The sequence below is a fragment of the Phormidium tenue FACHB-1050 genome, assembly GCF_014696925.1.
Classification (GTDB): Bacteria; Cyanobacteriota; Cyanobacteriia; order Pseudanabaenales; family Pseudanabaenaceae; genus Pseudanabaena.
Genome location: NZ_JACJQY010000005.1, coordinates 115,343 through 173,013 on the forward strand (window position 1 = coordinate 115,343; position 57,671 = coordinate 173,013).

A 57,671-nucleotide genomic window follows, 5' to 3' on the forward strand; every position below is an offset into this window, starting at 1 on the left:
TCTCTTTGCCCATAAAAAAGCAGTTCACTATTTGAACTGCTTTTTTTATTTTTTATAAAGATAAATCTGGATCAATACCTAAAGAAATAAGGCGATCTCGTAATTGTTTTATTTGCAATTCCGCAGCATTAGCACGTTGGCTTTCTTGTTCGGCACGTTGGCTTTCTTGTTCGGCACGTTGGCTTTCTTGAATAGTAAGGTGCTTTTGATTTTGTAGTGCAAATAGTAGCTCAACAGGCATTAATAATTTTTCACCTGTGTCTAACTGATAAAAATTAATTAGATGTTCTTCGACCTCTAGGCGCAAGCCCAAAACTTGACTACATCCATCCGTAATTGGGTAGTAGATATTGTCATCATCGCGTTCCCTGTAATCGAGTCGATAGCCACGCAGCTTTTCAGTTATCCACTCACCCTTAGGATCAAAAAGCCAATACTCTTGTACCCCTATATCCTCATACAGATTTCTTTTAAATTCTTTATCTTTTGCCTGAGTTTTAGGAGAGGTAATCTCAAAAATAATGCTGGGAACCTTACCTGTTTCCCAAATTTTATAATTGTCGTATGGTACTTGTGGAATCTCGAAGATCACCATTACATCAGGCGACACTCTCAGCTTGGGAAAGCCTTGGGCATAGTAAAGAAATTGGTCAGCAAGGACAACAGGCGATCGCTCCTGAAAAGCGATTGCTAAATAATTTCGTAATACATCAACAGTGGCAATAATCGCATCAGCATGAATAGAAGTTTCTGCCAAGGGTTCACCATCCTCGGAAGGGTAAAAGATTTCGGGTGTGGGATTGCTTTCTGGTGTTTTATTCTCAGTGGTTGCAATATTAGAAACAGTGGCTGGAGTCATGACACAAGCAGTGCTATCTGCACAAGCGGCAATGTATCTAGGTAATTGGCAATTGTTATTAAAATTATAGAGTAATCCTAAATGATTTGAGAGAGTGCGCCCCGTCGGGGCGCACTCTCTCAAATCATTTAGGATTACTGCAAAGCAAGTTTTTGTAAGACAGAACTTGTGGAAACGATATGACGATCTAAGCCCAGGACTTTCGGATCAATACCGATCGCTAGTCCGATCAATTGAGGTAAATGCAAAATCGGAATCCCTAATTTATGCCCAATCACCTTTTCGACTTCAGGTTGACGTGAATCGAGATTGAGATGACAAAGAGGACATGGCGTAACAATACAATCTGCGCCTGCGGCGATCGCCGCAGTTAGATGTCGTCCTGCCATTGAGAAAGATTCTTTGGGGGCATAGCTGGAAATTGGCCATCCACAACATTGCACACGTCCTTCGTAATACACAGGAGTTGCACCAACTGTACGAAAAATATTTTCTAGAGATTCAGGTTTGAAGGGATCGTCAAAACGAGTGACTGTTTGCGATCGCAATAAGTAGCAACCATAAAAGGAAGCACATTTAAGATTAGCTAAAGAACGAGTTACTTTAGCGGCGATATTTTCTAAGCCATAGTCGCGGATCAGAATCCAGAGTAAATGCAAAACTTCCGTAGAACCTTGGAAATTATGTCCTTGAGTATTTAGCAGCGCATTTACTTCGTCTTTGCGCGTGGAATCTGAGCTTTTAAGTTTATCGTTGACACGACCAAGTACCCCCTGACAGGTACTACATTGCGTCATTACTGTGAGATTTAATTCTTCGGCAAGAGAAATATTGCGGGCATTGATCACGTCCTCCATCAGTTCGTCAGTTTCCTTGAATGTGCCAGAACCACAACAGGTTGCTTTAGTCAATTCCACCAGTTCAATTCCTAAGGCTTGTGCGATCGCATTTGTCGATGCATGTAGCTCTTTGCAAGCACCCTTAGCAACACATCCTGAGTAATAAGCGTATTTCAATGCTTTAGTTTCTGTCATTTCTCTGATCGCAACATCTTTCCCTTTCGCTTCTAAATTACCACCAAAAAAGAGAGGCGGCGCATTGCGCCGCCTCTCTTTTTTGATTAATTAGGCTGTGACAAGCTCAGGACGCTTGCTGTTACGAATACCCTTGATCGCTTCAGCATAGTCAGGAGCGTTAAATACTGCGGAACCCGCAACGATCGCATTAGCACCAGCTTCTAAAACTTGCCAAGTGTTGTTAGCCTTGAGACCGCCATCAACTTCAATCCAAGGATCAAGTCCGCGATCGTCACACATTTGACGCAACTTAGCGATTTTAGGAATCACGTTAGGAATAAAGCTCTGACCACCAAAGCCGGGGTTCACACTCATGATCAAAACCAAGTCGCATAGATCGAGAACATACTCAATAAAGCTCAAAGGGGTTGAAGGATTGAGGGAGACACCAGCGAGTTTACCAAGTTCCTTGATTTGGCAAAGATTGCGATGTAGGTGAGGGCAAGCGGTATGTTCAGCATGAACGGTGATGATATCTGCGCCAGCCTTAGCGAAGTCAGGTACATATCTTTCTGGCTCAGCAATCATCAAATGCACATCTAAAATCTTTGTAGTAACAGGACGAATAGCCGAAACTACCAATGGTCCAATGGTAATGTTTGGCACGAAGCGTCCATCCATCACATCAACGTGAATCCAATCTGCACCCGCCGCATCAACTGCACGAATGTCGTCACCTAAACGGCTAAAGTCAGCAGACAAGATTGAAGGGGAAATAACTGTGGACTTTTTAGGCATATGATTTACGGGGGCTTAGCTTTACAAAGATCTAAAAAACAGCAGATAAAGGTAGTTTTAACTACAGTCCTGTATTAATTATTAATTAAATTTAGCAGTTTTGATCAATTAAAGGCTAAAAAATGGGAAGTATGCTTAGTACCCTTTCTATTTTTTAGCCTTTAACTCAAACCGAGAAACTGTTGATGAACTGCAAATAGACTAATAGTATATGTTCCAAATCCAAGCAGAATACAAACTGGTAATGTTAAAAACCAAGCTAGTAGCAAGTTTTTCAAAGTATTACTCTGAACACCAACCCGATTTGCAACCATCGAGCCAGCGATGCCCGATGAAAGTATATGGGTAGTGCTAACGGGTAATCCGAAATAATCGGCTGTACCAATCGTGGTCATGGTCACTAGCTCAGCGATCGCCCCTTGAGCGTAGTTAAGCGGCTCTTTACCAATTTTTTCACCGACAGTAACAACAACTCGTTTCCATCCAATCATTGTTCCTGCTCCGAGTGCAAGAGCAATGGTAATCTTTACCCAATAGGGAATGAAGTGGGTGATTTTATCTAATTGATTTCTATAGGCAATTAATAAATGTTTTTGATCAAGGTTAGCTAATTTTTGTTGATTGTCTAATTTAGTAATTGCACTAGCAACAAGATAAATATCATTTCTAATTTGAGGGCGATCGCTCTCTGGCAAATCTACAAAATTACTACTGAGCGACAAACTATTGCTAATTAATTGACTTTCAGAAGCTAGCGATCGCCAAGTATTTTCATTTAGTTGACCTTGTGGTTTTAAGAAGTTTGTAAGTTCTATTTGACTATTCTCAAAAATCAAATTATGAACTGAAGGTTTGGATATCTGTGATGTAAATATAGGAATAACTGCTTTTGATGTAGTAACTAATTGGGCGATCGCTTGAGAGCTAGTATCCATATTTAAAGAGAAGCTACTTGGCAATAAAATTACTAAAATCAGCATCATTAGCCCCATTCCTTTTTGTCCATCATTAGAGCCATGGGCAAAACTGACTCCTGCACAGGTCAAAATTAGCAACGACCTAATCCCTAGTGATGGAGTATCCTCTGCTGCTGGTGATGTATAGAGATTTTCTTGTTTAATCAGGGCTTTAGCGATTAGGAATAATAATGCAGCTCCACAAAATCCGAGCAATGGTGAAATAATAAGGGAAAGAAAAACTTCCTGCATTTTTAGCCAATTTATGCCATCCCACCAGTTTTGCCCTGTAGATAAAACTGAATTAGCTAAACCAATTCCCAGAATTACACCAATTAATGTATGTGTACTAGATACAGGTAATCCCAAATACCAAGTTCCCAAATTCCAAATAATTGCGGAAATAAGTAAAGCCGCAACCATAATCAAGCTTTTACTTGAATCAGCTTTAACTAATAGTTCCACAGGCAATAAAGCCACGATAGAAAAGGCTACTGCGCCGCTAGATGTTATCACACCTAATAAATTGCAAATTCCTGACCAAATAACTGCGTATGTTGGCTTGAGTGTATTTGTATAAATCACAGTCGCTACAGCATTAGCTGTGTCATGAAATCCATTCACGAACTCAAAACCGATCACCAAAGCGATCGCTAAGCCTAAAAATAGATATTCCATAGATATTCCATTTTTACTCCACGATACTTGTGTTATAGCTATTGCCAAGTGTAATAGGACAAATCAAAACGCAAGTCTTGATTGGCGGCGCTTTGCGATGCCAATCCTTACCTATTTAGAACTTCTCAAGGTGCTGCCAAATTAATCTTCTTGCTTTTCGAGCGATCGCCACCAAATTAATCTTCTTGCTTTTCGAGCGATCGCCACCAACGACTGAGAGGGAAGTAAATAGCAGGTGACCATAAACTACTCAAAATTGCTGAACTAAGGGCAATCCGTTGTTGTAGAGTCCAAACATTATCCATGTCGGCTCCCATAGTAGTTAGTTGCACTGCGTGCATGGTCTCCACAATTACCGCCATGCCAAACACAATTAATGCGATCGAAATAAAGTCCTCTTGCATGTATCGCTGTTTCTGCAAAAGTGAGGTTAGTCCACCAGTAATCGCTAGTCCCAAAGCATGAGTTGGTGAAACATGCATGTCCACAAAGGTCATACCGTCCTGTATAAATCCTATGGCAACCCCTGCCATTACTGACAAAAATACAGGACGGTTGACACTCCAAGTTACTAGCCAGATCAGTAGCCAGTTAGGAGCAATTCCCATCAAGGTCATACCTGGAAATCTGGTATACATCGCTAAGATACAAATTAGCAGTGAACCAATGGTCACAGCCCAGTTTAAAAATTTTTTAGGTAGGGAAACTTTGCGATCGAGCATTATTTCTGATGACTGGGTTATAGCTTCTCTTGGAAAGGATATACCTCTACATAATCTAGTAATCCTAAAGGAGTCGAAAACTCGACGATCGCTTCAGGTGCTGGTTGCTTATCAAGATTTATGGATTTAATCCGACCAACAGGCACATTTTCAGGAAATAGAGTACTAAATTGTGAAGTATGCACAATATCTCCAACTTTTACATCAGGATCGCGCTCAAAAAAGTCTAGGGTCGCTGTATTTTGGCTTTGTCCTTTGAGCATTCCACTAAAACGACTGCGACTAACAACCACACCAACCTGACTATTTGGATCACTGATTAGCAAAATCTGACTACTGTTGGGGGAAACATGGGTAACACGACCAACTAAACCTCCAGGTGCTACCACTACAGCACCTGATTTAATCCCATCATTGCTACCTTTGCCAATTAAGATTTGATTCCACCAAGAGTCAGCCCCACGACCGATAACCGTTGCCCAAATACCGACATCTCTTGGGGTTACTCTTACCTTCAAAAGCTCTTTCATTCTCTGATTTTGGGACTCTAACTCAGTCAAGCGATAGCGAAGTTCGCGTACTTGAGCATCTTGCAATAATTCTTGCTTAGATACACTTGATTGAAAAGGGCGGCTGAGAAACTGATAGGTTTCCATAATCGCTACACCTTGAGTTTGGCGGATAAACCACGCCAGCCCAATTCCAGCAGTAACCACAACAGTTTGAAAGCTATAACGCTCCCACCAACTACGGATTGAATCCATGAAAAATTTACCTATAAACTTTTCAAGCGACTGGTTAATACACGACCAAGATTTTTATAATCTTCTAAAACGCGCCCAGCACCAATTACCACACAGTCCAAAGGGGCTGGGGCAATATGAGTGATAATTCCAGTCTCATGACTAATCAGGGTGTCAATACCATTCAGCATGGCTCCACCACCAGCTAACATAATACCGCGATCGATAATATCAGCGGCTAGTTCAGGAGGTGTACGCTCTAGTGTTCGCTTCACTGCTTCAATAATCACAGAGAGTGGTTCACTCATGCTTTCGCGAATTTCCGAAGACTTTACAGTGACGGTACGGGGTAATCCTGATAGCAGGTGCAACCCTCTTACCTCCATCGAAGTTTCCTCTTTAATGGGATAAGCTGAACCAATTTTAATTTTAATTTCTTCTGAAGTCCGTTCCCCAACGACGAGGTTATGTACAGTCTTCATGTACTTCATGATGGCTTCGCTGAGTTCGTCACCTGCAACACGCACGGATTCACTCAATACAATTCCCTGCAAACTCATGACGGCAACTTCGGTAGTACCACCACCAATGTCAATGATCATGTTCCCCGTAGCTTCGGTTACAGGTAGTCCTGCCCCGATCGCCGCCGCGATCGGCTCATCAATTGGGTAAACTTCACTTGCTCCAGCACGACGGGCGGCATCCATGACAGCACGCCATTCCACGCCTGTTACACCACTAGGAATGCCGATCGCAATACGTGGATTAAAAACACCTTTCTTAACTTTCTGAATGAATGAGCGCAGCATCAACTCAGCGGAGTCAAAGTCGGCAATTACGCCATCTTTGAGGGGGCGCACTGCAATGATGTCACCGGGGGTGCGACCGATCATTTTATTGGCTTCATTTCCGACTGCATAGGCAGTCTTATCGCGTTGATCGATCGCGACAACGGATGGCTCTTGCAGAACGATACCTTCGCCAGACACATAAATAAGTGTGTTGGCAGTACCAAGGTCAATGCCGATGTCTTTCGTAAAATGGCGTAATAAACCCACAGTCAACTCTTCCAGTGGTCAAACTAGCTATACATTCTTAACATTTTATTACGATTGTTGTCACTTAGTCTAGTCTTCTTAACTATTCCGAAAGTCTTGTATTTGTAAACAAAGGTGAAAAGTATCGTAAAGCAATACTTTATAGAAAAGCATTTTGGTGTTTCTAGGCGCGAGAAACACCAAAACGCTTTTCACTTTCGTTTATTGAGATTGCTTTGTTATTATGATGAGTGTAAGTAAAAATTAACGATTATCCAATGAGTGATTGGCTAGAACATACCGTCCAAACTGAAGTGGCTATTCCCGTGGAATATGCGTGGTCGTTGTGGTCAGATTTGCAAGCTATGCCCCGTTGGATGAAGTGGATTGACTCTGTGGTAGTCACTGCCGATCCTGAAATATCTGCTTGGAAACTCGGCACAAATGGCTTAACCTTTACTTGGAAATCTCGAATTCTGAAGCAAATTCCCAATCAAATTATTCAGTGGGAGTCGATTGGCGGTCTGCCAAATCGTGGTGCTGTAAGGTTTTATGGTCGTCCTAATAACATGACGATTGTGAAGTTAAGCATTGCCTATGCAATTCCTGCGATCGGGCAGCTTATGGATAATTTGTTTCTGGGACAGGTTGTTGAATCCACTTTGCAAGCGGATTTAGACAGATTCAAAATTTATGCACAGGAAGATTTTGCTAAAACCATTTAAACCAAGAGGGTGCTTTGCGCCCTCTTGGTTTAAATGGTTTTAAAAGATTGATCGCTGTCCTTCAGGACTAACACCAATAATTGTGAGTTGGCAATCTAGGACAGAGAAGCCATACTTGTCAGCAACTTTTTTACTAATTGTAAGAATTTGATCATTTTTAAACTCAATCACCCGATTGGTTTTGACGCAGACTAAATGGTGATGATGGTGAGGCTTGGGCTGATTAATTTCATAATGCTTATGGTCTTCAGTGAGTTCGAGTTCACGCAAAATCCCCATCCGCGCCATCATTTTTACAGTGCGGTAAATTGTCGAAAGACTAATATTCTCACCTTGTGCTTTTAGGCGTTCGTAGAGATCCTCAGCACTAAGATGTTGTCCTTCTGGTAAGGTTTGAAATGTACTTAAAATCACCTCGCGCTGCGGTGTCATGCGACAACCTTTTGAGTTGAGTTCAGCCTTTAGGGATTCAGGTGAATAGGTAGTCTCCGCAGAAGTCATAGCATTATCAATAACGATAGCTTCTTGAGAATAACATAAATGTCATTAGCGGACAGCAATTCTCATCAAAACCAATGTTAGTGTTTTTAGCGCCTGCGGCACTGAAAACACTAACATTGGTTTTGATGGAAAGTAGAGTGGGGCTTGCCCACCCTACTCATTTCTATGTTATGTTTAGCAACCCTACTTAAAAGTTATTAGCCATGTTACCGTTGCCCCGTGCGATTATTTATCGTAAAAAAGTCGATGCGGTTCAGCGTTTTCACCCTTGGATCTTTTCGGGTGCGATCGCCAAAATGCAAGGACAAGTCAATGATGGTGACTTGGTAGAAGCCTATAGCGAAGATGGCAAGTTTTTAGCAATTGGCTTGTGGGGTATGGGTAGCATTGCGATTAAGGTGCTATCGTTTCAGCCTGTGGAGTCGATGCAAAGTTTATTGCGCGATCGCCTCCAGCAAGCATTTATTCTGAGAAAGCAATTAGGATTAATCGATAATCCAGAGACAAATTGCTATCGCTTGATTAATTCTGAAGGTGACGGGTTAGCAGGATTAATTATTGATGTTTATGGTGAGACAGCGGTTTTGCAGTGCCATTCACTGGGAACATATGGATATCGGCAGGAAATTGCAGAAATATTAAAGGAAATTTATGGCGATCGCTTGCAAGCTGTTTATGACAAAAGCTCGGCGACTCTTTCGCGCAAATCACAAACTCAGTCTCAGGATGGTTTATTAATTGGTAAAAAATCCACTGATAGTGCTGAAGTTTTAGAATATGGACATCGCTTTATTGTTGATTGGGAAAGGGGACAAAAGACAGGCTTTTTCTTAGATCAACGCGAAAATCGGCGCTTGTTTGGTAAATATGCGACAGGCAAAAAAGTTTTAAATACCTTCTGCTATTCGGGTGGATTCTCTGTTTATGCAGTGGCGGCGGGGGCGCGAGAAGTACATTCGATTGATAGCTCAGTCAAGGCGATGGAATGGACAGATCGGAATATTGCTGCAAATTTTGATGCTGAGCGTCAGGCGACCCATACTTCTTTTACAGGCGATGTCTTTGATTTTCTGAAGCAATGCGATCGCGATTATGATGCGATCGTGCTTGACCCACCTGCTTTTGCTAAAAGTTTGTCGGCGCGACATTCAGCAATGCAAGCCTATCGACGGTTGAATTTGCAAGCCATGTCTAAATTAAAAAGTGGTGGTTTGCTATTCACCTTTTCTTGCTCTCAAGTAGTGAATGTGGAGAATTTTACGGGTGCGGTGACGGCGGCGGCGATCGAGTCAGGTCGTACAATCAAGGTTTTACATCATTTAACCCATCCTGCCGATCATCCTACGAGTATTTTTCATCCTGAAGGAGCGTATCTGAAGGGCTTAGTTTTGAGCATTATCTAAGCAGCCATAATTTGCTCAACAGTGAGATTTAATTCTGGAAAAGTTGGCGAAACTATGCGATCGCTGTTTTGAAATATTGTCATTTGATATTTGCCTTCTGTGTCTAAAGTGAATATCAGCACAGAAGGGAGCTTCGGATCGCCTAAATAGTCGCGAGAACCGATTGCTAAATAATCAACAATCCAATACTCAGGAATTCCTAAACGTTCGTATTCTTCGAGTTTATCAATATAATCATCTTCCCAATTTGTAGATACTACTTCGACAGCAAGTTGAATTGGTTTGCGGATGCCCCGATGGTTTAGGCGATCGCTCCGCCAAACATCTCGATTTATGACACTGACATCTGGATGTCTACCCTGTTCTTTACCTTTTTTATTTGTGGTTAAAACTGCTGCCACATCATTGACCACATAGTTTAACTGGAGGCGCTTAATCTCATCCTTAATCGCATCCATGATTAATCCAGCGACATCGTAATGAATTCTTGTTGCTAATTTTTTTACCATTTTGCCATCTACTAGTTCATAGCGACCATCTTCAGGACATTGCTCTAAAAACTGGTCAAAATTTAGCTCTAGTTTTTGCTCTTGCTCCAGTTCTGAAACAGACTTTGCTTGAGTGAGTGTAATCATAGATTTCCTCAAAATGCGTAGCCTAAATTATATCAAAGCCATATTTATAGAGTTGTGGTGCTTTTGAAGTAGTCCAGAGAAGTTTTTGAAAGCTTTGCAAAGCGCGGCATGAAAAAATGTCAGAAAAAGTCAGAAAACTTCTATAAAAAATTGCTTTTATGTCGCTACAATATGTCCACCTTATTGGTGAGGATGTAGGGATATGTATAGAAAGCATCAGAAAATGTCGGTTGCTAATATCGGCGCGACGATTTTAGCGGCATTTGTGGGGGCGATTATTGTGCCGATGCCGACACAGGCGCAGAACACAACTGTTAACCCCGCAAATCGGGCTGTTCGCAATGAAGCCGATCGCTTGCTTGATCTTGGCTATGTACAACTCAAAGATGGTAAACCGCGCGAAGCCATTAAAACTTGGCTCTATGCGATCGGCTATTACCGCCGCATTAATGACCAACCTGCGATCGCCTACACTCTGGCAAGGGTGAGTGATGCCTATGAAATGATGGGAGCAGCGAACGCCGCTCAAGATACAACTCGCCAAAGAATCCGTTATGCCAATACTTTGCAAGACAATGGCGCAAAGTTAGAAAGCTCCAATAATTTGGTCAGTTTTGAAATTGCCCAAAATAAACTGGAATCTGCGGCGAAACTGAACAAGGAAACTCTTGATCTGGCTATTCAAAATGATCAAGGTCTGAATACTGCGCTTGCTCTGAATAACAAAGGCTTAATCGCAGGACGTTATGGCGACCATATGGCGGCGATCAAGCTCTATTATGCATCGATCAAAAAATATCCACTCCGTGAGACGATCGGTGAGGGCTATGTCTATGTCAATAGCGGCGATAGTTTCATGTCGTTGGACAATTACAAATCAGCGATCAAGGACTATGGCATGGCTCTAACGATCGCCCGCCAATATCGCAATTATCCATTGATGGCAGTGGCAAGCGATCGCTTGATTGCGGCTTATCTTGAAGTCCCTAATTTTTATCGGATCGAGGAATTATTGCAAAATCGATCAAGCTTGGCTTTGGTAATGGGCGATCTCGAAACGGCGGCGATCGCACAGCGATATTTGGGTGATTTGTACTTATCTTTTGGAAATCTGCCAAAATCACGCGCTGCTTACCAAGAGTCCTATGATTTTGCTGCTATGCTAGAAGATACTTCTGGCTTGCAACTGCGAGAAGCTTATTACAAATTGCAAGCTCTAGAAAGAATGTGATTTTGGCTAGGTGACGCTATGCGCCACCTAGAATCAAATATAAAAGCGATTTTTATTTAAAAATTTAGTAAAAAACCTTAAATTTGCCATGCCAGCGATCGTCATTCCACGTCGGTTAGATGTAGCTGCTCTTGATCAAGATCAGCTTGATCAGGCTTCAGTCTCCACTGCTCCCACTCAGCATATTCTGCCCAATGGGGTGAAGATTATTGCCGAACAGATTCCTGTAGATGCGGTCAATCTCAGTATTTGGGTTGACGTTGGCTCTGCGGTCGAGAGTGATGATATCAACGGTATGGCACATTTCCTAGAGCATATGGTGTTTAAGGGCAGCGATCGCCTTGGCTTAGGGGAATTTGAACAGGCGATCGAGTCTCATGGTGGTAATACTAATGCGGCTACTAGTCAGGACTACACGCATTTTTATATTAATGTTGCACCTAAAGATTTTGCGAAACTTGCACCTCTACAACTGGATATAGTCCTAAAATCTAGCATTCCTGACGAAGAATTTCAGCGCGAACGTCATGTGGTACTAGAAGAAATTCGCCGCAGTGAAGATAATCCCGATCGCCGTATTTATCGTCATATTACGGAATTAGTGTATGAGCAGTTACCCTACCGTCGTGCTGTTCTGGGACCCGTAGATGTGATTGAAAACGTCACCTCAGAGCAAATGCGATCGTTTCATCGCCAATGGTATGCGCCCCAAAATATGACGATCGCCGTTGTGGGTAATTTACCTGTCAGCGAGATGATCGGTGTGATTGCGAATTATTTTGAGACTCAAAATGATGGAGATGCGATCGCTGTCCAACCAAAGCACAAAGACTTTACATACGAAAAACCATTTACGGAAGTTGTGCGGCGGGAAGTCACTGATTCAAGTCTGAAGCAAGCCAGACTGAGTATGTCATGGCGCGTCGCTGGCTTAAGGGATTTAGCGGAAACCTATCCCTTAAGTATTTTGGCGAACATTCTCGGTAGTGGACGCACTTCGCGGATGGTGCAGGACTTACGCGAAAATCGGCGGATTGTCGATCGCATTTCCGTGAGCAATTCAGCGATGCGTTGGCAAGGAACTTTTCAAGTATTTGCGAAGTTGAATGTGGAAGATGTGGCGATCGTGGAGCAAGCAATTCGCGAACATATCCTCAAATTACATGAAACTCCTGTTACTGATGAGGAATTAGCAAAAATTCGCACTCAAGTTAGCAATCGCTTTATCTTCGGCAATGAATCACCGAAAGAACGTGCAGGTATCTACGGCTATTATGATCGCATTGTCGGTTCGCTAGAGCCAGCTTTAAACTATCCCGATCTCATGAAATCCATCACCAAAGAGGACATTCAAGCTGCTGTTCGCAAATACCTCAATCCTGATGCCTACGGTATTTTGATTGTCAAACCTTAAGTGTGAAACTAGGCGATCGCCATGCTTAAACACATCAGCATTAAAGGCTTTAAATCAATTAAAGAATTAGAATTAGATTTATCTCCCATCAACGTTTTAATCGGCGCTAATGGTTCAGGTAAATCTAATTTTATTTCTTTTTTTAAGTTGCTACATTGGATGATGCGATCGCCTGGGCAATTACAGCTTTTTGTTGGACAATCAGATGGAGCAAATTCATTGCTATTTGATGGAGCCGCAGCTACTTCACAAATTGAAGCTGAACTTAATTTTGAGTTTGATGTAAAAGCGCTAGGTGTTGATCATAACTACAAGTTAAATTTTGACTATAAGTTTAAACTTGATTATGCAGCTACAGATACTTTTGTATTTGGTAGAGAAGCATACAGTTATACTGACCATAGTCAGGGGAATATTTTTGATTTTTTCCATGACGACAATTTTCCTGATTCCAAGGATTGGTTATCTCCCGATGAGATGGGGTACAAAGAATCCAGAATAATTAATGATTCAGAACACAAAAAAATTAAGGACAGCATATCTGCTTCTATAAGAAAAATTGCTACTTATCAGTTTCATGACACATCAAAAACTGCTCGGTTTAAACAAAAGTGGAATATTGATGACAACCAATTTCTTAAAGAAGATGCTGGGAATTTAGCCCCATTTCTTTTAAGAGTTAGAGAAAATGAGCCTCGTTACTATCAAAGAGTTGTAGAAACTCTTAGACAAATTATTCCATTTTTTGCTGATTTTATATTTATTCCTAGGCATAACACCGTAATTTTACAGTGGCAAGAATTAGGGACTGACTTAATTTTTAGTCCCCATCAAGCATCAGACGGAACCTTAAGAGCAATGGCTTTAGTAACGCTTTTATTACAACCTTCCGACAGTCTACCTGATGTTTTAATTTTAGACGAGCCAGAACTAGGATTACATCCCTATGCTATTAACATTATTGGGGGCTTAATTAATAGTGTTGCTAATCGCTGTCAAGTAATTCTAGCGACACAATCACCGTTATTAGTGGATTGTTTTGAGCCAGAAGAAGTTATTGTTGTTGAGAGAAATAATCGAGAATCTTATTTTAAAAGATTAGATTCATCATCTCTTACAGATTGGTTAGAAGAATACTCATTATCTGAGCTATGGAATAAAAATGTTATCGGTGGGAGACCTAGCCGATGATTCGTTTAAATATTATTGTTGAAGGGCAAACAGAAGAACTATTTGTAAACAACTCTTTGGCTGATCATTTAGGACAATTTCAAATTTCTACATCTGCTTGCCGAGTAACAACTAGTAAAGCTAAAGGTAAAAAAGGTGGATTAGAAAATTATGCAAAAGTTGAAAATGATATTAATCGCTGGCTAAAGCAACAAAGTAAACAAGATGTAAGATTTACAACTATGTTCGATCTATATGCTTTACCAAATGAATTTCCATCATTTGAGCAAGCTAATAAATTATTAGATCCTTATCATAAAGTTGGATTGTTAGAAACTGCTTTTGCAAATAGTATTAATGATAATCGTTTCATTCCATATATTCAGTTACATGAAATTGAATCTTTAATTTTTACAAATTTAGAGGAGATATATAAAAGTTTTCCTGAATATGATACATACCAAAATGAAATCAATCGATTGTCCACAGAATGCAGTAGTTATTCATCTCCTGAATTCATTAACCAAGGAGTAACTACTGCTCCTTCTAAACGACTTGCAAAAATTATCCCTAGATACGAAAAATTAAAAACTACTTTAGCTCCTCAAGTAATCCAGAAAATTGGGTTGGTAAAAATCAGAGAAAAATGTCCGCATTTTAATCAGTGGATTACACAGTTAGAAAACTTGCGAATCTGATCCAAATCACGATATATGCCAAAATTAGAACACTGAAGATATTGATTTAGCCATGCAGCAGTTACTTTACATCGAGATTCCTACGCCTCAAGTTGCAGCCGTGAAAACATGGCTCCAGTCTGAGTACCAATGTCCCTTTGGGAAAAAATCCGCTGCTAAGCATGGCTTTATCCTCGATCGCCAAAATCGCTCAGGAGCGATCGCGCAATTATCAGTATTTATCTGGTCATTACAACGCACGACTTACCTCAAGGTGTTTCGCTGGACGGATGAGGTGATGGATGGCGAGAAGGAATTTCTTGAGCATTTGACCAAGGCGGCGCGTCAAGCTTTTCCCTATGAGTTTAAACAGCCACCTGCGATCGCCTCAAATCAATCAATTTTTGAAGCCCTCGCTGAAGAGTATCCGCTTACGGTTAAATTCTTTCAACGGATTCCCAATGGTGAATATGATCTCAATCGAGTCTATTGGTGGGAAAAACGTTGGCGGGAAAGTGTCAAAGACCCTAAAACTTCCAAGCAGGTGATTTTTGAAGATTCACAAGCTAACTCTGTAAAGCCCGACGTTGTCTATGACATCGTGTATCTCGGTGGTGCATTGGGGGCAATCCATGCGGCGATGATGGCAAAGTTGGGGTATAGTGTGTGCTTAGTCGAGCGCATTCCCTTTGGAAGAATGAATCGCGAATGGAACATTTCCCGTGCAGAATTCCAAAATCTCATTGACTTTGGACTCTTCACTAAAGAAGAATTTGAATTAATGATTACGGCGGAATATGTCGATGGCTTTAACAAGTTTTTTGATAGTAATAATCCACCACATCTTAAGGCTAAGGTGCTGCATACGCCTACGGTTTTAAATATTGCGATCGATACCAATCGTTTATTGGAAATTTGTAGTAAGAAATTACATCAGTACGGAGCCGTAATTTGCGATCGCACTGAATTTCAGAAAGTAGTAATTAACGATAGTGGAGCGACCATCTTTGCGAAGAATTTGGAAACGGATGCAGAGGTAATTCTAAATTCGCGCTTAGTAATTGATGCGATGGGATCGGCTTCAGCGATCGCTCAGCAACTGAATGCAGGGCAAGCCTTTGATAGTGTCTGTCCGACCGTGGGCGCAGTTTTAGAAGGAATTGATAAGCATGTATGGGATTCCCAATATGGTGATGTTCTCTTCAGTCATGGCGATATCTCGCGAGGTAGACAATTAATTTGGGAACTCTTTCCTGCGGAAAAGGATGAACTGACGATTTATCTGTTCCATTACCACCAAGTGCATCCAGAGAACGCAGGATCGTTGCTGGAAATGTATGAGGACTTTTTCACGATTTTGCCTGAATATCGCCGTTGTGATATGGAAAAACTGACTTGGAAGAAAGCAACTTTCGGCTATATCACAGGACATTACAGCCTCAATGAGGATTCAAAAAAATGTGCCTTTGATCGAATTTTAGCGATCGGTGATGCTGCTTCCTTACAATCGCCCCTAGTCTTTACAGGCTTTGGTTCCCTCGTTCGCAACTTGCCACGTCTAGCAACTTTGCTGGATACAGCACTGAAACATGATTTGCTCAGAGCTGATGATCTTAGCCAGATTAATGCTTATCAAAGTAATATTGCCGTTACTTGGCTATTTTCTAAGGGAATGATGGTTCCGACGGGAATGCATTTACCGCCAGAGCGCGTTAACTCGATGCTCAATACTTTCTTTGGATTGCTTGCTGATGAGCCACAACCCGTAAGCGATCGCTTTATCAAAGATCGCCTTAATTGGTTAATGTTTAACCGTCTCGCCTTGATTGCGGCATTTAAAAATCCCAAGTTAATTCTTTGGATTATAGAAATGGCTGGGACAAAGGATCTCTTGAAATGGCTATCGAGTTATGGAGCCTTTACCCGTAGTTCTTTGGCTAACGCCTTACTAGGTGGATGGTTGCCTCAACTCATGCGTAGTTGTCAAACTTGGCTCGAACCGACAAATCCTCGTTTGTGGCTGCGTTTACTGAGTTGGAGTTATGCGCTGAATTACTCCGTTGGTAAATCCGTAGATTAGAGGAGATGCAGCGCATCTAATCTACAGGTTGTTTGCCTTTAAGGGCAACATTTGTGTCATAGTTTTTTAATTGCGTGAGGTCAGCAACTATGGGCGGAAGCATCTTAGGAACAACCAAAATTTTAGGGGTGATGGGTTTTCCCGTCAGTCATAGCCTTTCGCCTGTGATGCACAATGCCGCGATCGCCTCAATGGGATTTGACTATGTGTATGTGCCGTTTCCCATCCCCGTAGAGGATTTACCTGCGGCGATCGCTGGACTAAAAGCTATTCAATCAGTCCAAGGCTTTAACCTGACCATTCCCCATAAAGTTGAAGTGATTCCGTTACTTGATGAAGTCTTGCCGATCGCCAAAGCTGTGGGGGCTGTCAATACGGTAAAGCGAGTTGGCGATCGCTGGGTTGGCACAAATACGGATGTGGCAGGTTTTTTAAGCCCACTCAAGCAACTTAATTGTGACTGGGGAAATAGTCCTGCGGTGATCCTTGGTAGTGGTGGGGCAGCTAAGGCGGTTGTGGCGGCTTGTTTGGAGTTAGGCTGTCCTGTCATTCATGTGGTGGGACGCGATTCTAAGAAGATGAAAAAATTTCATGGAGCGATGACTAGCCAGCTCCACGATTACAATCTGCGGGTACATCCTTGGACTTCAATACCGCATTTGCTAGAAGTTGCGGGAATTGTGATCAATGCCACGCCGATTGGGATGGCAAGTGATCCTAATACACCAATTTCTGAAGCAGAGATGGATCTACTGCCCGATCAGGCGATCGCCTATGATCTAATTTATACACCACGCCCCACAAAGTTTTTGCAAATTGCGGCTGCTAGGGGACTCAAGGCGATCGATGGGTTGGAGATGCTGATCAATCAAGGGGCGATCGGGTTGGAGTTTTGGTTAGATCAACCTGTCCCCATTGAGATCATGCGCCAAGCGTTAATTACACATCTTGGTTAATTAAGGTGTTCTCGCTTTGCGAGAACACCTCTTTTTTATAGCGTTAATATACTTGACACACCAAAGCGCTAAGCCCTCACCCCTAGCCCCTCTCCCGCAGGAGAGGGGAACAAGAAATCTAATATTCTCCCCTTCTCCTGCGGGAGAAGGGGCTGGGGGATGAGGGGTGCGTCAAGTAAACGCCTTTTTTATTGCCCTGCGTAAGGATGTAAAACTACGGCTTTGAGAATACGATCGCCTTTCCATAGGGGCAAAGACAGCCATAATTTACCTGCATCGATCCATTGTTGGCGTAGGGCGGCACTACTAAGCTGCGGATCGTTGGATTTGAGGCAAATAATATTTAAAGTTGGTTCGCAGACTAGTTCTAATTCTGGTGAATCATCAATCCATTGGCGCAGACTGTCAGATAGATCAAGCGATCGCTCCACAAGATAACGACAACCCGAAATTCCCATCGCCTTCAAAGCCATCCATAACTTAAGGCTATCGGTACGTCTGGTTCCCTGCAAATTGAGATTCCCAAAATTGAGTGTGCGATCATCCATATAGGGAAGCTCCCCATCAAAGCCATCAACAAGATGCTGCTTATTTTTAACAATCAACATGGCACAGGTTCGCGCTACCCATAGCCACTTTTGGGGATTGAATGTCATGGAGTCGGCAAGTTCACAGCCTTGGAATAAAGGTTTTAGCTTAGGTGTAAAAATACCTGCTCCACCATAGGCGGCATCGATATGAAACCAACAGTCATAACGTTTAGCAATTTCTCCCACTGATTGAATCGGATCAATGGCTCCTGTTACCGTAGTGCCTGCGATCGCCGCTACAAAAAAGGGTTGCTTTCCTTCTCTAATTGCTTTTTGAATAGCAGATTCTAATTCTTCTAAAATAATTTCGCCACGATAGTTTGTGGGAACTCGCACTAAGTTCTCTTTGCCAACGCCAATCACATTCATCGCTTTCTCAAAGGATGTATGGGCGGCATCAGAGACAAAAGCCACTAAATTACTGGAATCGCCTAAAGCCTTGCTCTGAGGTTTTTTCCAGTTTCTCGCTAATAATAGCCCTGAAATATTAGCAAGGCTACCGCCAGCAGTCAGTGTTCCAAAACAATTAGTTCCCATGCCAAAGAGATTGCCAAACCATTGCATCAATTGTGCTTCCATTTCCGTAAATACGGGAGCAAGTTCATAGCTCAGCATGTTGTTGTTAATCGCTGAAACTAGCGCATCTGCCCAGATCGTGATCGCACTAGGCACACTATCCATATGTCCCATATAGCGAGGATTCTGGAAGTTAACAGTACGTGGCAAAATCTGCGATCGCACTTCTGCCAATAATTCTTGCAAATCTTGTCCTTGTTCAGGAATGAGAATATCAAAAGAAGACTCATCTTTGACAAAGGGCTGATTTTGAGTATCCAACACTGAATCTACTATCAAATCGACAAAGGCATATCCCAACTTGCGGATGTCTTCAAGATTAGAACGATCGGGATTAAGGAAGTGAGAATCAAGGAAGAAATTCTTTTGGGAGTCGGGCATTGTCGCAGTTTTCAAAGAAGTTGTATCTAAAGAATTTCCAAAAGTGTTGCATAGCAACATTTTTGGAAATTCTTTGGGTTTAGCTATTGATGTAAGGAATACGGGGAATTGAAGCAATCAAAGCCTTGGTATATTCGTGCTGAGGATTAGTCAACACTTCTGCGGTACTGCCCTGCTCTACAATCTTACCGCTACGCATCACGGCAATGCGATCGCAGAAAAATTGAGCCACAGCAAGATCATGGGTAATGAAAATATAGGTAAGCTTAAATTCTTGCTTGAGATCGCGCATTAACCGTAAAACTTGGCTCTGGATCGAAGCATCGAGCATACTCACAGGCTCATCACAGATCACTAATTTAGGGTTAGTAATCAACGCACGGGCGATCGCGACTCTCTGCAATTGACCACCCGACAAATCTGAAGGATAGCGTTCGGATAGTTGGGAATTCAGTCCTACTTTTTCGAGGATGGCATAGACTCTTTCGCGGGCTGAGTCAAGATCGGGGGCAAGGTTATGAATCATTAATGGATCGGCAACGCTGCGAAATACGCTCATATAAGGACTAAAGCAAGCACGCGGATCTTGAAAAATCATTTGCATCTGCGATCGCATTTGGCGCAATTGTTCACCTTTGAGCTTAGTTAATTCGACGCTATTAAACCGTACTGAACCGCGATCGGGTTTGATCAATTGCAAAATCGCTCTTCCCGTTGTACTTTTGCCAGAGCCACTTTCGCCAATAATGCCAAAGGTTTCCCCTGAGAGTATTTCCAAGTCAATGCCATCAACGGCTTTAACTAAACCAATCGAAGGATCAACTAATCTTGTTAGTAAATTTCCACCTGTTACATAATGCTTTTGCAGATTGTTGACATAGAGAATTACTCTGGGTGACGATTTGAGAGGGGGCTGAATTTTTTCAATTACTTTAACCTCTTCCTGCTCTTGACTCTCCTCTAGAACATTTTCTGAAATGTTTTCTGGAATAGCTTCAGGAATATCTTGATCTTGGACTTCAGGAACTTCCTGAATATCTAAACTAGAAGATAATACTTCAGGATGAAAATGCAGAACCGAAGCCAGTAAGCTTTGGGTATAAGGATGTTGGGGGGAACGGAAAATTTCTTCAACTGAGCCTGTCTCCACAATTACCCCGTTATACATCACGGCAATGCGATCGCAATATTCGGCAACCATACCCAGATCGTGTGTGACCAATAGTAAACCCATAGAACGGCTTTTGCGAAGTTCAGTTAGTTCTTTGAGAATATCGGTGGCAACGGTGACATCAAGACTGGTGGTTGGTTCATCGGCAATCAGTAAAACAGGATTTAACAGCAACGAAAGGGCGATCGCTACTCTCTGACGCATCCCACCGCTAAATTCATGGGGATATTGTTTAGCTCGCGATGGATCGATACGAACGGCTTTGAGCGCATCATTGAGGCGTTGTTTTGCGGACTGGGCTGATATCTTAGGATAATGGGACTCTAATACCTCTAAACCATGCGCCTCTATGCTCATCAATGGATCGAGCCTTGTCATCGGATCTTGAAAAATTAAGCCGACTTTTTCGCCGCGCCATGTGCCATCTTTTTTCTCGGCGATCGCTTCGCCATCGACACAGATTGTCCCTTCAGTGCTGGCATATTGGGGTAATAGCTTAATTAGCGATCTCCCTATCGTCGATTTACCACAGCCACTTTCACCGATTAACCCTAGTGCTTCACCTGCTTGTAAGTGGAAAGTAACGCGATCGACCGCAGGTTCTGCATCGCCATAACGAATAGTCAAGTTTTCGACTTCAAGCAGCATGGTTTCTAAGGACTGAGTGTAGGCATCTCAAGCTAAAATATCACGCTTCAAGGCGTAGAAACCAATTTAAACTTTGCAATTTCGCTTAATACTATGGCTTTAGGCAACGCCGTAGTTAGTGTAGGGGCGTTTGTAGGGCGGATGCAGACCTAACACAATATCTGATGCTGGTACACCTTTTTCAACAAGCTCTTGACCAAGATCGGCTTCGGTCATGTTGTGCTGAATCCAGATTTTGCCATTCTTAATGTCTAAATGGATATAACAGGCATAAATACGGGTTAGTCCTTGCCAGCCAAGATCAAGAATTTGATAGTGATCGTGTTCTGTGTCAAAGATGAGTTGACATTCGATGTTTGGCTCGTTTGTGGTGGCATGGGCAATTAGTAATTCGCGGACAATTTGGCGATATTTGGCTATTTTTTCCATTGGATTATCTCCTCTGTATTTGGTTCGTAGGCTAGGATTTTTAGGTCATACTGAACTATTGCGGCTTGGGTAAAGCGTTCTTGAAAAAAGGTGTTAAAAACATCAATAGGGATGGCTAAATAAAGAATTCGATTAGCTTCTGTCATTTGCAGGGCAAGGCGATAAAAGAATTCGATTAGCTTCTGTCATTTGCAGGGCAAGGCGATAACTGAGAAATTGCCCTAATGCATTATGAAAGTCACTGATATTGGAGGGATTGATAAAGCTTTTAACTTCTACTGCGATTTTCTGTCCATCTTTCTCAGCAGCAAATACTTTTTCAGCCGCTAGATCTATTTCTAGTTTAACGCGATCTATCCGAATGGTTAAGGGATCGCTGGTAATTGTCCACCCATCTTTGATTAGGGCTTGTTTGACTGCTTGATGAAATAGGTCTTTAGCCATAGTTGAAAGAGAGTATGAAATTCATATTACAATCTGAAAACCGACAGAGTAAAGAATCAACTAACTCCAAGTTAATGCAAATATTAGCATCCATAAATTCATTGGTTCTCTAACAATTTACTGAAATCTAGCTTACCAGAAAAAAATTAAGTTATCCATTATGAAGTAGTTTAGATATCCAGATAGCGACGAATTGGAGTCATATCTAGATGTGTTTCGATTAAATCTGCCATGTTGTTATAGAGACTTTGCTGATGTTCTTGCCAAGACTGGGAAGAAATTTGATGCTCAGAAATATTCGCTAATTGAGTTAAAGCTTTGCGGACATTGGCGGACTCAAATAGACCATGCAAATAACTACCCCAAACCCGATCGCATTGCATTCCTTCATCACGAAACTCGCGATCGCCTTGCACTTGCAACAAAGGCTGGATTTGCGAAGATTCACTTCCGTCAATTAAGTGAGTAACACCCATATGAATCTCATAGGTCATCCATTTATCGATAGATTGCGACCTTTGCCAAATCGCTTGTACCTGACGTACCTGTTTGGTTGCCATAAATTCGGTGCTAATTGGTAGTAGCCCTAATCCTGCTACTTCACCTTGAGTACCAGCCACTCCTGAGCGATCGCATAGATATTTCCCTAACATCTGATAACCACCACAGATACCAGCGATCGGCACGCCACGCCGATGTGCTGCGAGAATTGCATCTGCTAAGCCTGTAGTTCGTAACCATTGCAAATCGCTAAGGGTGTTTTTACTACCTGGGAGAATGATTATCTTCGCATTGTCTAGATCGGCAACTGTCTGCGCCCAAACGGTTTCTATTCCTAAATCCAATTGCCAAGGCTGACTATCTTGGGAATTGGACAAATGGGGAAATCTAATCCATGCAATCTTTGCACCTTGCCCTTTAGCTTCTGCTTCACTGCATAAACTATCTTCGCTCTCAGGTTGCAAATCTGAAGCATAGGGAAGAACTCCTAAATAGGGGAGATTTGGCATATAGTTACGAAAGTGCTTTTCGGCATCACTAAATAACCTTAAATCCCCACGAAATTTGTTGACAATAAAGCCTAATCCTAAATCCTTTGCTGGTTCGGGTAGAAGCTGATTTGTGCCAATTATCTGAGCAAATACACCGCCCTTCTCAATATCACCCACAAGAATCCAACGTCCTTGCAAATGAATGATTGGGCGTAAATTCACAAGATCGCGATGCATGAGATTTAGTTCTACAGGACTGCCAGCACCTTCTAATAGCAAAACATCACAGCGATCGCGCCAAAACTCAAGGGTGTCCCGTACGGTTTCCCAGAGCGCTTCGATATGCTGATAGTAATCAATTGCCGCAATATGTTGACGTGCTTCACCTAATAGAACCAATTGCGAAGTTCCATTTCCTGATGGCTTTAACAGAATTGGATTCATTTCTACGATTGGACGCATCCCACAAGCGATCGCTTGCACTGCTTGCGCTCGTCCTATTTCCCCGCCCTCCAAAGTTACATAGGAGTTATTTGACATATTTTGGGCTTTAAATGGGGCAACTTTGACACCATTGCGCCTTAGCCATGCTCCTAAAGCTGTGACCATCCAGCTTTTTCCAGCATTAGATGAAGTTCCTAAAACAGAGATGGCTTTCATAAATATCAATCGAAGGTAATTCTTTTTTATTAGCAAGAGTGTGCCCCACAGGGGCACACTCTTGCTAATCTATTTATACCAATTCCCGAAAGTGTGGCTACACTTTCGGGAATTAAAAACTAAACCCAGTAAGGGTTTTAAAATCACAAAATGGCTACGCCATTTTGTGATTTGGTATTAAGCTTTATGCTGCAAAAAACCAACTAGACTTTGTAAAAAAGTATTACTAATTGGTGTTCGCTCTGTGGTGTTGCCGACTTGTCCATTCGTCTCCCCAGCGATCGCAATAGTATTATCCGTATTATTAGAATTACTAGACATTCCCATATCAATATCAGGAACTTCCTCTACCAGTCCCACTACAATCAATCGAAATGCTATTTGTTGTGCCTTGGCGATCGGTAAACTAAGTTGTTCTGCCATTTTTTTGATGCTTGTGTAACCATCCGCCAGTGACCATACTTGCGTCTCATTATTATCCAAACGTAATGGAGATTGACCAGAAATAATATTGAATAAAGTCGAATTTGCTTCAGGTAACTTACTTTCGAGAATATTCCAATCCTTGAGACTGCGTAATCCCATTAGTGTCGTTTCCGTAGCAGGTAAACTTAATCCTGTCATTTCCGCCTTAGGCAAATTTGCATTGGCATCAAAACGAAATAATCCTGTCTCCACCTGAAAGAGCGCACAAACTTGTCGAAGTACTTGAACACTAAATAATAGTTTGAGTTGATCTGGCTGCAATATACCCAAGGATTTTAGATTGAGTCCCAAAAGCGCATCCTCTTTGATCAAGCGTTCTAGTTCTACTCTTTGGGTGTCATTCAGCCAACCTCTTTGTTCGATCAATCGCACTAGTCCACGATTATCTAAGCGATCGCCTGCTGCGACAACTCTTCCATTTTGAAGCCAAATATGCCGTAAAAAAGGTTTTCCCGTCTGTACATTTTGGGGATCTCTAATCGTTAAGATGCCAGTTTTTTGTCCTTGATCCAAAAACTGAAATATCTCTGGGAGGGAAAACTCAGATAAAGAGCCTGTAATTGCCATAACTGTAAATTAGAGAGTAAATGCTGAGAGCTATAATCTATGAAGATTTGGATTAACTTGTTTTCGGCTGTTATGTAGCTAGAATAAACAATCACATCAAGCAGCAGACCTTTGAATATAGTATTGCACCAAAGCAACGATCGCCTGAATAACTGTATCGCGCTCCTCTGCATTCAAAACGATGACTGGGGGTTGATTTTTCTCATCGACAAAACCCAAAGCTAGCTTGATATTTTCACTTGACCATGCACCTTCACAGTCCATATGGGTAATCCCAATGATGTAAGGAATCTGCACCCGTCGATTCATATAACTCAGAATGCGCCTTGCATAACGAAACTCATGGGGACGATGGGCGGCAACTAGGAGAATGAAAGCATGGGCTTTGCGAATCAAAATATCCCACATAAAGTCAAAGCGCTGTTGTCCGGGAGTTCCATAAATATGTAGAGCCATCTCAGGACCAAAGGTCAATCTACCAAAGTCCATCGCGACAGTGGTTTTATGTTTTATTTCTGCTGTTTCATCGGTGGCGCGGCGATCAGTATCAACAACATCGATTTCACTTACTGTCCGAATAAAGGTTGACTTCCCCGCCCCAACAGTGCCAGCTACAACCAAGCGCATAATTTCCATAAATTTTTTTTGTTCTTTGCCTAGAGATATCTAATTCGGTAAAATTTTCACGGATGCATAGCATCCGTGAAAATTTAACTAGAAAATTTAACTAGGCAAGAGCCGCCTTCAGATCACCAGTCACTCGCTTGATCTCCAGCATCAACAAACCTTGTTTCGCGGCTTTACTTGCCAATACCAAGAGTACTGCTTCTTCACCACAACTGGTCAAGATGCCATAGCCTTTGTCGCCTTCAACGTATAGGCGATCGATTACACCTCTAGATAGCTCATTACCAATGCGCTCACCAAGAGAGAGCATTGCGGCTGACATCGCTGATACTCTCTCTTCGTCCATTCCACTTGGTAAAGTAGAAGCTAGAGGCAAGCCATCAGGCGATACTAGGGCTGCTCCTTGGACATCACTGGTGCTGGTTACCAGATTTTGTAAAATACTTTCCAGCTTCGCAACGTTAATACCCATTATCTTTCTCCTTGTTTTGAATTTTGAATTATTTGTAGATTTAGTTTTGTAGACTTAGTTTTGTAGATTTAGTGAAAAGAGTATGCAGCTAACCGATAACCTCATACTCGATCACATCATGGGAACCGCCACGCAAAACAGATTCTGTTTGCTTACCACGCAGACGTTTTCCCTCAAGCTGCTCCAGCACACCTTGAATTGCTCCCAGTGTAAAAGTCAGTTTACGAGGGGAACCTTCGGGTTCACCAGCAGAGCAAATTGTTTCTCGACAGAAGACTTTGATTGATGCATTGGTTTCCTCAATATTGTCTACAATGCAAAGCCTAGTCCCATCTTTACCCAAAGCTTTTTGAAGAAGGGGAACAAGTTCGTCATGAGAAATGTTTTTCCCTTTAACTCCAAGCTGTTCGGCAAGTTGCTTGCCTCGATTGCGACCTGCGGAGATCAGCGCGATCGCTGCGGCTTTTTCTCCTAGGGCTTCTTCAGTCCCAGTCACTACCGCTTTAAAACAAACAATACTACTAAATTCACCAAGTTCAGTACGCATAATAACCTCAATATTTTTTTTAATGGCACTCCTATTTCATGCCTGCTGCCCCCGTAGAGATCATACGCTTAAACAACCCCTCAGTCCAGCCAGTTTCCCTGAGAACAGCCTGTGAAGAAACTTCAACATAAGCTTGTTCAATGAAAGCAAGATCGATCATGCAGATTCTACCTAATGATTCTCGCAAATCCTCAGTAAGCCCTGCTGACTTCAGGTGTTTTCCAACTTCATTGACCACAGTTGCCATCGCAGGAACAACATGCTGTGGACCAATCCCGATCTGCACATGCACTAATCCAATCCGCCAACGACGGGCTGCATAGGCACTTCCCCAATTATCCATACCTGTAAACATTTCCCCAAACCACTCAATGAAGGTCTCATTTAAGCGGTGCATTCTACCTTCCTTAGCGTTAAGGATTTCATACATTTCGGGATCGCGAGCAAGATAGGCATAAAAGACTTCTGCCATTTGCAGGGCGATCGACTTTCCCCATGCAGCATTTTCTTTGAGTAGAGCTTTGTCAGAATCGGAGAAAGATATACGTTTCTCCATAGTTGCCATGAAAGCCTGAGGATCGAGTACCATAGATGCTTCACTCTTTAAGATAGTTATAAGAATTTTTTGGGAGAAATACTTTCTAAACCTTAATTATTGTTAATCAAAACAAGTGCGAAACCCTTTTTAGGATCGCAGTATCATGAGGATAAATCATCCTGCTTAATCTGCTCATCGACTTCCCCCAAATTAAGGTTTATCATTTTCCAACCCCGAAATTAATTATCTCTCTAATATGTGTATTTACAAACTAAATGCAACATAAGGTAATAATGCAATGGTGTTTAATAGACACTTCCTTCTCAGTCACAGTACTTTGCTCTCAAACCCAACCCCAAAGATTCTTTAAGAGTGTTGCTTAGCAACACTCTTAAAGAATCTTTGGGGTTATTTGATTGGTGATTGCTGTAAGAATTGATGGTGTGAAACCTTGCCCCACGTCATTAGTTCTTGGCTTTATAGTATCTACGTTCTTGGGTGGGAAAGTAGTCTCTGTTTACTATACAATTGTGTTGATAAGACTATCATAGGATAATCCTTTGCCCAAGTTTGCCTCAAGGGTAAAAAGCACCTTGCATATAGCACGTTTAGGCAAAATTATTTAATATTGTTTGGGCGTTATTTGAGCGCATTTTAGAATGGCAGTAGATACAAAACAAGAGCAAAGCATTCGTGAAGTTGTCAATAGATTTGAAGTGTTATTGTCAGAATTTATTGACAACAAAAATGAGAGCAGGGATGAAGTCGATCAAGTATATCTTAATCATGCGATTTCTAAGGCTGTGCTTCGTTATATCAAAAATTATGTAGAATCTTATACTGCTATTCAGGTAATTGGCACTCAAAGATCTACTTCTTTAGCTTCAATTTATATTGCCCAAAAATTTCAAGCCCATACTTCAATTCGTAGTTTTGAGTCGGTAGATGATCTAGAGGAAGCCTTTACTCGCGATCTTCAAAGAAGTGCCTCCTGTAAAGGTCACAATTTGCTGGGTTTGAATATTGCCAATGAAGAAGAATATCTGATGGTTTTGGGGCTTCCCGCTTCAGGTAAAACAACTTATCTAAAATATATTGGATCTGAAGCTTTACGCTATCCTAAGAGTCGTTACAAGCATGATGTTCTGCCTGTATTTTTACATATCCACAAGTTCTATCGAACTACAGATAATTTGTTACAGGCGATCGCAGAAGAGCTTGAGAAGTGTGGGTTTCCCATATCACAGGAGCTGGCGTTATGGATGTTAGAACAGGGAAAGTTACTAATTCTAATTGATGGACTAAATGAGGCTGCTTTATCTCATAATCAACTTTCCCGCATGATCAAAGATTTTGTAACGGCTTATCCACGTAATCGTTATATTGTTTCTAGTCGTTTGGATTCCTATGAAAATAGTTTTGGTCAATTTCTAGAAGTTGAACTTCAGTCTTGGGGGGATTTACATGTACAGGAATATATTCATAAGTGGTGTACGCTCAATCAGACTTTTAAAAATGATTCCTCTCAAGATGTATTTAGTGACAATGCGTCGATAATAGCTCAACGTTGTTGGGAGATTTTACAGGTCAATACGATCGCTAGGGAATTAGCGAAATCACCGTTGAGTTTATCTCTGCTCTGCCTATTGTGCGATCGCCACTATAGCTTGCCCAGAAATGTTAGTGGACTTTATCAAAAAAGTATTCAGTTACTAATTGAAGAACAGGTTCTGAATCAACAGCTAGATAATATTGAAGCTTTTAACAGCCTTAGTACTGATATTTTGGAGCTAATACTCGCCGAAATTGCCTTTAGAGGTTTTGAAGTCCGAAAGCTAACATTGCCTTTAGAGGTAGTGGCGACTTATTTAGAGGATATGCTAGCCAACTATTTTCAAGGGCTTCAAGAACTATCCACTGATTTTGTATTCAAGATTTTGAAGAAAATTGGAATTTGTAAAATTATTAAGTCTGAAAGTGGAGCTAGTTTTAGCTTTACCCATATTAATTTTCAAGAATATTTTGTTGCTCTTTATATACATAGACATAATCAAACTAAAAATTTAGTTGCTAATTATCTTCACGATCGCCATTGGCAAAATGTTTTCCTTTTCCTTGCAGGAATGATGCGCGGTAATGCGGAGGAACTGTTAACTGATATAGAATTTCAGGCTGCTCAATACATTAATTCATCAAAACTCACTAATCTGCTAATTTGGTTAGAGAAAGTAGCTGTTAACTCATCAGGTGACTTAAAGAACATATCCAAACGAATTGCGACTTTGTTTCTTGCTCGCCCTCGTTTTCTGACGGAACTCGCACCTGCCCTAAGTTTGACAAGAATGCTATTCTTGGCTCGCAACCTTTATGAGATGTTTGATTCACCGCTGAATTTTGACAAGATTTTTGAAGCAGAACTCTCTCTGAGTCTTGCTCAAGCTCTAGATTTTGATAGTTCCACAGAACTTGATTTGGCAATGCAACTTTGTTCTCACTTAGAACAGTCTTTGCTTAAGGTTGACTATGACCCAAGCCAAATTAACTTTAGAGCTTTAAGTGAAAAATTGAATGAGTTGCATACGCAAGCTCCTAGTTATGAGCAACCCTTTGATGTGCGATTACAGTTTCGTAATCAGATTAGCCGCACTTGGTTGCAAACTCTATATCTTCCATTGGATTCCAATCAGCTTTCATATCAAGAAATCACAAATTTAGAGAACTATCTCTATGCAAATTTGTTAATGGTGCAATGTAAAAATGAGGCGATCGCTATTTCCCGCAAAACTTGGCAAGAGATTGAATCACGGATGCTAAGAATCAAAAATTAAATAGAACTCATTATTATTGAGGTGAGCAAAATCTATCTCAACAATAATTGGACTGTGAACTGAGCAACTTCTATTCTCGAACTAATGATGATCGCTTTGAACCCATTCCTAGATTTACACCTAAATGGAATAAATGTAAACTTGCTGATTTTAGTCTTGGCAGCTAGTCTTGATCGCTTAATTGGTGACCCTTTTGATTGGTTGCATCCAGTACAGGTGATGGGATGGTTAATATCGCGGTTTACTAATTTGGTGCTGATCCAAGATCCTGTCACGAACACCCGCATTCCTCGCTTTGCGCCCATAACCATGAAGATTTTAGGCGTAATTTTAGGAATTAGCATGATTTTAGGAGGTGGAGTTGTTGGTTGGTCGATTGCCATAGCCGCATCAAAAGTCCACCCTCTTTTAGCGATCGCAGTTTCTAGCATCATGCTCGCCGCTTGTTTTGCGGGGCGTAGTCTTCGTGATGCTGCCGAGTCGGTATTAGCAGTCTTACAAACGGGAAATATTGAAAATGCTCGCCAAGAGTTGAGTCGTTATGTGGGGCGAGACACAGCCGATTTGACAGAATTAGAAATTTTACGGGCGGTGCTAGAAACTGTGACCGAAAATGCGATCGATGCTGTTACTTCGCCATTGTTTTATGCTTTGATTGGTTCGGTATTGTTTGATTATGGTGGTGTAGCCCTCGCGATCGCCTACAAAGCATCTAGCACCCTCGACTCAATGGTGGGCTATCGGGAAGCACCCTATTCCGATCTCGGTTGGTTCAGCGCCAAAACCGATGATGTGCTTACTTGGCTACCCTGTCGGCTTACGGTGCTTACTTTAGCTTTACTATCAGGCAAGCCGATTTATGTTTGGCAGATCTGCCAACGTGATGCTAAGCAAGACCCTAGCCCCAATTCAGGATGGAGCGAATGTGTCTATGCAGCCATCTTGCAAGTGCAGCTAGGCGGTGAAAATCGCTATCAGGGACTTATCAAACAAAAGCCTTTCTTGGGAGATGCAATTGAGGCGATCGCTGCACCTAAGATTTCACAGGCTCTCAAACTAACCCGTATCTGTTTTTTGCTGTGGCTCAGCTTCACAATAGGTCTAGCCATTTTTTTGGGAAACTAAATTATTAATCGCCTTTTCTAATTCGCTTGTATCAGCATGGCGATCGCATTTTTAGCTATTTATTACTTATCTCAACGATCGCTTCTCCTTGTTTAATTTGTTCTAATGCTGCTGATAGAGTTGCGGTGAGAAGTTGCCGTAAGTTGCGATTGGTGACATTGCCACAGGTGATCCATAGGATTTGAGGTGGTGTACCTAGACGACATACTAGGTCTATAAAGTCACTATCTTTTGTCATAATGATTGCATTCGCAAATTTGGCGGCTTCAAATATTTCTATATCTTTGGCATCTCGTAGCGAGATTTCTTTTAACGATGTTGCTGTTATATCAAAATTGCTGGATATCCAGTTGGCGAGGGTGGGTGGAAGTTGGGCATCAATCCAGATATTCATGCGGTTAGTCTCGGAAAATCTGTACGGCGTGCGGCAAAGATTAGACAGGCTTGAATGTCGGCAAGTTCTAAGTCAGGGAAGTCTTCTAATATTTCAGTGATGCTAACGTTTTCGGCAAGCATTTCTAATATATCTGTGACGCGGATTCGCATTCCTCTAATGCAGGGACGACCGCCGCATTGTCCAGCAGTTTGGGTGATTCGAGTAAATAATGAGTTGGTGTTTTTCATAGTATTTTTGCTTGTTGTTTGATTTTGTTTAGCTCATGTCAAGGATTTAACTCTATTTTAATGGCTGTGTATTCTTGTTCTGTTAGTTCAAATTCTGGGTCAATAATTTTTACTTCTTCATAGGTGAGTTGATAGAGTTTGTAAACTAAGCGATCGCATTCCTTTTCTAATTCGCTAGTATCAGTATGGCGATCGTTTTTTTTAGCAGTGAGAATTTTTACTTACTGTAAAAGGTTTTGAAATGGTTGGGTGTTTTTCCAACGATAGGTGTTGAAATCTCGATAATCTACTGACAAGATGCGACCGTGACCTAGTTCTTCGGCGAGAATGACTAGCGATGCATCGGCTAAGTCCATTGGGAGATTGGCGTATTTTTGCATGAGTTGGGCAATCTTTTGGGCATGATCGGGTTTCAGATTGAATGTATCGAAGGCTCCATTTGCTAATGACTCCATAAATCTAGATTGAGCGAGAACTCCTTTTCTTTTTAGCAATAGATAGCAGGTTTCTGTAACAACGCACCATGTTGTGATTAGTCTTTCATCAATTTCTCTTAGTTTTTGTCTGGCGGTTTGGTGATGGGTGTCTTGTTGATCGGCTAGGGCTAACCAAAATCCTGTATCAGCGATGATCATATTTAGCCTCAAGTTCGATCGCTAGGATTTGTTTGTAGTTTGTGGATAAGTCACTTTCAACGGAGCAGCATCCAATAAATCCTGATTCTTCGAGAATTTCAAAGGATGTTTGTTTGTGTTGATGTTTGAGTTTTTGATAATAGGAGTCTATGGCATCGCGTAAAATATCAGAGAGGGTCTGGTTAGTTTGTTGTTGAATATATGTGAGTTTATCGGTGGTTACTGGATCGATTTGGGTGTTGATTTGTGACATTATGGTTTCCTCTATTTGGTTGATTTTTTATCTATAATCAAGGGCTTTACTCGTCTTGCAGCTTTTCTAAGTCGGCTAGGTCTTGTAGTCGCCCAGAGGCTAATTTATTTTTTTTGAGGTTGTCAAGATTAATAATTGTATAAACTCTTTGAAATCTTGGTTGAGCATTGTATTTATATTGGTGGTATTCTTGGCGGGTTTGTTCGAGTGCTTCTAGTCGTTTTTGGGGTGTTTGTTGTTGCCAGTATTGGAAGTCGCTGGTTTGTTGCTTGAGTGAGACTTTATTAATAACTTTTTCCATATTTTTTATCCTATTTTAATTGCTGTGTATTCTTGTTCTGTTAGTGCAAATTCTGGGTCAATGATTTTTACTTCGTCATGGGTGAGTTGATAGAGTTTGTAAACTAAGTGATCGCTTTTTCTAATTCGCTCGTATCAGCAAGGCGTGATGTTTACAACGATGGTAATTTGATTCTAATGAGTTGTTTTTCTATAGTTTCAAATTGAGAGATATGATTGTGTATAGCCTGAGCCATTTTTTGCCAGTTGGTGCTGCTTCTACAAATCACTATGCCTTTATGTTGAGGTGTTTGTGCGTGTAAACGAATAAAATCGCGGCGATTCATGGTTATGACGGCTCGATTGAGGCTAATGGCATAGTGCAAGACTTCAGGATCGGGGATTTTTTGTTCTGCTTTTCCTGCATCTTGTACGGTCAGGATGTCATATTCTAATGTCCGTAAAATTTTGACGACAGGCAATGGAAATTGCTCATCTGCATAGCGTTTGACCATTGGTTAATCTGCCTCGTTTTCAAGGATAGCATTGGCAATTTCTTGGGGATGGCTTTCGGCATATATCCAAGCATTTGCTAGATCAACTGCATTTAGGGTTGGATATGCTTCTAATATTTTTGCATCGCTAAGTCCTTGTTGTTGGTAGCTGACTAATAGCCAAACTGGGATTCTGGTGTTACGGATACAAGCATCACCGCCACATACGTTTAAGGTTTTCTCAATGCCATGCCAACTATTTAATAGGCTATTAAGGATTAGTTGAATTGCTTGAGATTTTTCTGTGGGTGAGAGTGCGAGTAGTTGAGGTTCTAGTTCTTTAAGTGTCATAGTTTTTTGAATTGGATATTTATAAATTGATTCTACTTTTTCCTTTTTACTTTCTAATTTTTCCTTGTCACCTCTCTCCTTCTACTATTTTAATCTCTTCTTCTGTCAACCCATAAAGTTGATAAACTAAAGCGTCGATCGCCTTTTCTAATTCGCTTGTGTCAGCATGGCGATCGCCTTTTTTAGCAGTGAGAATTTTGTCAACAATTGAGGTGATTGATTTTGATTGGTTTTGGGTTGCTTTTGGAATTGGAATCTGTCCAAAGTATTTCCAAATTAATTGATAGCCGTTTTGAATAGCAGTACAATATTTTGAAATTAGCCACCAACCCATGTTTGAGTTAAGAATAGCTAAAAGAACCTTGTCATCCTTTGAAATAATCCACATAGAATCATTACAGTAAAGCCCTTGATCATCATAGATAAAACATGGCTTTACTTGAAACTTTTGATACATTATTTTAGGTTTTTCAAATTCTTGATAATAATCACAAGCTCTTAGTTCCCACCAATAATCACCTTTATCTGTTCTTTTTTCTGCTTTGTCCTTGAATGGATTCAAATAATCACAAATAGCTGGATATTCACTAAATAGCCATGTCAAAGCCTCTTGATTTTTTCTTCGTGAATTAGTGAATCCCTTTTCAAATTTTATTAAATATTTTTCTGCTTCAGGTATTGCGTAAGGTTTTATATTACGACCTAAAATAAATGGGCGAACTATTTCTAAGCTTTTCTCATCTTTTTTAATTAATTCACTATAAATCTCCTTGTTAATTACAAATGCTTCTGTAAGCCCAGTTAAAATACCTCTAAATGACTTATCCTCAACATACTCAGAGAGTGAAATATATTTGCTTTTTATCTTTAACAGTAAATTCTGATCTCCACCAGAAGAAATCATCCAAGTTTCATCACTTAAAGACTCACTTGTAATTTTATTAGATATACTTTCTAGATATTTTACAAATCCATTACTATAATTAAGTGTTTTCACCGAAGCAGAAATAAAATTAGCATTTCTACTTTGTTTTGAAGCATTGAGAATACAAGGATAAGTAGTTGCCTCTTCAAATACTTGCAAATCACCAAAATCAATAATTGCTTGTAATTGAGTTTCTAAAAAGTAATTTCTTAACGCTTTTCCATAACCTGCTTGCATCCACTTGTTAGGCATGATGTAAGAAAATTGACCTTTATCTTTTAAGATTTCAAATCCTTTTTCAACAAAAAATACATACAAATCAGCAGTTCCTGAATAGGTTGCATAATTAGTTTGTAAAAAAGGTTTTTGCTCTTTGATTTCTTCTTGTCTTATATAAGGCGGATTCCCAATTACGACATCAAACCCAACAAAATCGCCAGCATCATTCAAAACTTCAGGAAACTCAAACCGCCATTCCAAAGTATTTTTGTAAATCTTACCGCTTTCAATATCCTCAATTTCAACATTCAATTTAGCAATTTCAATATTTAGTTTAGCAATTTTTCTTTCTTGTACTTTTCTCTCTTCTTTTGTCGGTTCAATTATCCATTTTTGATCTTGCAGATTTTCAATCTCACCCTCTAAACGTCTTACTTTAGTTTTCTTTGGATCAATCCCTTGTAGCGTTATTTTAAAACTCTTCTTAATCTTTGCGATCAAATTTTCCATCTCGCGTTTTTGCGCCTTACTTTCCGCACTGCGATAAGTCTGCACCGCATTCCGATACTGCTCAATACTAAACTTCTGCTTCTGCAAAACCTGCTTCACATCCACATCCAACCCAAACCGACTAATCAAAGAATTCCCACACTTGATATTAATGTCGATATTCGGCAAAGTTTCGAGATTGCCATCAACACGATAATAAGCATTTTTTAAAAGCTCAATCCACAACCGCAACTGACAAATTTTTACTGAATTAGGATTAATATCCACCCCAAACAAACAACCCTCAATAATTGTCTGCTTCTCATGAAAAAGCGCCTCCTGAACCCTTTGACTTTCCTTGTTTTTAGGATTATAAGCAAACAACTTACCATCCAAAGTCACCTTTAACTTATCATTTACCACCTCAATCTCATATTTACTTAAAGACTCTCCATTTCTATCTTGCAAAATCCCCAAATATTGCTTAATCGCAATCATCTCATTCAAAGCCGACACCAAAAAATGCCCCGAACCCACCGCAGGATCGCAAATTTTGAGACTATTCACAATTCCATTCGCCTCATTTCTGCGAACTACTCTATCTCTCTCCTTAATATAACTACCTAAATCATCACAGAGATCCTGAATATTCTCACAACTCCAACTCTTCACCTCATTAAACTTCTGCACCACCGCCCGCCGTATCGTCTCCCGACACATATACATCGTAATGAAACTCGGCGTATAAAAAGAACCATCCTTATAGCCATTAATCTTCTCAAAAATCAACCCCAACACCGAAGCATTAATCAGCTTCTCACTATCTTCCTGCTCGTCCTCAAACTCATCCTTACTAAACTTATAGGCATGGAGAAACTCAAACAGATATTCCAGCGCATTCAACTCACCCGATCGCTTTCTCTCATTGCCATCAATCAACACCGTCGCCCCGAAAATTGGTAGATTTTCACTAGCCAAATTACTAATCGAAATAGTTTTCTGCTCAATATCCGTCAACTCAAACAGCGAACTATTCAAATAAGGCACATTCGCAAAAGTCTCCTTCACGCTGGCAATGCGATCGCCATGCTCACGAGCCAACACACTAAAAAAGAGTCGATTCAAATCGCTGTAACTCTTAATCTTAGCCAAATTTAAAAACGCAAAATCCTGATCATTATCGTGATACTTCAGTAATTGCGCCTCCAATAGTTTTAAAAATAAAACGCGATTAATCCAAGTAATTGACAATCTTAGGGCAACATTAAACAGCCTTTCCTCATGGGTTTCACCAAACTCTTCAGGCTTCTCTAACTGTGAAATTTTATCCGAACTATCAAGCTCATGAATCGCATTCTCAATCAAAGAACCATCATGGCGATCGCCTTCTGCCCTCCGTCCGATTAACTTCTTACCCTTATCCTTAATTTCCGTCAAACCAATGATATGCAGCAACTCATTGTAAAAAGGCTTATTTAAACTATTGCTGTCATTAGCAGAACGGAGCTTTAATAAATGCTCAGGCGAAAAAATCTTGTAAAGATCGATTAAATCCAAATCCTCAAGATCGCGCAAATCAAAATGTGTGAACTTAATTTGATCGATAACCTTAGCGATCGCAGGTTTGGCAATCTCTTTATAAAATACATCCGTCTTATTGCTACTAAATTGCTTCTCTTCAAAACCTTTAAATTGCTTAACTAAATCATTATCTCGATAAAATAGGCGATCAAAAATCTCCGCATCAAAAACAAACCATTCATAAATATTCGTAACCACCAAATGCTTAACCTGAAAGTTTCCAAGCGTCACGCGCTCACGCAAAAAATATAAAACCAACTGCTGCACCGCCTTAGTATTGAGATTGCTCACCTTTGGCATCTCCACACTAGCTGTTTTAGTTGGCTTCTTTGTCTCAAAGATCACCCCAGCCGTACTTTCCACATTTTTATCATTGTGGATTACCAAATCACTATTTTCCTTCGTATTAATGAAATAGCGATCGCCATAAAAGCTCTTTTTTAAAAAATCACTCAGCAGATTTTTATTAAACTCTTCATCCTTTTTCTCATCACAAAGCTCTAGCAGCCGCGCCAAAACAGCCTTAAATTCCTGAACACTTTCAGGATCAGGCTTAACTTTTAAATAAGTCTTATTTAATGCTTGCTTAGGTTCGAGCTTATTGAAAATCATCAAACTTTATAGCTAGTGAAATTATTGGCTAGTCCCATTATGCCTATTTTATAGCAAAGCAAGTTTTGCTTAGGACATAAAACCCCAGAATCGAGTGGCGGCGAGAAGTGCCGCCACTCGATTCTGGGGTTTAGCTGCTATAGCAACCAGCGATCGCTTCACCTCATACAGCCAAAGCTGCACCTACAGAGCTTTGCACTCAAACCCAAACCAAGAAAAAAAATTGAAAGCGTTACTTCGCAACGCTTTCAATTTTTTTTCTTGTGGTTCGTTTGATCGGTAATATTTGGCTGATTGGTGGGGCGATCGCGATCAAAGCTATTTACTGATTTTGCGACATTCATCACTAGATACTGATTGAGCACTACCATCAGGAAGCGTTTTAACACAGGCAATATCTCTTTCAGAGGCAAAGAATGTATAGGCAATAACCCCAGAAAGTACGATTAAAGATATAGGAATTAGCACATTTAAAGATAGCCACTTGGGACGTAATTTCTTCTTGATACTGGCTAGATTTTTCTGGACTGATAAAATATTAGGATGTTTAGCATTAAGCGATCGCTTGTAAATTTTGATCGCTTGTTCATAAAGCCCTTTGACTTCTTGATAACGCTTTTGTGAGTAGTACATGGCTGCTAAATCCACTAAACTCGCCGCAACTTCTGGATGATCTACGCCTAACACCTTTCTTTTGATTTCTAATGCTTGTAAAAACAATGATTCTGCTTTCTGGTAAAGGGCTTGGGCATTATAAATTGCGGCTAGATCTAACATTGCCGAGGCGACATCAGGATGATCATCTCCTAATGCTTGCTTACGAATAGCGATCGCTTCTAGAAATAGTTTCTCAGTTTTATCAAATAGGTTTTGTGAATAACTAACAACTGCTAAATCGATTAAACTATTAGCAACATGGGGATGAGATTCTCCATACAAATGTTGATTGACAATTAAAATTTGCTCAAGATAGTTTTCAGCCTCATCATATTTATTAAACTTGCGATTTTTTTGAGCTAGCTCGTATAAGCATTCCAAAAAAAGGCTAATCTTACCGTTAGCATAGGGTGGGTCAGGCTCAATTCGATAGGTAGCACTAGTATTGCTACTAAAAACAATTTCATCACCATGCATCAATATCCAAGAGTCACGCATTTCACCATTGATCAGTAGCCCATTGGTACTTTTTCCTTTTTCAGGTGTGCCGTCACTTAGTCGAAATATTTGTAATAGTGGATCTGGTACTACTATTCCTGTCAAAGTTGCGTGTTCACGGGATACTGACTGCGATCGCAATACAATCTCATTTTCTGGCGATCGCCCAAGGACATAGCTCTTACTATCTAGTAAGATTCGTTGCTGTCCTTCAGGATCTTGCAAAATTAAATAATGCTCGAATTGACTGCCTTCAACTACGGTTGCATCTTGGGGAATGATGGATCTGTTAGTCATAGTAAGAGGGGCGATAGCTAATTACGGAGAGCACAATGGTCAGAATACTCAGATAGTTGAAAAATTATGACATTGTTTAAAGCTAACCTACCCACATCAAACTTGCAACAATCAATAATGAGCTATTTGGCTGAAACAATCCGATGCGAGGCTTTGTTTTGGGTTTTAGGCACTCTTAAAAAAGCGAATAATTTCGCGGACATGCTCCAAAAACTGACTGTCGGTACTGAGTTGCGCGATCGCCTGTCGTGACTCTCGGACTAAGCGCTCATGATCACGCTCATTGGTGGCGCGTAGATCTTCGAGATTTGCTCCTAATCTCGATAAATCTTTGCGTGTTTCCTCAGAAAACTGTGCGTATTTCGTTACCCATGAATAGGGATTTTCACTGCTAAGCTGTTCGTTAATTTGTCGTACTGACTCTTCCAAATTGGCAAACCTTTGGCGCAACTCCATTACATCTTCGCGAGGATAATCAATTTGCTGGTAAATTGCGCTCAACCTCTGAGATATGTACTCATAGGCGCTAATCGCAGGACGCAATATCGTCAATAAAAGTGCAGCGATCGCCCCCACATAACCGATAGTGCCAATGCCACTTGATGCTAAAACATAAAGAGCGATCGCCGAAATTACATGTAATGCCAGCGCTAATCCTAACGATTTTTGGGCAAGCGATTTGACATAAGGTAATTGGTTATCATCGACATTAATACCTTTTTCCTTAGAAATTGTTGCTTGATTAAGTACAGCCTTAGATTGAAAATAAACATTCCAAGGCACAGTAACGATGATAATCAGCCATACAAAAATGCTTGCGCCAATTCCCCAATCAATAAAATTACCAAATGGCAAATTTAACCATTGAGTTAGCCCAAATCCTGCCAGAAATATCAATAGTAAAGCGCCAAGCCAACCAATAAAATTACCCATAGGATTATCTGCAAATATTTAAAGTCTACTGAACTAACTATGCCAAAAGATCAAAAGCGGCGCTCTGCGCCGCTTTTGATCTTTTGTTTGGATAATCCTAATTAGGGAATTTTTGTGGAAACTGTGCAGTTTCTACATTTAAAGCAACTGTTTGACCAGCACGCTTAACTTCCATACGGATTTTGTCACCAACTGCTCGATCTTCAACTAATTGGGTAACTTGATCAGCAGTCAAAATTTCTTTATCGTTAAATCTGACAATCACATCACCACGCTTAGCGCCTGCTTTTGCCGCAGGAGAGTCATCTACGACTCTAGTAATCAATACACCCTTATCTTCAGAAATTTGGATGCCAAACTCAGTGTCTTGATTGACCTGTCTTTTGACATTTGGATCAACCGTTACCATTTGAATACCAAGATAAGCACGGCTGACTTTACCGTTCGCAATTAGTTGCTTAGCAATGCGCTGAGCAGTTTCAATCGGAATTGCAAAACCTAAACCCTGTGCGCCTTGGATAATCGCAGTGTTGACTCCAATAACTTCGCCATTTTGATTAAGCAAAGGACCACCTGAGTTACCAGGATTAATAGCAGCATCGGTTTGAATGAAGCTAACGCGCTTATCAACACCGATTTGTCCACTATTACGACCGATCGCACTGATGATGCCAGCCGTAACTGTATTGTCTAGTCCCAGTGGATTACCGATTGCGATCGCCCAGTCTCCTGGTTGTAAATTTGCCGAACTGCCAAGACTCACGGTAGGCAAGTTGTCTGGCTTAACCTGTACCACCGCAATATCGGTTAGTTCATCGCTACCAATTACCTTACCTTCAATTTGGCGACCATCTTTGAGAATTACAGTTACCTTGTCTGCACCACTAACAACGTGGGCATTGGTGATAATGTCTCCCTCTTTATTAATGATAAAACCAGAGCCAGTACCTCGTTCAACCCGTTCTCTAGGCATACGACGTAATTGATCGCCAAAAAATTGGCGAAACATGGGGTCTTCCAAGAATTCCTGAGGAATCTGTTGATTGCTAGCAACAGTACGAGAAGCATTGATTCTAACTACTGCGGGTCCCGTACGATTAACGGCTTCCACCACATAGTTGCGAGGTACGGTAATCGATTTAACTTTGTCACTCTCTTGTGCGATCACTGGTGATATCGATGCAACTTGAGTTACGGGCGTAACTACCGTCGTATTTGGCGATCGCACTCCAGATACAACCGCCCAAGCTCCCAAAATTACACCTAAAAGGAGCATCGAAGCATAAATCAAAGGTTGCTTGTAACGAGATTTTTTGTTTGAGTCTCTCATAGCTATTTCCGCGACCAATAATATCTAAATTCTACTAAAGATTTTTTTTCATGTTAATCTTTCCCGCCAGACGGAAAACCGTCACTTATGGCTGCTGTCCATCATGTTGAGACATAAAACCAGAAGACGAGTGGTGACGCGAAGCGCCACTACTCGCTTCTTGGATTTTGATTTGTCCTAATACAACCGACCACAGATACATAACAGATATATAAATTAGACATAATTTTAAAGAATAATGCATCACCCACCAGAGCCGATTTATACCAAAACACAAAATGGCGTAGCCATTTTATGTTTTTAAAACTCTTACTGGGTTTGGTCTTTAATTCACAAAAGTGTGGCAACACTTTCGTGAATTGGTATTAAATGACCAATTTAAATAAATTGTGAGAGAGCGCTCGTCAGGGCGCTCTCTCACTTTGAGTAATTATTTAGAACTCATCGATTTTGGCAAAGGCACAAGTGGCTCTTCCATCGCAATTAAGATTGGTTCTTCTTTTACTTGTTTAGGAGCATTGATGTTATTTGTGACTGGGCTAAATTGAGGACTAGAGTTAAAGGTAAACATCGAGCCGAATACCCCAACCACAGCCGCCACGGATATCCCAATACCTGCCAATTTCCATTTACGACGCTGCGATCGCTTGTCAATCTCGGCAAAGACACGATTAATCATTACATCTGTCTCTGCTTTTACAGATGAATGGGCTGCCACAGGCACTGGCAAATCAATTAAGGATTGACGTAGCTTTAGTTGTTGTTGATAGAGGCGACGGAAATCAACATCATCGGACAGCCACTGTTCGACAAGTTGCTCTTCAGCTTCAGTTACTTCGCCATCTATATACGCACTGAGTAACTCAAAGCGCTCCTCTGGAATAATCATAGAACTATTAAAAATTTGGTTAGCACTCATAACTTAAATACACCCCTCGTTACATATTGGACAAATAGGGTTGTAGTTGCGCTTGTAGCTTTAATCTTGCTCTAGCTATACGTGATTTTACTGTACCAAGCGATACACCTGTTAGCTCCGAAATCTCTTCGTAAGACAAACCTTGAATTTCCCTCAAAACGATGGTTTCACGGAAACTAGAAGGCAAATCTTGAATGGCTTTGCGAAGTTGTTCATAAAACTCTTGCGTAGACATGTTTTCGATCGGGCTAGGGGCGGCGCTAGGTAAGTCCCAATTCATCTCATCACCATCGCCAGACATAAACGGTGCGTCGAGGGAAACTGAGTTGCCAACTCGTTTGCGCTTACGCAATTCGTCATAGAACAAATTAGTGGCAATCCGACTCAGCCAACCACGAAACTTTTCAGGCTCTTGTAAGCGCTTGATGTTTCGGTAAACACGCAACCATACTTCTTGGGCAAGGTCAGCACGATCTTGCCAGTCAGGAGCGAGTTTGTATAGAACTTGATCGACATAGGACTGATTACGTCGCATAAGTTCGGCAAACGCAGACTTACTGGTTTGCGCTTCGGTTTGGCACAGTTGTACCAGTTCAACGATGGGGAGCTTATCAACGGACACGGAGTTGGAGGGCTTGTACCCTCCGATGCTGGTTGACCAAGATAGGCTATAACTCATCAATTACTCGCTCCTACTGGACTTGAATCTGCACATGACTAAATGTCTGTGTTTTTATGTTCAAGTTTTAGGACGAAGAATTATCAAAGTTTGTTCCTATCAAAATAGAGCTTTACTTGATATATAGCACTTTGCCACATGAATAAAATCATCGCAAAGTACTTCTAAGTATCGATATTTAAAGATATTTCAAGAGGGATAATAGCAGTTAGTTTGGGTGTTTTTGCTAATTTATAGGTTTCCTTAGATCTTTCACCTAATTTTTTTACTTAAATTTATTTGGTTATACTTATGCAGCGATCGCAGTGGATATCAGTTTTAACGGGCGTTGTCGCCGTAGTTTTGGGTGTGGGCTATTTGATTTTGGTACAAGTACTTGATTGGCGCGGCGGCGAAATGCTACCTGCTCCTGTTGATCTGTCCTTTCTTTTTTAATGTTCTTATAGAGCGTCACAAATTGCCGCTCTATATTTTAGAGAGAGGCGCGAAGCGCCTCTTGCCAAATTCGTAGATTTTATGAAACTAACCAGAAAGGGTCATTACAGTGTGAAGGCGATGCTCGATCTGGTGGTTTGGGCAAAACGTAAGCCTGCCTCAGTCCGCGAAATTAGCGATCGCCAATCGATTCCTGCCCCATATTTAGAAAAAATCTTGATAGCCTTGCGTCAAGCAGATCTAGTGGAGTCAGTTCGCGGCGTACAAGGTGGTTACAAGCTGAAGCGATCGCCTAAAGAAATCTCTCTAGGCGAAATTTTATCGGCGGTTGGCGAAGATACTTATCCTTTGCCCAGACTCAAGCCACAGGAAAAACTCGCCTCTGATTGGGTCACATTTGCCCTATGGCAAAGACTTGATCGCAAGCTTAAGGATGCTCTTTACGGTATTTGTTTAGAAGATTTATATTACGATGCCCGCAGTTGGCAAGCATCCCAAGGACAAAGCTCAGGATTTATAGTTTAAATAAGTGAGCAAAGCTCGCTTATTTAAACAGATTTCGAGCGGATTTGGCGCATAAGGTTAGCCATTTCGATCGCCGCCATACCAAATTCCCAGCCTTTATTGCCCTTGATGCCCGCACGTTCTAGAGCCTGCTGCATCGTGTCAGTGGTCAACACCCCAAAAATAATCGGTACACCAGTTTGAAAAGAGGTTGCCGCAACTCCCTTAGAAACCTCATTAGCTACATAGTCAAAATGGGGAGTATCCCCACGAATGACAGCCCCTAGGCAAATAATTGCGTCATAACGTCCTGAATCGGCTAATTCTTTTGCCACCATTGATATTTCCAGACTTCCTGGAACCCATGCATAATCAACTTGGCTACCAGTCTCTGAAACATCAACACCATGTCTCAATAACGAATCTTGACATCCTTGGAGAAGCTTACCGACGATCAGGTCATTAAATCGAGCTACCACGATCGCAAAGCGCAAACTATCTGTATTGGTAAAGCTACCTTCAAAAACGGTCATAGAATTTTAATTTGTAGCAATTTTCAAATATTAATCAAAATTAAGCAAAGTAAAAGTTTTACAACGCCTTGCTAAGCAAGGCGTTGTAAAACTTTTTGGGGGCTTTATTAGCTATGTCTAAGCTACAAAAGCATTCAAAATGCCGATGACAATTACAAATGCTAACCAAATCAAAGAGCCAAGAAATAACAGAGGCTTTGTTTGGTTCCAAGAGCTAGGGGATGCGTAAGCTACGGGTACACCAATCACCAAAACGAAGGAAAACAATACAAAAGCTGCCAATAAAAGTTGGAATAGAATAGTCACTTTATTTAAACTCCGAATACTAAAACAAAATACTAAGACAAATCCTTTACACCAAATTAGCAGAAAATGCGTCTCTCTTAAGGTTTGAAGTAAATGGTGCTTCAGCACCATTTACTTCAAATTACAAAGCGCCTGCGGCCGTGCGATCAAGCACACCTTCAGATAAGTGCGTCGTAATATTTCCAGATTGCAAGATTGGACTGCCCTGTGCACCTTGAGGATAATCAATCACACTTACACCACCATTACCTTGCTTAAATACCCAAAACTGTTCGGGTGTAAACCCAAATAATAAACAAAGAATCGCTTTGTTTACCGCATCATGGGCGACAACCAGAGCCGTTTCACCTGCGGGAACTGACTCGACAATTTTTTGCCAAATAATTGCCACACGATCCCAAACCTGCTGTAAATTCTCACCTTCAGGCATTTGCACGGTTTCAGGTTGAGCTTGCCATACAGCTAGTTCGCCAGGAAACTCGGCTTCGATTTCATGTTCAAATTTGCCTTCCCAGAGACCATGGGAAATTTCTTTGAGTTCATCAAATAACTCCAGATTAATGTTGGGGTGCTTGCCTAAGATTTCTAGAGCCGTATCTTTAGGGCGCAACATTGGACTGCTAAAGGCTTTATCGATTTTAACCTTTGCCAAAAATTCACTGGCGCGGCGCGCTTGGGCATGACCATTGTTATTGAGGGGGACATCGATTTGTCCTTGGAAACGTTTTTGACGATTCCACTCGGTTTCACCATGACGGACTAATAACAGGCGCGGTCCATTGTGATTTTTCTTGACAGGGGGTAATGGTGAACCTGAAATATCGGCAAGATGACTAGCAAGGTTGAGAGATTCAAGCTGCACGCCGTCGGTGATACTTGCTCCTTGGAAATTGAGGACACTTATGGCGCAGTTAACTTGTTGAATATTGTGATATAGACTGACAGGGATACCGATCGCCGAGCAAATTAAAGCGCGATTAATGCCACTATGCCCCACCAACAAAATTGTTTGATCTTGATTTGTGACTAAAATCTCATTCCATAAAGCTTTGGCTTGTTCAAATAAGTCGAGGATGGGGTAGCGATCACCTAATTGAAATTTTTCTGGCTCATTTTGCCAGAGATGATACTTTTCAGGGAATTGGGCTTTAACGTCACCAGCGATCATCGATTCCCACTCACTGAGATCAATTTCGAGTAAACCCTCAGTTGTCCTTAGTTCTGGAGGATTAAAATTTTCAGCCAAAATAAGTTTCGCTGTATTTTGAGCGCGAACTAGAGGACTAGCATAGGCAACATCAATAGTGAGATTCGATAACGCTTTTCCTGCGAGCTTAGCCTGCTGTTTTCCCTTGTCGGTCAAGACGGACTGCAATTCTGGGCGATCATAATTACCTCGTCCTTGAATTTTGCTTAAGATATTGAAATTACTTTCGCCGTGACGGACGATAACTACTCGCGTACTCAGAACTTTACCCTCGTTTTATTGGTTTTTAAAGTCGGAGGTACAGCACAACCGAACCCCTAACATAATTATCAATATTAAAACACTATTAAGAAATTGTAACGCTCAACGCTGCGCTATAATACTACGATAGGCTTAAGCTGGCTGCTAGCTAAAACGCATCTAGCTGCTGGTTAAGTAATCGAGCTTACTAACCATAATCATAAACTTGAACCATCAAGTACGCTGTTTTACTTACAGGCTGAATGCTGTAGGCAAATGGTGTAAGCACCTTTTAGATAGTCTAATAAACGCCAGTCTAAGAAATAACTAATTCTTTTAACGAAACCCCACCAATTTTCCATACAAAGCAATATGTCTCGTTATCGTGATGTCAGAGCAGACACAACGACCAGTTATTAGCTCGGTACATAGCTAAGATGACTGGTTGACGATATAGGCAGATTGCAATCGAAATTTTTTCTTGTTTTCGTTATTGGTATGTTCTGTTGTAAAGCCCCTAAGACTTTTTTTGAGTCTGTTTATTAAAGGGTTTGAAAGATATTTTTTTTAATATTTTTTATACGAAGTTTAGAAAAAATATTTTTCTGGTAGGTTCTTAGGCTGGCTCTTTTGAATCGAAGAAATTCTGAGGAAATTGAATGCCAAAGCAAATAATTATTGCCGAGCAGTATCGAATTGCTGCTGTTTTTAGTGAAGATCAAATTGAAGAAATTGTTGTGGCCGCAGGAACTCACCAAGTTGGGGATGTTTACTTGGGCGTTGTCGAAAATGTTTTAACTAGTATTGATGCGGCTTTTGTCAATATTGGCGATGGCGATCGCAACGGCTTTATTCACATTACAGATCTCGGTCCTTTGAAAATGCGGCGATCGTCTGGCTCGATCAGCGATCTAGTCGTACCGCAACAGCGTGTGCTGGTGCAGGTGATGAAGGAGCCAACGGGTAACAAGGGACCACGTTTAACAGGAAATATTTCGTTACCTGGTCGTTATGTCGTCCTATTGCCCTTTGGTCGTGGGGTAAACCTATCTCGACGCATTCGCAGTGAGGCTGAACGTAATCGTCTTCGCGCCCTTGCCATTTTGGTCAAGCCTGCGGGTATGGGGATATTGGTGCGGACTGAAGCCGACGGAATGCCAGAAGAGCAGATCATTGAGGATCTCGATAATTTGCAACGCCAGTGGGAGGGCATTCAGCAGGATGTGGCAACTACACGCCAGCCCACCTTGCTCGATCGCGAACGGGATTTTGTGCAACGGGTATTGCGTGATCTCTATAGCACTGAAGTTAATCGGATTGTCACCGATACTAGCGATGGTTTACGCCGCATTAAGCAACATTTATTGGGCTGGGCAGATGGCAAAATTCCTAGCGGCTTAATGCTAGACCATCATCGCGAGCGCACACCGATTTTGGAATATTTTCGGGTAAATGCTGGTATCCGTGAAGCCCTTAAGCCTAGAGTCGATCTGCCTAGTGGTGGCTACATTATTATTGAGCCAACTGAAGCTTTGACCGTCATTGACGTTAACTCTGGCTCCTTTACCAAGTCCCAAACCTCTCGTGAGACGGTGTTGTGGACAAACTGCGAAGCGGCTGTGGAGATTGCCCGCCAAATTCGTCTGCGAAATATTGCTGGCGTAATTGTGGTGGACTTCATTGATATGGACACTCGCCGCGATCAATTGCAACTTTTAGAACATTTTAATAAAGCGTTACGTGCAGATAAGTCCCGTCCTCAAATTGCTCAGCTTACTGAATTGGGGCTAGTTGAGCTTACCCGTAAGCGCCAAGGTCAGAGTATTTATGAATTGTTTGGTCGTCCTTGCTCGACCTGTGGTGGCTTGGGACATCTAATGCATTTGCCTGGGGAAGCTGCGGGACAACCTGTTGATGCCACATCACGCACTTGGGAATCAAAACAATCGAATCAGCTTGATTTTACCTCTGAGTATGAAGATGGCGATTCGGAGTTGGGTGGTGGACTTGAGCCTAATTTGGTGAACCATCCTAGCTATCAAGAACGTGGCAATTTACGTAGACGTGGTAAACGAGCCATGCTCAACAAAGATCCACGGGAGTCGCGTGAACCAGAAAAAGTTATACCTGCGGATGTGCGATCGCGTTTCGAGCCTAGGATTGAGCCTTTAGTTGAGCCTCGTTTTGAGCCACGCATCGAGCGCGAAGTCGTAGTTGATCGGTCAGTTCCAACTAAGTTATCTTTGCCGAACATTTCTACAGCTAAGGCGATCGCCGAGCCTAGCGAAGAATTAGTGGAGGTGATTGAGGCTGCCCCTGTAGTTACGCCTGATCTACCCGAACGTCCGAATAAGCGAGAAATTCGCACCAAAGTTATTGAGCCACCAGAGGTAATTGTGGTGGAAATGACGGAAGAAGAGCAAGATGTTTATTCGCAAATTGGTGTTTCTCCCTTGGTATTACTAGATCGTGAAGTTAAAGACCCTCGCAATGTGATTGTGACTGTGGCTTTACCAGGTCAAGCGCCAAAGATTGCTAATAACATTGGCAATCTTCGCTCAAGAGCAGAATCAGTAACGGAGTCCAGATCTGATTCAGGATTTGAATCAAATACCGAAGTAAATCTTTCGGTGGAACAAGAAGAACAATTTGCCGAAAGTTTAGATGAACAAGAAATCATCGAGACACCAACTGAGCCTATAACTATTAATCCAGTGATTAGTCCAGTGATTAGCCCTGTCAAAAATGGTATTTCTAACGGTGTAATTTTGAGAGTTAATCGGGCGCAATCTACTGACTCTTTGGACAATGAAGAAAATTTAGATTCAAGATCTGAGTCGTCGGACACTTCTAAAGAGTTTGTGCCGATTCAATCGCCTGAAGCTTCGCGACGTAAGCGATCTTCAGCAACTCAACCATAAAAAAAGGGGCGCTTTTGCGCCCCTTTTTTTATGGTTGAGTTGCTAGTGCTTTTATGGTATAGCCCCACTTTCGTGGATTAAAAACCCAAAAGATGAGGAGCGGTGCGAAGCACCGCTCCTCATCTTTTGGGTTTTATGTTTTTTGGTTTTAGAAAACAAGATCAATTTCTAGCTTTTTGAGATTAATAGCGAACAGTTTGTAACCTGATATATCGGAAATTGCGATCGCTAACAAATTAATGTCAATCGGGGCGATCGCTGTTACCTCACCATCAATAATCAAGTTATTAATATTATTACCGTGCAAATCTAAAAATATCAAAATGGTCTGGTGCTCATTGTAATTAGCTGTAATCGCATAGCCCCAAGGCGTTGCGGTCATGATTAAAACTTCATACTCTAAGGGAATTCGCATCAGCCGATAGGGCTTGATATCAAGCAAATAGATGTTTTTATGATTACCTGCTTCTAGCAAAAGTACGCGATCGCTGGTAAATGTGGCAATCCCAGAATTGATCGGTATGGGCAGGGATAGGCGATACATAATGTTGCAACGCCGCGAAATAATGATTGCGCGACTTTCATTAGTTTCTGGCTTATTGGCGATCGCTAACAAATGATGTTGATCGAAGGCAATGATGCAACTTAAGTTTCTAGTCGCAAACTCCAAGCGCATTGCTCGACCATAAACTAAATTTCGGATTTCTAATTGTTTGCCCGTGGAGACGGCAAACCAATCGCCATGGGGTGAAATCGCCCATTTGAAGAATTGAGACGATTGATATAGAGATTTTGGTTTTCCCTGCCCAAACTGATAGATTGATTGCTTGGTAATCGCGAATAAAGTCTTGTGGGCAAAAGCGATCGCCTCAATCTCATATTCAGATTTGGCGATCTGTTCTGACTGATCTAACGCCAAACTATGCCAGTGCAAAAGAAACTTAGAGGTACTATAAAAACGCGATTTCTCTGCACCAGCTAGTCCAATAATCTTTTCAGGTATATCTTTTTGAGCAAAATGTTGGGATTTCTGAGCAAAGAACAGGGTTGTACAGATTTCAGCATCAGTCCCCAATTTAATATTGCTAAAATCTTCAGACTGAACAGCTTCTAAATCTTGGCGCATTTCACTAGCTGTCATATACCGACGTTTCGGCAGCTTTTCCAGCGATCGCATAATAATTTTGGCAAGCGATCGGGGCAAACTATCAGGAATAGCGATCCGATGATTTAAGTGAGCATTCATTAACTCCGTAGGCATTCCTGTAAATGGTCGCTTGCCAACCAGAAGCTCATACAAAATAATCCCCACTGCATAAATATCCGAGCCTGCTGAAAACTGACCATAAAATCTTTCAGGAGCCATATAACCAGGTGAGCCAGTATTGCTACCATCAGAATCAATTTCTTGACTGAGCCGAGCAATGCCAAAGTCAGAAATTTTTGCTTGCCATCCCTTGGCCGTAATCTTTAGCAGTATATTCTCAGGCTTGATATCACAATGGATAATATTCGCGGCATGGGCATGTTCTAAACCCAGTAAAATATCGTGGATTAAATCAAAGCATTGCTGCACTGATAGGGATCGGCTATGGTTCATCAGATCGCGGAGTGTACCCCCCTCGCAGTAGTCCATCACTAAATAGCGATAGTTTTGATGATGCATCAGGGCTGTACAGGCAACAATATTTTCATGCTGTAAGGTCAATAAAAAGCGCAATTCTCGTAAAAGCTTACTAGTAGGAAATCGCTGATGTTCTAGTTCTTTGAGCGCGACCAATTTGCCAGTATCTCGCATCCTTGCACATGAAACCTTGCCAAATTGTCCTCTGCCAACTAAGCCCAAGATCCGATATTTAGAGAACTGCGAAGGGGATTTTTCATTCATATGGGCATAATCAAGTCTCAGGAAAATTAATCAGGAAAATTAAAACTGTTTCAGCTAAGCTTACCCCCTCTGTTAACCCAAAACACTTAAGGTCTCACCACAAAATCAAGAACCGATTTTTGAGAGTGTTGAGAAGCCGCACCCACAAAAATTTGGTTCTTGATTCAGCAATTCTCATTATAAAAATCGGTTTTTTGAAAGCCCACCTTCGGCAGGCTTTCAAAAAACTGATTTTGGTGTTTCCAGCACCGAAGGTGCTGGAAACACCAAAATCAGTTTCATAATAAGAATTGCCGTTCTTGAATGGGTTACAGAAATTTAACCCCAACTACCGTTAAGCTTAACAATATTCCCTAAAATCACGACGCTTAACATTTCGTTGCAAAACAACTAGAGAGAAGTCGAAAGATTGTCGATATCATGGTAGGAAGTGATATATAAAACGTAATATTTCTCAGCCAAATCCTTAGTCAAATTTATGAGTCAAGCTTCTGCATCCGCCGATGTCCCTAGCATGGGCCGTCGTCAATTTATGAACTTAATTTTAGGGGGGTCTGCGGCCGTAACCACCCTTGGAGCCGCAGGTCCTTTCCTCGCCTATTTTGTTCCACCTTCTCGCGGTGGAACTGGCGGTGGCGTTGCTGCTAAGGACGCACTAGGTAATGATGTAATTGCTTCAAAGTTCTTGGCAGATCATCAAGCAGGCGATCGCGTACTTGCTCAAGGACTCAAAGGCGACCCTACTTATATTGTTGTTACCGACAATAAAGAAATTGCTTCCTATGGACTAAACGCAGTTTGTACACACCTTGGTTGCGTTGTGCCTTGGAACGTTGCCGAAAACAAATTTATGTGTCCTTGTCATGGCTCTCAGTACAACGCTGAAGGTAAAGTTGTACGAGGTCCTGCGCCATTGTCTCTTGCTCTTGCCCATGCCACAGTTAGCGATGATGTGGTGCAATTTAGCACATGGACAGAAACTGACTTCCGCACTAATGAAGCACCTTGGTGGGCTTAAAATAAAGGGTTAAGGATAGACGACGAGGAGCGCCATCTATCCTTAACATATCGAAATTGGTATTTGAATTACATTTGAACTTATACATGAAAAAAGCTTTGTTCCGTGCTAATCGTTTGATTGTGGGAGTCAGTCTATGTGTCCTCACAAGTTTAACTTTACTATTTGGGCTTAATGCCCCCTCTGCTTTTGCATATCCTTATTTTGCTCAAGAAGCTTATAAAAATCCTCGCGAAGCTACAGGTCGCATCGTCTGCGCTAACTGCCACCTCGCCCAAAAGGGAATCGAATTAGAACTACCTCAAGCAGTGCTACCCGACTCCGTATTTGAAGCCGTTGTCAAACTCCCCTACGATCACACCAAACAACAAGTAAGTGCTGATGGCAGCAAAACAGGTTTGAACGTTGGCGCAGTTTTAGTATTGCCTGAAGGATTTAAGATTGCTCCTGAAGATCGCTTGTCTGAAGAACTAAAAGAAAAGACTAAGGATACCTATTACCAACCCTATAGCGATACCCAAGAAAATATTGTTTTAGTTGGTCCCGTATCTGGTGATGATTATTCGGAAATTGTTTTTCCTGTACTTGCACCCGATCCTGCTAAGGACAAGAATGTTCACTTCTTGAAATATGCGGTCAGTGCTGGCGGTAACCGTGGTCGTGGACAGGTTTATCCTACTGGCGAAAAGAGCAATAACAACGAATATACTTCTTCTGTTTCTGGTCTAGTTACTCAGATTAGCCCGATCGCTCCTAATGAAGATGAAGGTATCTACGGTGGTTATGAAATTTCGGTTCAGACTACTGATGGCAGTATTGCTATTGAGAAAGTTCCTGCTGGAGCGGAACTAGTTGTAGAACCTGGCAGTGATGTGAAAGTTGGTTCTCCTCTAACCACAAATCCTAATGTTGGTGGTTTTGGTCAGCATGATGGCGAAATCGTCCTTCAAGATCCTCGCCGCATTCAGTGGTTGCTAGCATTCTTTGCTTCGGTCATCGTTACCCAAATTTTGTTGGTACTGAAGAAGAAGCAAGTCGAAAAAGTCCAAGCAGCAGAAATGAATTTCTAAAAGCTCCTTGTTTTTTTAAAACAAAAAGAAGCACCCTTAGGGTGCTTCTTTTTGTTTTTAGATTGTGGAAATTTCTTTTTCTTTTTCGGCTGTTACCTTATCGATAGTTTTAACGAACTTTTCCGTTAACTTATCTACTTGTTCTTGTTGGCTTTTGGAATCATCTTCAGAAATTTCTTTTGCCTTTTCTAGCTTTCTCAATGAATCGATCGCATCACGACGCACATTACGAATCGCAACTTTGCCCTCTTCGGCGAGTTTGGAAACCATTTTTACCAACTCTTTACGGCGATCAGTCGTTAACGGCGGAATATTTAGGCGAATGCTAGTACCATCATTGTTTGGGGTTAGCCCAATATCCGACTCAGATATAGCCTTCTCAATTGCACGCATACTACTGCGATCAAAAGGCTGAATCATCAAAGTCGTAGCATCAGGCGAAGAAATATTTGCCAAAGCTTTGAGGTGTGTTGCCCCATAATATTCCACAGTAATTCGATCCAATAGCGAAGCATTAGCACGCCCCGTTCGCACACTATTAAAATTGTGCTGGGTCGCTTCTACAGCTTTCTGCATTCGCGCCTCAACATCAGTTAACTTCACAGGAACCTCCAACATAAGTACCAATCGATTCTCCCATGACGACGCGACGAATGTTACCTGTAACACCAAGATCAAACACAATAATTGGAATGCCATTTTCTTTGCATAAGGCAAAGGCTGTTGCATCCATTACGCGCAAATCATTGATTAAGGCATGGTCAAAGCTAACGGATTGATAACGTTTTGCGTCAGGATTTTTCTTAGGGTCACAGTCATAAATGCCATCAACTTTAGTTGCCTTCAAAATTACGTCAGCATTAATTTCCGCACCACGTAAAGCCGCCGTTGTATCAGTGGTGAAATAGGGATTACCTGAACCTGCGCCAAAAATAACCACCCGATTGTTTTCAAGGTGGCGAATGGCACGGCGGCGAATATATGGTTCTGCGATTTCCTGCATGGCGATCGCAGACATTACTCTTGTAGGAATCGGCTCATCTAATTGTTCAAAGGCATCTTGTAAAGTAAGTGCGTTCATCACGGTGGCGATCATGCCAATATAATCGGCTGTGGCTCGATCCATGCCTTTAGCAGCGCCATTAATGCCCCGAAAGATATTGCCACCACCAACTACGATCGCTACTTCGATCCCATCTTTGACAATTTCAGCAACCTGTAAAGCAATATCTTGAACCACTTCAGGATCAATACCAAAACTGCGATCGCCCATAAGCGCTTCGCCACTGAGTTTTAATAAAATACGTTTATATTTTGGGCTAGCAAGCTTTGCTGATGGGGATGTTGTTTCTTTTTCGACTTCTTTTGTAGTTGCGTTCATGTTTCATTCCTAACTGATTATTTTCTAGCGCGATCGCTTTTTATGGTTTTCTCTCTCTAGACAAGACGTATCTACATACCATTACAGTTTCTACGGCAAATGGCTTAACTTTTACTGACTTTTCTCATCAGCTATACCAATTCACGCAAGTGCGACCACACTTTTATGAATTAAAACCCAGACTCAGAAAGGGTTTTCAAGTTAATAAATGGCATAGCCATTTATTAACTTGGTATTACATACTCTGGATTGCGATCTGCCTCATGATCGACTGGTTGCAGAGAAGCATTGGAGAAATCCGTACAATTCAAATTTGCACCGTTTAGATTTGTCCTTAGTAAAAACGCACCGTTAAAACTAGCTTTATAACAATTGGATTTACTAAGATTTGCGCCCTCTAGACATGCGCGACCTAACTGCGTGTCAATCAAAAATGCACCGTTAAGATCAGCATCTTGGAGATCAGCATCATTTAGATTTGCATTGCTTAGATTTGCCCCACTTAGATCTGCTTTGGACAATAAAGCATCACAGAGGTTGACGGCATACAAATTTGCATGGGAAAGATCTGATGCCGAGAAATTTGCGTGACTAAGATTAGCTTCGCTAAAACTTGCTCCACTTAGATTAGCGCCTTCAAGATTAGCTCCATTTAATTTTGCCCCATCTAAGTTTGCTCCTTTCAAAAATGCTTCTGCGAGATTTGCTCCCTCTAGATTGGCTCCGACTAGAGACACACAACTTAAATTGGCTCTTGTCAAGTCAGAGTTGGCGAGACTCACTGCATTGAGATTTGCGCCAGTTAGGTCAGCATCCCTTAGATTAGCCCGTTCCAACCTAGCACCATGCAAATCAGCCTTAATCAGACTAGCACCATTTAGATCCGCCTCACAGAGATTTGCATCGCTGAGGCTAGCGCGGTAGAGGACAGTAGTATTTAGCTTTGCGCCGTACAAATTGGCTTCATTTAAAGTAGTGCAGGATAGGTTAGCTTCACTCAGATTGGCATTAGCCAAATTGATTGCGGTCAAACCCACACCACTAAGATTTTCTCGGCTGAGATCGATATCACTAAAATCTCGAAAGCCTTGGTTATAGCGATCGATCAGTTCTCTAGCTTTCATTACTCTTTCACACCATATTTTTGCGATCGCATAGGAATGAGCTTTGCCCATTCCTATGCGGTTATTACTTGTCCGTTGGCAAAATTGCTCCTGTCATATTTGCCCCGTCTAAATTTGTCCATAGCATGAAAGCTCCTCTCAGGTTTGTCCACAACATAAAAGCACCTTTCAAATTAGCCCCTGTCAAACTAGCTCTAGTAAGGTTGGCGCGATTGAGATTAGCTCTATTTAAACTGGCTCCGTTTAGTACTGCTTCATCAAGATTTGCACCCGTTAGATTTGCTTCATTCAAAATTGCATTGTGTAAATTAGTGCGGATTAAGTAAGCACCACGTAGATCAACATTGCTCAAATCAGCGCCACTTAAATTTGCACCCATTAAGTTAGCACCACTTAAATTTGCACCACTGAGATTGGCATTGGATAGATTAACACCGTTCAGATTTGCACCACCGAGGTTGGATTTCATCAAAAATGCACCCGTGAGATTTGTCCAACTCAAGTCAGCTTCGGATAAGTTGGCTTCGTTCAGATTTGCCCAACTTAGATCTGAGCCTACTAAATTTGCTTTTTCTAGATTAGCTCTTAATAAATTTGCCCAGCCCAAGTTAGCGCGACTAAGTGAACCACCACTTAAATTAGCCTCAACAAGATCAACAGCATTGAGATTTGCGGCATTTAAGATAGCACCACTGAGATCGACTCCCTGCAACTCTGCGCCTGTGAGATTGGCTTCCGTCAAATCAACGTTCATCAAGCAAGCCTGACTTAGGTTTGCACCGCTGAGATTTGCCTTAATCATCAGTGCACCCGTGAAGTCAGAATCACTTAGATCTGCTCCCAATAAATTCGACTCAATAAAAAATGTGCCATTCAGCTTAGCCCGACTGAGATTTGCACCGTTGAGGCAGGCTCCTGTGAGGGTGGCAAGACTGAGATCGGCGCTAATCAAAGATGCGCTAGTTAAATTAGCCGAATTGAGATTGGCGGCAACTAAATAGGCTTCATTGAGGCAGGCTCTTTGAAGATCGGCTTTGATTAAGAAAGCGGAGGTAAGATTTGCTTCGGTTAAATTTGCTTCGACCAGATTGGCTCGATTTAAATCCGCTTTATGGAGAAATGCACCTGTAAGGTTCGCTTTGGAAAGCATCGCATCTGCTAGTTTGGCACTACTAAGATTAACGCGCTTGAGATCTGCTCCCTTGAGGTTGATTCCTTCTAGGCTTGATTTGGTAAGATTTGCTTTAGTAAAGTCGGTAAGATTCACGCCTGCCTCATTTTGATTCGTTGTACTCGTTACATCTCAAGAAGATTTTTAGACATATTCTTAAACTAATTAAATATGTGTGCGTTCTTTATTTCTCCTTGATTTGGCTTGACAAGATGGCTGCGTCTCAATTTCTAGGAAACATGACGATTCATGATCTACTTCCTAACTTCTAGAATATTTTTATAAAGTAAAGCGCTTCGCGATGAACTTTATAACTTCTACAATTAGAGTGATTTGTTATAAAATACGGCGCTTCGCGATGAACTTTATAACTTCTATAAATACAATACATGAGGAAAATGAAGATGAGATCGCCTTGCAATATTTGGCTTAGATACTCAAGTTTTGATTAAGGTTTTGATAACGAATGACAAATACTGATTTACAACAAGTTATTAAGCCTGCCTCAGATCGGTTTTTAGGTAAGGTTTATTTAGTTGGTGCGGGACCTGGGGACTCAGGGTTGATGACTCTGAAAGGCAAAGCATTATTAGAAACCTGTGATGTAGTGCTTTACGATGCTTTGGTCAGCGATGAGATTCTGGCGATGATTAACCCGATCGCGGAGAAAATTCATGCAGGTAAGCGTCGTGGTAATCATTCTTTGCTGCAAGAAGAGACTACGAAGTTATTAATTGAGAAAGCTCAGGAACATTCCATAGTCGTGCGTTTGAAAGGGGGAGATCCGTTCATTTTTGGGCGTGGCGGTGAAGAGCTTGCCGACTTGCGAACGGCGGGAATTGCAGTGGAGGTTGTTCCTGGTATTACTTCAGGGATTGCTGCTCCTGCCTATGCAGGTATTCCCCTGACCCATCGTGATTTTAGCTCGTCGGTAATTTTTGTGACAGGGCATGAGTCGGCGGGGAAATATCGACCCCAGATTAACTGGACAGCGATCGCTCAGGCTGCGGAAACGATAGTGGTATATATGGGATTGCATAATTTAGGTGAAATTGTTCCCAAAGTAATCGCGGCTGGCTTACCTGAAACGACACCTGTAGCTTTAATTCGTCAGGGAACCCGCGCCGATCAGTCTGAATTAATTGGCTGTTTGGGTAATATTGTTGAACTTGTTCAAGAAAGTAACTTTACGCCACCTGCGATCGCTGTGATAGGCAATATTGTCAACTTTCGCAATTGCGTCTGAATGTTAGACTAGTCTTTTGAAGGGAAAAAAGCTAATGACAAATAGTAAAGCGAGTATTCCTGCTGAAATCGAGAATAATAACCATCGTCTTGAAGTACAAATACAGGACATTTTAGAGGCGATCGTGGCTACGGAGTCATTTGTATCAGAGATAGATTTTATGCAGTTTA

General features: G+C 41.4%; 57 protein-coding genes, 1 tRNA gene and 1 pseudogene (2 of these 59 running past the window's edge). 18 read left to right on the top strand and 41 right to left on the bottom strand.

The genetic code is table 11. From position 1 onward, the window contains the following. Positions 1-12: transfer RNA gene (locus H6G05_RS05055), tRNA-Leu, on the top strand (it extends 70 nt beyond the left edge of the window). 40 nt (positions 13-52) lie between these two features. On the opposite strand, the gene H6G05_RS05060 is transcribed toward H6G05_RS05055, so the two are convergent. The 7 genes from H6G05_RS05060 to H6G05_RS05090 form a co-directional block, all read right to left on the bottom strand. Further along, positions 53-859: a Uma2 family endonuclease gene (locus H6G05_RS05060; protein ID WP_190576873.1), complete on the bottom strand. Its 807-nt coding sequence runs from the start codon at positions 857-859 to the stop codon at positions 53-55. A gap of 134 nt (positions 860-993) precedes the next feature. Continuing rightward, positions 994-1,893 (bottom strand): CoB--CoM heterodisulfide reductase iron-sulfur subunit B family protein, encoded by a 900-nt coding sequence (locus H6G05_RS05065; RefSeq protein WP_190576875.1) that lies wholly within the window; start codon positions 1,891-1,893, stop codon positions 994-996. Positions 1,894-1,983: 90 nt separating this feature from the next. After that, positions 1,984-2,673, bottom strand: coding sequence for a ribulose-phosphate 3-epimerase (rpe, locus tag H6G05_RS05070; protein WP_190576877.1), 690 nt, complete (start codon positions 2,671-2,673; stop codon positions 1,984-1,986). Positions 2,674-2,834: 161 nt separating this feature from the next. Beyond that, positions 2,835-4,307, bottom strand: coding sequence for an inorganic phosphate transporter (locus H6G05_RS05075; protein ID WP_190576879.1), 1,473 nt, complete (start codon positions 4,305-4,307; stop codon positions 2,835-2,837). A 176-nt stretch (positions 4,308-4,483) separates the two neighbouring features. Continuing rightward, entirely contained in the window at positions 4,484-5,029 is a 546-nt protein-coding gene (mreD, locus tag H6G05_RS05080; RefSeq protein ID WP_190576881.1) for a rod shape-determining protein MreD, read from the bottom strand. A 17-nt stretch (positions 5,030-5,046) separates the two neighbouring features. Then, entirely contained in the window at positions 5,047-5,793 is a 747-nt protein-coding gene (mreC, locus tag H6G05_RS05085) for a rod shape-determining protein MreC (protein WP_190576883.1), read from the bottom strand. Positions 5,794-5,804: 11 nt separating this feature from the next. Continuing rightward, positions 5,805-6,830 (bottom strand): rod shape-determining protein, encoded by a 1,026-nt coding sequence (locus H6G05_RS05090; protein WP_094534891.1) that lies wholly within the window; start codon positions 6,828-6,830, stop codon positions 5,805-5,807. A gap of 257 nt (positions 6,831-7,087) precedes the next feature. Between H6G05_RS05090 and H6G05_RS05095 the strand changes: the two genes are divergently transcribed. After that, on the top strand, positions 7,088-7,534 hold the full coding sequence (locus H6G05_RS05095; protein WP_190576886.1) for an SRPBCC family protein: 447 nt from the start codon (positions 7,088-7,090) through the stop codon (positions 7,532-7,534). Positions 7,535-7,573: 39 nt separating this feature from the next. On the opposite strand, the gene H6G05_RS05100 is transcribed toward H6G05_RS05095, so the two are convergent. Continuing rightward, positions 7,574-8,035 (bottom strand): Fur family transcriptional regulator, encoded by a 462-nt coding sequence (locus tag H6G05_RS05100; RefSeq protein ID WP_190576888.1) that lies wholly within the window; start codon positions 8,033-8,035, stop codon positions 7,574-7,576. A gap of 203 nt (positions 8,036-8,238) precedes the next feature. On the opposite strand from H6G05_RS05100, the gene H6G05_RS05105 reads away from it, so the two are divergent. After that, positions 8,239-9,438, top strand: a complete 1,200-nt coding sequence (locus tag H6G05_RS05105) for a class I SAM-dependent rRNA methyltransferase (protein ID WP_190576890.1) — start codon at positions 8,239-8,241, stop codon at positions 9,436-9,438. On the opposite strand, the gene H6G05_RS05110 is transcribed toward H6G05_RS05105, so the two are convergent. Next, positions 9,435-10,073 (bottom strand): Uma2 family endonuclease, encoded by a 639-nt coding sequence (locus H6G05_RS05110; RefSeq protein ID WP_190576892.1) that lies wholly within the window; start codon positions 10,071-10,073, stop codon positions 9,435-9,437. The two genes, H6G05_RS05105 and H6G05_RS05110, sit on opposite strands and share 4 nt — an antisense overlap. A gap of 202 nt (positions 10,074-10,275) precedes the next feature. On the opposite strand from H6G05_RS05110, the gene H6G05_RS05115 reads away from it, so the two are divergent. The 6 genes from H6G05_RS05115 (at position 10,276) to H6G05_RS05140 (ending at position 17,601) form a co-directional block, all read left to right on the top strand. Continuing rightward, on the top strand, positions 10,276-11,304 hold the full coding sequence (locus H6G05_RS05115) for a tetratricopeptide repeat protein (RefSeq protein ID WP_190576894.1): 1,029 nt from the start codon (positions 10,276-10,278) through the stop codon (positions 11,302-11,304). An 88-nt stretch (positions 11,305-11,392) separates the two neighbouring features. After that, positions 11,393-12,718 carry a M16 family metallopeptidase gene (locus H6G05_RS05120; protein WP_190576896.1) on the top strand — a complete coding sequence of 442 codons (1,326 nt, stop codon included), beginning with the start codon at positions 11,393-11,395 and terminating at the stop codon, positions 12,716-12,718. Positions 12,719-12,739: 21 nt separating this feature from the next. Next, positions 12,740-13,909, top strand: coding sequence for an AAA family ATPase (locus H6G05_RS05125; RefSeq protein ID WP_190576898.1), 1,170 nt, complete (start codon positions 12,740-12,742; stop codon positions 13,907-13,909). Further along, a complete protein-coding gene (locus H6G05_RS05130; RefSeq protein ID WP_190576900.1) occupies positions 13,906-14,586 on the top strand; it encodes a DUF4276 family protein in 681 nt (226 codons plus the stop codon). The genes H6G05_RS05125 and H6G05_RS05130 overlap by 4 nt, the downstream gene beginning before the upstream one ends. A gap of 52 nt (positions 14,587-14,638) precedes the next feature. Continuing rightward, on the top strand, positions 14,639-16,645 hold the full coding sequence (locus tag H6G05_RS05135) for a flavin-dependent dehydrogenase (protein WP_190576902.1): 2,007 nt from the start codon (positions 14,639-14,641) through the stop codon (positions 16,643-16,645). Positions 16,646-16,734: 89 nt separating this feature from the next. Further along, positions 16,735-17,601, top strand: a complete 867-nt coding sequence (locus tag H6G05_RS05140; RefSeq protein WP_190576904.1) for a shikimate dehydrogenase — start codon at positions 16,735-16,737, stop codon at positions 17,599-17,601. 188 nt (positions 17,602-17,789) lie between these two features. Here H6G05_RS05140 and H6G05_RS05145 read toward each other — a convergent pair whose 3' ends face one another. The 11 genes from H6G05_RS05145 to H6G05_RS05190 form a co-directional block, all read right to left on the bottom strand. Then, positions 17,790-19,148 carry a pyridoxal phosphate-dependent decarboxylase family protein gene (locus H6G05_RS05145; protein ID WP_190576906.1) on the bottom strand — a complete coding sequence of 453 codons (1,359 nt, stop codon included), beginning with the start codon at positions 19,146-19,148 and terminating at the stop codon, positions 17,790-17,792. 79 nt (positions 19,149-19,227) lie between these two features. Next, positions 19,228-20,967 carry a dipeptide ABC transporter ATP-binding protein gene (locus H6G05_RS05150; RefSeq protein WP_190576908.1) on the bottom strand — a complete coding sequence of 580 codons (1,740 nt, stop codon included), beginning with the start codon at positions 20,965-20,967 and terminating at the stop codon, positions 19,228-19,230. A gap of 99 nt (positions 20,968-21,066) precedes the next feature. Then, on the bottom strand, positions 21,067-21,396 hold the full coding sequence (locus H6G05_RS05155; RefSeq protein WP_190576910.1) for a XisI protein: 330 nt from the start codon (positions 21,394-21,396) through the stop codon (positions 21,067-21,069). Next, positions 21,384-21,542, bottom strand: a complete 159-nt coding sequence (locus tag H6G05_RS25945) for an element excision factor XisH family protein (RefSeq protein ID WP_408962458.1) — start codon at positions 21,540-21,542, stop codon at positions 21,384-21,386. Before H6G05_RS25945 ends, H6G05_RS05155 begins: the two co-directional genes overlap by 13 nt. Further along, positions 21,529-21,840: an element excision factor XisH family protein gene (locus H6G05_RS05160; protein WP_408962459.1), complete on the bottom strand. Its 312-nt coding sequence runs from the start codon at positions 21,838-21,840 to the stop codon at positions 21,529-21,531. The genes H6G05_RS25945 and H6G05_RS05160 overlap by 14 nt, the downstream gene beginning before the upstream one ends. Before the next feature lie 170 nt (positions 21,841-22,010). Then, entirely contained in the window at positions 22,011-23,492 is a 1,482-nt protein-coding gene (locus H6G05_RS05165) for a cobyric acid synthase (RefSeq protein WP_190576911.1), read from the bottom strand. Positions 23,493-23,669: 177 nt separating this feature from the next. Next, positions 23,670-24,545 carry a DUF4388 domain-containing protein gene (locus tag H6G05_RS05170; RefSeq protein ID WP_190576913.1) on the bottom strand — a complete coding sequence of 292 codons (876 nt, stop codon included), beginning with the start codon at positions 24,543-24,545 and terminating at the stop codon, positions 23,670-23,672. Positions 24,546-24,641: 96 nt separating this feature from the next. Then, positions 24,642-25,181, bottom strand: a complete 540-nt coding sequence (locus tag H6G05_RS05175) for a GTP-binding protein (protein ID WP_190576915.1) — start codon at positions 25,179-25,181, stop codon at positions 24,642-24,644. 91 nt (positions 25,182-25,272) lie between these two features. Beyond that, positions 25,273-25,644, bottom strand: a complete 372-nt coding sequence (locus H6G05_RS05180; RefSeq protein ID WP_190576918.1) for a roadblock/LC7 domain-containing protein — start codon at positions 25,642-25,644, stop codon at positions 25,273-25,275. A gap of 88 nt (positions 25,645-25,732) precedes the next feature. Beyond that, positions 25,733-26,191, bottom strand: a complete 459-nt coding sequence (locus H6G05_RS05185; protein ID WP_190576920.1) for a hypothetical protein — start codon at positions 26,189-26,191, stop codon at positions 25,733-25,735. 31 nt (positions 26,192-26,222) lie between these two features. Continuing rightward, the gene (locus tag H6G05_RS05190) at positions 26,223-26,780 is read right to left on the bottom strand and encodes a protoglobin domain-containing protein (protein WP_190576921.1); all 558 of its coding nucleotides are present in this window, start codon (positions 26,778-26,780) and stop codon (positions 26,223-26,225) included. Positions 26,781-27,388: 608 nt separating this feature from the next. Here H6G05_RS05190 and H6G05_RS05195 point away from each other — a divergent pair. Both H6G05_RS05195 and cbiB read left to right on the top strand, forming a co-directional pair. Then, the gene (locus H6G05_RS05195) at positions 27,389-29,557 is read left to right on the top strand and encodes an NACHT domain-containing protein (protein WP_190576923.1); all 2,169 of its coding nucleotides are present in this window, start codon (positions 27,389-27,391) and stop codon (positions 29,555-29,557) included. Positions 29,558-29,644: 87 nt separating this feature from the next. Further along, entirely contained in the window at positions 29,645-30,682 is a 1,038-nt protein-coding gene (cbiB, locus tag H6G05_RS05200) for an adenosylcobinamide-phosphate synthase CbiB (protein ID WP_408962460.1), read from the top strand. Between the two features lie 55 nt (positions 30,683-30,737). Here the strand turns inward: cbiB and H6G05_RS05205 are convergent, their stop codons facing one another. The 13 genes from H6G05_RS05205 to H6G05_RS05265 form a co-directional block, all read right to left on the bottom strand. After that, positions 30,738-31,076: a DUF5615 family PIN-like protein gene (locus H6G05_RS05205; RefSeq protein WP_190576927.1), complete on the bottom strand. Its 339-nt coding sequence runs from the start codon at positions 31,074-31,076 to the stop codon at positions 30,738-30,740. Continuing rightward, positions 31,073-31,306 (bottom strand): DUF433 domain-containing protein, encoded by a 234-nt coding sequence (locus tag H6G05_RS05210; RefSeq protein WP_190576929.1) that lies wholly within the window; start codon positions 31,304-31,306, stop codon positions 31,073-31,075. The genes H6G05_RS05205 and H6G05_RS05210 overlap by 4 nt, the downstream gene beginning before the upstream one ends. Before the next feature lie 221 nt (positions 31,307-31,527). Further along, positions 31,528-31,941, bottom strand: coding sequence for a type II toxin-antitoxin system VapC family toxin (locus tag H6G05_RS05215; RefSeq protein ID WP_190576931.1), 414 nt, complete (start codon positions 31,939-31,941; stop codon positions 31,528-31,530). Further along, positions 31,928-32,194 carry a CopG family transcriptional regulator gene (locus H6G05_RS05220; RefSeq protein ID WP_190576932.1) on the bottom strand — a complete coding sequence of 89 codons (267 nt, stop codon included), beginning with the start codon at positions 32,192-32,194 and terminating at the stop codon, positions 31,928-31,930. Before H6G05_RS05220 ends, H6G05_RS05215 begins: the two co-directional genes overlap by 14 nt. Positions 32,195-32,240: 46 nt before the next feature. Beyond that, the gene (locus H6G05_RS05225) at positions 32,241-32,495 is read right to left on the bottom strand and encodes a hypothetical protein (protein WP_190577040.1); all 255 of its coding nucleotides are present in this window, start codon (positions 32,493-32,495) and stop codon (positions 32,241-32,243) included. 151 nt (positions 32,496-32,646) lie between these two features. Then, positions 32,647-32,988: a DUF5615 family PIN-like protein gene (locus H6G05_RS05230; protein WP_190576935.1), complete on the bottom strand. Its 342-nt coding sequence runs from the start codon at positions 32,986-32,988 to the stop codon at positions 32,647-32,649. 3 nt (positions 32,989-32,991) lie between these two features. Then, positions 32,992-33,318 carry a DUF433 domain-containing protein gene (locus H6G05_RS05235; protein WP_126385840.1) on the bottom strand — a complete coding sequence of 109 codons (327 nt, stop codon included), beginning with the start codon at positions 33,316-33,318 and terminating at the stop codon, positions 32,992-32,994. Positions 33,319-33,385: 67 nt separating this feature from the next. After that, on the bottom strand, positions 33,386-37,144 hold the full coding sequence (locus tag H6G05_RS05240) for a class I SAM-dependent DNA methyltransferase (protein ID WP_190576937.1): 3,759 nt from the start codon (positions 37,142-37,144) through the stop codon (positions 33,386-33,388). Between the two features lie 318 nt (positions 37,145-37,462). Next, the gene (locus H6G05_RS05245; protein WP_190576939.1) at positions 37,463-38,596 is read right to left on the bottom strand and encodes a tetratricopeptide repeat protein; all 1,134 of its coding nucleotides are present in this window, start codon (positions 38,594-38,596) and stop codon (positions 37,463-37,465) included. Between the two features lie 165 nt (positions 38,597-38,761). After that, the gene (locus tag H6G05_RS05250) at positions 38,762-39,529 is read right to left on the bottom strand and encodes a hypothetical protein (protein ID WP_190576941.1); all 768 of its coding nucleotides are present in this window, start codon (positions 39,527-39,529) and stop codon (positions 38,762-38,764) included. Between the two features lie 97 nt (positions 39,530-39,626). Further along, entirely contained in the window at positions 39,627-40,859 is a 1,233-nt protein-coding gene (locus tag H6G05_RS05255; RefSeq protein ID WP_190576943.1) for an HhoA/HhoB/HtrA family serine endopeptidase, read from the bottom strand. Positions 40,860-41,289: 430 nt separating this feature from the next. After that, the gene (locus tag H6G05_RS05260) at positions 41,290-41,778 is read right to left on the bottom strand and encodes an anti-sigma factor family protein (protein WP_190576945.1); all 489 of its coding nucleotides are present in this window, start codon (positions 41,776-41,778) and stop codon (positions 41,290-41,292) included. A gap of 19 nt (positions 41,779-41,797) precedes the next feature. Beyond that, positions 41,798-42,457, bottom strand: a complete 660-nt coding sequence (locus H6G05_RS05265; protein WP_190576947.1) for a sigma-70 family RNA polymerase sigma factor — start codon at positions 42,455-42,457, stop codon at positions 41,798-41,800. A gap of 291 nt (positions 42,458-42,748) precedes the next feature. On the opposite strand from H6G05_RS05265, the gene H6G05_RS05270 reads away from it, so the two are divergent. Beyond that, the gene (locus H6G05_RS05270; RefSeq protein ID WP_206756211.1) at positions 42,749-42,892 is read left to right on the top strand and encodes a hypothetical protein; all 144 of its coding nucleotides are present in this window, start codon (positions 42,749-42,751) and stop codon (positions 42,890-42,892) included. Between the two features lie 81 nt (positions 42,893-42,973). Beyond that, a complete protein-coding gene (locus H6G05_RS05275) occupies positions 42,974-43,417 on the top strand; it encodes an RrF2 family transcriptional regulator (RefSeq protein ID WP_190576949.1) in 444 nt (147 codons plus the stop codon). A gap of 32 nt (positions 43,418-43,449) precedes the next feature. Here the strand turns inward: H6G05_RS05275 and ribH are convergent. The 3 genes and pseudogenes from ribH to H6G05_RS05290 form a co-directional block, all read right to left on the bottom strand. Next, positions 43,450-43,929: pseudogene (ribH, locus tag H6G05_RS05280) on the bottom strand (6,7-dimethyl-8-ribityllumazine synthase); the annotation flags it as partial. Positions 43,930-44,046: 117 nt separating this feature from the next. After that, complete coding sequence (gene psbZ, locus H6G05_RS05285; RefSeq protein ID WP_072143510.1) at positions 44,047-44,235, bottom strand: photosystem II reaction center protein PsbZ; 189 nt, start codon at positions 44,233-44,235, stop codon at positions 44,047-44,049. Positions 44,236-44,356: 121 nt separating this feature from the next. Further along, positions 44,357-45,703 (bottom strand): histidine phosphatase family protein, encoded by a 1,347-nt coding sequence (locus tag H6G05_RS05290; protein ID WP_190577035.1) that lies wholly within the window; start codon positions 45,701-45,703, stop codon positions 44,357-44,359. A 638-nt stretch (positions 45,704-46,341) separates the two neighbouring features. On the opposite strand from H6G05_RS05290, the gene H6G05_RS05295 reads away from it, so the two are divergent. After that, a complete protein-coding gene (locus tag H6G05_RS05295; RefSeq protein ID WP_190576953.1) occupies positions 46,342-48,603 on the top strand; it encodes an Rne/Rng family ribonuclease in 2,262 nt (753 codons plus the stop codon). Between the two features lie 148 nt (positions 48,604-48,751). Here H6G05_RS05295 and H6G05_RS05300 read toward each other — a convergent pair whose 3' ends face one another. Further along, on the bottom strand, positions 48,752-50,491 hold the full coding sequence (locus tag H6G05_RS05300) for a serine/threonine-protein kinase (RefSeq protein WP_190576954.1): 1,740 nt from the start codon (positions 50,489-50,491) through the stop codon (positions 48,752-48,754). A gap of 478 nt (positions 50,492-50,969) precedes the next feature. On the opposite strand from H6G05_RS05300, the gene petC reads away from it, so the two are divergent. Both petC and H6G05_RS05310 read left to right on the top strand, forming a co-directional pair. Then, the gene (petC, locus tag H6G05_RS05305; protein ID WP_190576956.1) at positions 50,970-51,509 is read left to right on the top strand and encodes a cytochrome b6-f complex iron-sulfur subunit; all 540 of its coding nucleotides are present in this window, start codon (positions 50,970-50,972) and stop codon (positions 51,507-51,509) included. A gap of 86 nt (positions 51,510-51,595) precedes the next feature. Continuing rightward, the gene (locus tag H6G05_RS05310; protein ID WP_190576958.1) at positions 51,596-52,579 is read left to right on the top strand and encodes an apocytochrome f; all 984 of its coding nucleotides are present in this window, start codon (positions 51,596-51,598) and stop codon (positions 52,577-52,579) included. Between the two features lie 57 nt (positions 52,580-52,636). Here the strand turns inward: H6G05_RS05310 and frr are convergent, their stop codons facing one another. The 4 genes from frr to H6G05_RS25790 all read right to left on the bottom strand — a co-directional run bounded on the left by frr (position 52,637) and on the right by H6G05_RS25790 (position 56,351). Beyond that, positions 52,637-53,182 (bottom strand): ribosome recycling factor, encoded by a 546-nt coding sequence (gene frr, locus H6G05_RS05315; protein ID WP_190576960.1) that lies wholly within the window; start codon positions 53,180-53,182, stop codon positions 52,637-52,639. Then, complete coding sequence (gene pyrH / locus H6G05_RS05320; RefSeq protein ID WP_190576962.1) at positions 53,169-53,960, bottom strand: UMP kinase; 792 nt, start codon at positions 53,958-53,960, stop codon at positions 53,169-53,171. Before pyrH ends, frr begins: the two co-directional genes overlap by 14 nt. A 224-nt stretch (positions 53,961-54,184) precedes the next feature. Further along, a complete protein-coding gene (locus H6G05_RS05325) occupies positions 54,185-55,135 on the bottom strand; it encodes a pentapeptide repeat-containing protein (RefSeq protein WP_242025262.1) in 951 nt (316 codons plus the stop codon). Positions 55,136-55,148: 13 nt separating this feature from the next. Beyond that, positions 55,149-56,351 carry a pentapeptide repeat-containing protein gene (locus H6G05_RS25790; protein WP_190576964.1) on the bottom strand — a complete coding sequence of 401 codons (1,203 nt, stop codon included), beginning with the start codon at positions 56,349-56,351 and terminating at the stop codon, positions 55,149-55,151. 370 nt (positions 56,352-56,721) lie between these two features. Between H6G05_RS25790 and cobA the strand changes: the two genes are divergently transcribed. Then, the gene (gene cobA, locus H6G05_RS05335) at positions 56,722-57,501 is read left to right on the top strand and encodes a uroporphyrinogen-III C-methyltransferase (protein WP_190576965.1); all 780 of its coding nucleotides are present in this window, start codon (positions 56,722-56,724) and stop codon (positions 57,499-57,501) included. 34 nt (positions 57,502-57,535) lie between these two features. Beyond that, on the top strand, positions 57,536-57,671 hold the 5' portion of the coding sequence (locus H6G05_RS05340) for a HepT-like ribonuclease domain-containing protein (RefSeq protein ID WP_190576967.1). The gene runs 245 nt beyond the window's last position; only the first 136 of its 381 coding nucleotides appear in the window; its start codon is at positions 57,536-57,538; its stop codon lies off the right edge, out of view.

Excerpts from the sequence above, each read along its gene's own strand:
- H6G05_RS05105 (WP_190576890.1), top strand. The coding sequence starts at position 8,239 with ATGTTACCGTTGCCCCGTGCGATTATTTATCGTAAAAAAGTCGATGCG.
- H6G05_RS05255 (WP_190576943.1), bottom strand. The coding sequence starts at position 40,859 with ATGAGAGACTCAAACAAAAAATCTCGTTACAAGCAACCTTTGATTTAT.
- petC (WP_190576956.1), top strand. The coding sequence starts at position 50,970 with ATGAGTCAAGCTTCTGCATCCGCCGATGTCCCTAGCATGGGCCGTCGT.
- H6G05_RS05075 (WP_190576879.1), bottom strand. The coding sequence starts at position 4,307 with ATGGAATATCTATTTTTAGGCTTAGCGATCGCTTTGGTGATCGGTTTT.
- H6G05_RS05270 (WP_206756211.1), top strand. The coding sequence starts at position 42,749 with ATGCAGCGATCGCAGTGGATATCAGTTTTAACGGGCGTTGTCGCCGTA.
- H6G05_RS05250 (WP_190576941.1), bottom strand. The coding sequence starts at position 39,529 with ATGGGTAATTTTATTGGTTGGCTTGGCGCTTTACTATTGATATTTCTG.
- mreD (WP_190576881.1), bottom strand. The coding sequence starts at position 5,029 with ATGCTCGATCGCAAAGTTTCCCTACCTAAAAAATTTTTAAACTGGGCT.
- H6G05_RS05230 (WP_190576935.1), bottom strand. The coding sequence starts at position 32,988 with ATGGTCAAACGCTATGCAGATGAGCAATTTCCATTGCCTGTCGTCAAA.
- H6G05_RS05225 (WP_190577040.1), bottom strand. The coding sequence starts at position 32,495 with ATGGAAAAAGTTATTAATAAAGTCTCACTCAAGCAACAAACCAGCGAC.
- cobA (WP_190576965.1), top strand. The coding sequence starts at position 56,722 with ATGACAAATACTGATTTACAACAAGTTATTAAGCCTGCCTCAGATCGG.
- cbiB (WP_408962460.1), top strand. The coding sequence starts at position 29,645 with ATGATCGCTTTGAACCCATTCCTAGATTTACACCTAAATGGAATAAAT.
- H6G05_RS05180 (WP_190576918.1), bottom strand. The coding sequence starts at position 25,644 with ATGGGTATTAACGTTGCGAAGCTGGAAAGTATTTTACAAAATCTGGTA.
- H6G05_RS05130 (WP_190576900.1), top strand. The coding sequence starts at position 13,906 with ATGATTCGTTTAAATATTATTGTTGAAGGGCAAACAGAAGAACTATTT.
- H6G05_RS05065 (WP_190576875.1), bottom strand. The coding sequence starts at position 1,893 with ATGACAGAAACTAAAGCATTGAAATACGCTTATTACTCAGGATGTGTT.
- H6G05_RS05175 (WP_190576915.1), bottom strand. The coding sequence starts at position 25,181 with ATGGAAATTATGCGCTTGGTTGTAGCTGGCACTGTTGGGGCGGGGAAG.
- H6G05_RS05300 (WP_190576954.1), bottom strand. The coding sequence starts at position 50,491 with ATGAATGAAAAATCCCCTTCGCAGTTCTCTAAATATCGGATCTTGGGC.
- H6G05_RS05265 (WP_190576947.1), bottom strand. The coding sequence starts at position 42,457 with ATGAGTTATAGCCTATCTTGGTCAACCAGCATCGGAGGGTACAAGCCC.
- H6G05_RS05325 (WP_242025262.1), bottom strand. The coding sequence starts at position 55,135 with ATGGGCAAAGCTCATTCCTATGCGATCGCAAAAATATGGTGTGAAAGA.
- H6G05_RS05095 (WP_190576886.1), top strand. The coding sequence starts at position 7,088 with ATGAGTGATTGGCTAGAACATACCGTCCAAACTGAAGTGGCTATTCCC.
- rpe (WP_190576877.1), bottom strand. The coding sequence starts at position 2,673 with ATGCCTAAAAAGTCCACAGTTATTTCCCCTTCAATCTTGTCTGCTGAC.
- H6G05_RS05310 (WP_190576958.1), top strand. The coding sequence starts at position 51,596 with ATGAAAAAAGCTTTGTTCCGTGCTAATCGTTTGATTGTGGGAGTCAGT.
- H6G05_RS05160 (WP_408962459.1), bottom strand. The coding sequence starts at position 21,840 with ATGGCTAAAGACCTATTTCATCAAGCAGTCAAACAAGCCCTAATCAAA.
- pyrH (WP_190576962.1), bottom strand. The coding sequence starts at position 53,960 with ATGAACGCAACTACAAAAGAAGTCGAAAAAGAAACAACATCCCCATCA.
- mreC (WP_190576883.1), bottom strand. The coding sequence starts at position 5,793 with ATGGATTCAATCCGTAGTTGGTGGGAGCGTTATAGCTTTCAAACTGTT.
- H6G05_RS25945 (WP_408962458.1), bottom strand. The coding sequence starts at position 21,542 with ATGACAGAAGCTAATCGAATTCTTTATTTAGCCATCCCTATTGATGTT.
- H6G05_RS05190 (WP_190576921.1), bottom strand. The coding sequence starts at position 26,780 with ATGGTACTCGATCCTCAGGCTTTCATGGCAACTATGGAGAAACGTATA.
- H6G05_RS05145 (WP_190576906.1), bottom strand. The coding sequence starts at position 19,148 with ATGCCCGACTCCCAAAAGAATTTCTTCCTTGATTCTCACTTCCTTAAT.
- H6G05_RS05295 (WP_190576953.1), top strand. The coding sequence starts at position 46,342 with ATGCCAAAGCAAATAATTATTGCCGAGCAGTATCGAATTGCTGCTGTT.
- H6G05_RS05240 (WP_190576937.1), bottom strand. The coding sequence starts at position 37,144 with ATGATTTTCAATAAGCTCGAACCTAAGCAAGCATTAAATAAGACTTAT.
- H6G05_RS05220 (WP_190576932.1), bottom strand. The coding sequence starts at position 32,194 with ATGTCACAAATCAACACCCAAATCGATCCAGTAACCACCGATAAACTC.
- H6G05_RS05100 (WP_190576888.1), bottom strand. The coding sequence starts at position 8,035 with ATGACTTCTGCGGAGACTACCTATTCACCTGAATCCCTAAAGGCTGAA.
- H6G05_RS05170 (WP_190576913.1), bottom strand. The coding sequence starts at position 24,545 with ATGGCAATTACAGGCTCTTTATCTGAGTTTTCCCTCCCAGAGATATTT.
- H6G05_RS05155 (WP_190576910.1), bottom strand. The coding sequence starts at position 21,396 with ATGGAAAAAATAGCCAAATATCGCCAAATTGTCCGCGAATTACTAATT.
- H6G05_RS05210 (WP_190576929.1), bottom strand. The coding sequence starts at position 31,306 with ATGAAAAACACCAACTCATTATTTACTCGAATCACCCAAACTGCTGGA.
- H6G05_RS05185 (WP_190576920.1), bottom strand. The coding sequence starts at position 26,191 with ATGCGTACTGAACTTGGTGAATTTAGTAGTATTGTTTGTTTTAAAGCG.
- H6G05_RS05275 (WP_190576949.1), top strand. The coding sequence starts at position 42,974 with ATGAAACTAACCAGAAAGGGTCATTACAGTGTGAAGGCGATGCTCGAT.
- H6G05_RS05125 (WP_190576898.1), top strand. The coding sequence starts at position 12,740 with ATGCTTAAACACATCAGCATTAAAGGCTTTAAATCAATTAAAGAATTA.
- H6G05_RS05245 (WP_190576939.1), bottom strand. The coding sequence starts at position 38,596 with ATGACTAACAGATCCATCATTCCCCAAGATGCAACCGTAGTTGAAGGC.
- H6G05_RS05205 (WP_190576927.1), bottom strand. The coding sequence starts at position 31,076 with ATGAATATCTGGATTGATGCCCAACTTCCACCCACCCTCGCCAACTGG.
- H6G05_RS05140 (WP_190576904.1), top strand. The coding sequence starts at position 16,735 with ATGGGCGGAAGCATCTTAGGAACAACCAAAATTTTAGGGGTGATGGGT.
- H6G05_RS05120 (WP_190576896.1), top strand. The coding sequence starts at position 11,393 with ATGCCAGCGATCGTCATTCCACGTCGGTTAGATGTAGCTGCTCTTGAT.
- H6G05_RS05215 (WP_190576931.1), bottom strand. The coding sequence starts at position 31,941 with ATGATCATCGCTGATACAGGATTTTGGTTAGCCCTAGCCGATCAACAA.
- H6G05_RS05195 (WP_190576923.1), top strand. The coding sequence starts at position 27,389 with ATGGCAGTAGATACAAAACAAGAGCAAAGCATTCGTGAAGTTGTCAAT.
- H6G05_RS05235 (WP_126385840.1), bottom strand. The coding sequence starts at position 33,318 with ATGACACTTAAAGAACTAGAACCTCAACTACTCGCACTCTCACCCACA.
- H6G05_RS05165 (WP_190576911.1), bottom strand. The coding sequence starts at position 23,492 with ATGAAAGCCATCTCTGTTTTAGGAACTTCATCTAATGCTGGAAAAAGC.
- H6G05_RS05260 (WP_190576945.1), bottom strand. The coding sequence starts at position 41,778 with ATGAGTGCTAACCAAATTTTTAATAGTTCTATGATTATTCCAGAGGAG.
- H6G05_RS05150 (WP_190576908.1), bottom strand. The coding sequence starts at position 20,967 with ATGCTGCTTGAAGTCGAAAACTTGACTATTCGTTATGGCGATGCAGAA.
- H6G05_RS05135 (WP_190576902.1), top strand. The coding sequence starts at position 14,639 with ATGCAGCAGTTACTTTACATCGAGATTCCTACGCCTCAAGTTGCAGCC.
- H6G05_RS05060 (WP_190576873.1), bottom strand. The coding sequence starts at position 859 with ATGACTCCAGCCACTGTTTCTAATATTGCAACCACTGAGAATAAAACA.
- H6G05_RS05110 (WP_190576892.1), bottom strand. The coding sequence starts at position 10,073 with ATGATTACACTCACTCAAGCAAAGTCTGTTTCAGAACTGGAGCAAGAG.
- H6G05_RS05115 (WP_190576894.1), top strand. The coding sequence starts at position 10,276 with ATGTATAGAAAGCATCAGAAAATGTCGGTTGCTAATATCGGCGCGACG.